This window comes from Hyphococcus sp., assembly GCF_041986965.1.
Lineage (GTDB): Bacteria > Pseudomonadota > Alphaproteobacteria > Caulobacterales > Parvularculaceae > Hyphococcus.
This window is the reverse complement of record NZ_JBHIXB010000001.1, coordinates 1-55,683: the sequence shown is the minus strand read 5'-3', so window position 1 is coordinate 55,683 and position 55,683 is coordinate 1. Positions and strand designations below refer to the sequence as shown.

Below are 55,683 nucleotides of genomic sequence, written 5' to 3'. Positions count from 1 at the left end.
CGTGTTTCGCGCAGAAGGGAGAGGGCTTCAACGCCGGAAGCGCCGAATTTGCCGCCGAGCTTGTGCGCGGCGTAGTCGGATGAAACCGCAAGGCGGACAATCAAATGCAGGTCTTTTGCGCCGCCGGTTTCCTCGACGATCTTGGCGAGCTCCTCACGGCTGTCGAGCACGAAGATGCGCACGCCATAGTCGAAATAGGCTTTGCGGATCGCCGAGCGGGCTTTGACCGGGTGCATGAAGGCGAGGATCACGTCGTCAAAACGGTTCGCGACGAGCTCAATCTCGGGCAGGGAAGCGACGTCGAACCAGCGGACGCCCGCGGCGTAGACCGCGTCGAGAATGGCCGGGTGCGGGTTCGCCTTCACCGCATAGAGAACGTCGCCGGAAAAACGGCGCACGAACCAGTCCGCTGCTTTTTGGGCGGCGTGGGGGCGGATGCAATGAACAGGAAGATCCGGGCGGTCAGCTACGACCAGCGCAAGCGCAGATGTGTGTTTGTCCATCTCATGGAACCTCGCAAAGGCAGCTACAACCAAAGCGCCATTCTTGCGAGTGGTCCCATGGGAATGACGAACGCGCGAAATAAGAACGATGGGGCCCGCTGTAAAGAGAAAAAATGCGGGTGAGGACGATTTTTTGAGTGAGGCTGTCAGCACTGCGTGCGCATGGCTGCTAAGATATTGAAAAAACTTGACGAATTTCGATTTAAACGGGCCTGTCAAGCTTGCCGATTGATGAGGTTTTGAGGCGATAATTCGTGATCGCGTTTTTGGTGATGTAACTTGTGGAGGCAGCTATGGGCGCCGATCATTCCTTTGCGAGGCAGCTTGAAGGCTACCGCCTCGCCACGGCGGAAATTCTTTACCATCTTCCCGATCATCCCGGCCTTCTCCAGTCCTATGTCTGGCAGGACTATGACATCGCTCCGAAATACCCGGTGCTGTCGCGGTTCCTCGCCTTCTGGACCCATGAGCTTGAAGGCCCGATCCACTCAGTGCGGCTTGCCGGTAAAAAGCTGATCGGCGCGGCGGAGTTGAGGAGCGTGAGCGAATACGGGTTGAATTAAACCGCCCATGTCTCGGAAAACACGCGTTTGAAATTCAGCCCCAGCACCTTGTCGATGGCGGCGGCGGCGTAGCCGAGTTTTTTAAGCTCATCGGCGATCACGCTCATGCGTTGCGGCCCGTTGAGCCCCACCACAAACGGCATGGGGCCTTCGCCGGGGGCTGCGATCCCGGCTTCCTTGCGCGCAGCGTTGATCGCATCCCACTGCGCAATGCTCTCCGGGCTGACGTCAAATTCCGGCAGCACGGCGTCGCTCCCGATCCCTACATGATCCTCTCCGCAGACTTTCAGCGCATGGTCGAGATGGGCGATATAGGCGCTCAATGGCGTTTGCTCGTCGTCCGGCGTCAAATAGCTCAACTCATATATGCCAACCACCCCGCCAGTCGCCGCGACGCGTTTCAGCGCTTCATCCGACTTGTTGCGCTGGTGCTGGTAAACGCCCGCGCAGCCTGAATGGGTGACGGCGACCGGCCGCGTTGAGATCGCTATGGCGTCGAACATGGTTTGCTCATGGGCGTGACTGAGATCGAGAAGCACGCCGTTTTCCTGCATTACGGAAACCGCCTCGCGGCCAGCTTCGCTCAAGCCGAGCGGCCCATCCACCGACATGACGCCGGCGCCGAACGGGCTGGTGGTGTTGTATCCGAGCTGCATTACCCTGACGCCTTGTGCGGCGAATTCGGCGATGCGCGATGGTTGCCCGTCATGCATGGTGGCGGCTTCAAATGACTTGATGATCCCGAGCCTTTTTGATGTGTAGGCTTCATCAATATCGGCGACGGAGTTGATCGATCTTAGGATATCGCTGTTTTCTGCAATCGCCGCGTCATAGGCGGCGAGCTCTTCAATCGTTTCGGCGTAGCTGCCGCCGCTGCCGCCCATGGAGAGTTTGATCGCGCAAATACCGGACTCGCGAATTTTCGTTTTGACGCCATCACTCAATCGCCGCTCGCTGTCGAAGGCGATGACCATATTGCCGTTGATCATCAATCGCCGCGCGGGTGCGACGGCATCGGCGCTGCGGCTGTTCGGCGAACAGGCTGCGATTGTGCCGGAAAACAATAATCCTCCCGCGGCTTGAAGAAGGGCTCGTCTGGTCTGGCGCATGGCGGTTTCCCTGATGTGATGGATTTGCTTGCAATAATTTATGTAGGCGCCTACGTAAATTGCCGAAGGGAGTCAATTGAAAATGGCTGAAACGAAAGAATTTAGCGACAAAACGGCGATCGGAAAGCGGCTGCGGCGGTTGTCGGAGCTGATCGATCGTGACGCCAAGAGCCTTTACAAAGACCAGGGCGTCCATTTCGAACAGCGCTGGTTTGGCGTTCTCAATGAACTTGTTGAGAACGGGCCGATGACGGTGAAAGAGCTGGCGCAAGCTTTAAGGATCACGCATGCTTCGGTTAGTGAAACCCGGCGCTCGCTTGAGGCGGCGAGCATTATTGGCGCGAAAGCCGATAAATCCGATGGCCGTCAGCGCATTTTGCATCTGACGGCGAAAGGAAAGAGGCTGGTGAGAACATTGTCCCCGCTCTGGAAGGCGCTTGAAGATGCGTCGACCGAGTTGAACGACGAGGCGCGAAATGTTGTCGCCGCGCTTGACCGCCTCGACGCCGCTCTTGAGCGAAAGTCCCTCTACGACAGAGCCGCCGAGAATTTGCGCGATTTATCCTGAAAGGTGTTTCATAGAGGGACTTGGCGTATTTTCTTCTCTCGCATGACGCCGCGGAATCCGGCTAGAGTTTTGGTGAGGAAGCGAAAGAGCTAACTTTGCCTACCATCTACGACCTCAAGCCGAAATTTCAGGCGCTGTTGCGGCCTTTCTGCCGGCGGCTTGCCGAGGCGGGCGTCACCGCCAACCAGGTGACGCTGATTGCTTGCGGGCTATCAATAGCGCATGGCGCCGCGCATCTCATGAATCCCGGCGCGAAGTGGGTGCTCACTCTCCTGCCGGTCATTCTTTTTGTACGCATGGCCCTCAACGCCATCGACGGCATGCTGGCGCGGGAGTTCGGACAGGCCTCAAGGCTCGGCGCCATTCTCAATGAACTGACGGACGTCATCTCAGACGCGGCGCTTTATTTGCCTTTCGCCCTTATCCCGGGCGTTCCCGCGCTGCTTGTGGTTATCGCTGTCCTGTTTGGCGTCATCGCGGAGATGACCGGCGTCATCGGCGTCCAGATCGGCGCCTCGCGGCGTTACGACGGCCCCTTTGGCAAGTCTGACCGGGCGTTCTTTTTTGGCGCGCTTGCCGTTCTTCTCGTCATGTTCGATACCGGGTTGTGGTCAACGGTGTTGATCGCCTTTGCATGCGCTTTGGGCGCCGCGACGATCGTGAATCGCTCGAAGATGGCGCTGAAGGAGGTGTCTCATGCCGATACCTGACGCACTGCCCGATAACGCCTTTTTCGCCATAGCGGTCATTTACGGCCTGCTGGTCATCGCCAGCATTGTCGTGGCGGTGATGAAGCGCATACGGCCGGGGGAAGCGCAAAGCGAAGCCATGGCGGAGTTGTCCCGGCGCGTCACGTCGTGGTGGTTCATGATCACCATCTTTTCCATCGCCATTGTGACCAACCGGATCGTCTCCACGGTCTTTCTGGCTTTCATGACCTTTCTCGCTTTCAAGGAATATCTCTCGCTGATTCCGACGCGGCGCGTTGACCGTCTGATCCTGCTTTTCGCGTATTGGACGATCCCGTTTCAATTCTATTTCGCACATCGCAATGAGTATGGTCATTTCCTGACCTTCATTCCGGTCTGGACCTTCCTCTTCCTGCCCATGGCGATGACCCTGATCGGCAAGACAGAAGGATTTCTGCGCGCGGTGGGGACATTGAGCTGGGGCTTGATGATCACGGTCTTCGCCTTGAGCCATACGGCGATGCTGCTTTCCACCGATCCAGGCCTTGCGGGGCCGGCGGGCGGCGCGGGGCTTTTGCTCTTCCTCGTGGCGCTGACGCAGTTCAACGATGTGGCGCAGTTCACCTGGGGCAAGCTGTTCGGCAGGCACAAGATCGTCCCGAAAGTCAGCCCGAAGAAAACCTGGGAAGGATTTATCGGCGGGCTCTCCTCGACGATTATCGCCGCGGCGGTCGCCGGACCGTTTCTGACGCCCATGCCGTTTTATTATGCAGCGGTCGCCGGCGGAATTATCGCCATCGCCGGGTTTCTCGGCGACATCACCATTTCAGCGTTCAAACGCGATCTTGGCGTGAAAGATTCCGGCGGGCTCATTCCCGGCCATGGCGGCATTCTCGATCGGGTGGACAGCCTCACCTATGCGGCGCCGGTCTTTTACCACGCCATGCATTTCTTCGTGTTCTCGGGGCGAGTCTGATGAAACGGGCGCTTCAATATTTGTTCTTCTTACTTGTCGTGCGGCCGGTGCTGCTCGTCATTCTCGGCATGAATGTGCGCGGCCGAGAAAACCTGCCTGAGAAAGGCCCGGCGATCGTCGTCGCCAATCATAACTCCCATCTCGATACGCTGACCCTGATGGCGCTGTTCCCGCTGAAGGACCTGCATCTGTTGCGGCCGGCGGCCGCGGCGGATTATTTCCTCGCCAATAAGTGGCTCAAATGGTTTGCGGGCAATGTCATCAATATCATCCCGCTCGCCCGCGGCGCGGTGCGCAAGAACCCGCTTGCGGATCTTGAGGCGGCCCTCGACCGCGATGAAATCCTCATTCTTTTCCCTGAAGGCTCCCGCGGCGAACCCGAACAGCGCGCCGAGTTTAAGCGCGGCGTCGCTTATCTTTCAAAAGCGCGGCCGGATGCGCCTGTTTATCCGGTGTTCATGCATGGGCTTGGCAAGGCCCTGCCGAAAGGCAGTCTCATTCTCGTTCCCTTCACTTGCGACGTGTTCGCAGGTCCGCCGATCAGATGGACCGGCGACGCCCAGAGTTTCATGAGTGAGCTTGAAACGCGCATGGCGGGCCTCGCCAGCGAAGGGCGTTTCCAGCCATGGGAGTAGGAATGGGCGGCATGAAGAACGAGCGATTGTGGTTCGCCGCCGCCGCCCTGTGGGGTTTTGCCGAAGCGACGTTTTTCTTCATTGTGCCCGACCTTCTTTTGACGGCGGCAGTGCTCCTGTTCGGATTTTCCCGCGCTTTCCGCTTCGCGACCATTGCGGCTTGCGGCGCGGCGGTGGGCGCGCTTCCCATGGTCATCTGGGGCGCCGCCGATCCGGACGCTGCGCGCGCTTTTATTCTTTCCGTGCCGCTGATCGGCGAAGATTTGCTGTTGCGCGTTCATGGCGAGCTAGAAGGTTTCTGGCCTTTTGACCTCACCGTCGGCGCCGTGACGGGCGCGCCCTTCAAGATCTATGCGGTGGAGGCAGGGGCGGGCGGCGTCAATCCGTTCCTCTTCGCCATGGTCGGCTATGTGGCGCGTCTCGCCCGGTTTACCCTCGCCATCGGTCTGACGGCGCTGGGCGCGAGGCTCGCGGCCCGTTTCGGGCTGCAGCGTCTGGCGCCTTATGGTCTCGCGCTTGCCTGGGCCGTGATCTACGTTTTTTACGTCTTCAAGCGCCTCAGCGTTTCGTGATGATTACGTGAAAGTAACAAGTGGGGGCGATTTCCACCTTCGAAGCGGTTTTGCCCCGCCCGCGCCATGGGCTAGGGTCCCGCGCAAGCTGCAATCAACACTTATGATGATGAAGGAGTCTCCCCTTGCGTAAGATTTTCCTGCTGGTCGGGGCCGCGGCGCTGGCGCTCGCCGCCTGCGGCAAAAAAGAAGAAGGCGATACCGCTGAAGCCGCTACAGCGGAGACGGCCGCTGTAGACATGCCCGATGAAGCCAAGACAGAAACGGAGTTGAGGGCTGACTTTGAAAAACTCGCGGCCGAGAACCTCGCCGCATCCAATGCGTTCCTCGACGAAAACAAGGCGCGCGAGGACGTGAAAGTCACGCCGTCCGGTCTTCAATATATGGTGCTCAAGGAAGGTCCGGAGGATGGTCTTTCGCCGGTCTCCACCGATCTCGTGGTCGTTCATTATGTCGGCACGCTTACCGATGGCGTCGAATTCGATTCCTCTCGCGCTCGCGGCGCCGCTGCGCAATTCCGCCTGAACGGGGTAATTCCCGGCTGGACCGAGGGCCTGCAATTGATGAGTGAGGGCGATAATTTCCGCTTCTTCGTGCCGCCCGAGCTTGCTTACGGCGCGCGCGGCGGCCCAGGCGGCGGGATTGGTCCCAATGAGGCGCTGATCTTCGATGTTGAGCTCATCAAGGTGCAAAATGCGGCGCGCAATCTTGAGGCGGCGAATGCGTTTTTCGCTGAAAACGCCAAGAAGGCGGGCGTCAAGACAACCGAGTCCGGGCTGCAATACGAGATCCTGACCGAAGGCGACGAGGGCGGCGAAAGCCCCAATGCAGAAAGCACGGTGCAGATCCATTTCGAAAGCAAACTGGTCAATGGCACGGCGCTTGGCTCTTCTTATGACGCAAACAAGCCGGCTGAGTTTCCATTGAATGCGGTCATGGAGCCCTGGGTGGGCGAAGCGCTGCCCTTGATGAGCAAGGGCGATAAATACCGCTTTTATATTCCGCCTTCGCTGGCTTATGGCGAAGCGGGAACGCCTGGCGGACCTATCGGCCCGAATGAAGCGCTGATCTTTGAGGTCGAACTGCTTGAAGTGAAATAGGCAGAGTCGACTTTTATGGACTCAACTTTCGCCCCCGCTCGAACATCGAGCGGGGGTTTTCGATTCCTCATACGGACCTTCCGTAGCGGGATGAGCGTCAAGAGGGATGTGAATTTTTTTTATTGTTCGTTTACCCGCATCAAGATAAGGGGAATCCCTGCTGACAGTTGGTCAGTGTTTCAGGGGATGCTTTCAGATGAGAAAAGCTGTGAAAAGAAAAGCTGCAAAGCCTGCAGCCAAGAGAAAGGCCGTGAAGGCCAAGAAGAAGACGACGGCAAAAAGAAAGACTGCCGTGAAGAAGAAAACGACCGCCAAGAAAGCGGCGAAGAAAACCACTGCAAAGAGAAAGACTGCAAAAAAAGCAGCGAAGAAAACGACCGCCAAGCGCAAAGCCCCGGCCAAGCGCAAGACGGCCAAGAAAACAAAACTGACGGTCAAGAGAAAACCGGCTGCGAAAAAAGCCGCCAAGAAAACGACCGCGAAGCGCAAAACGGTTCGCCGCAAGAAAGCCGCCTAAGAGCCCGGTTTCTCAGTCTGCAAAGTCCCCGGAACAGGATGGACAGACGTTCGCTGGCTAAAGACCGATGCCGATAAGGCTCTTAATCTTGAGAATAAGAGCCGGCGCCGTATCGGGGTTTGGAAATGAACGTCTGATCTTGTTCCACCGAACAGGGATGCTGCTTTCTGGGATAAGGCTCTGAGCGTCTTCAACTTCTGTTGATGCCCCGGCTTTCATGCCGGGGCATCCACGGCAAGCCTTTCTCAGGCAAGGCGAAAAGCCTGATTTTCCTTTCAAAAACAGTCAGAAAGTGGCGCCCCGGGGCTGATAGCGCTTGCCATTTGGGGCGGTCTTCGCGCAACTTGCGCGCATGAACGACATCACCCCCCAGCTTGAATGGATCGAACGGCTCGTCGCTTTCGACACCACATCGCACAAGTCCAATCTCGCCCTTATCGAAGACGTTGAGGCCTATCTTCACGGCCACGGCGTTGAGGCTTTCCGCGTCTATGACGATGAGGGAGGCAAGGCCAACCTTTATGCGCTTGTCGGGCCCAGCGTCGAAGGCGGGGTCGTTCTCTCCGGCCATACGGATGTGGTCCCGGTCGAGGGGCAGGATTGGGCCACCGATCCTTTCACGGTGGCGCAAAAGGACGGCCGGCTTTACGGCCGGGGCGTCGCCGACATGAAGAGCTTTTCTGCGATCGGTCTCTCGCTGGTGCCGGAAATGCTGTCCGCTGGCCTCAAACGTCCGATTATTTTCGCGCTCTCCTATGACGAGGAGATTGGCCTTCTGGGCGCGCCGCGCATGATCGCCGAGATCGCCGAGCGCCTGCCGAAGCCTTCGGCCGTGATTGTCGGGGAGCCGACAAATATGAAGGTGATTGACGGCCATAAGGGTATGGCCTCCTTCGCGGTGCGGGTGACCGGCTACACCACGCACTCCAGCCAGACGGACCGGGGCGTTTCCGCGGTGGAGGCGGCGGCGAAACTCGTCACCAAGATTTCCGAGATGCGCGAGCGCCGTGCGGCTGCGGCGGACCCGTCATCGCCGTTTGTTCCGCCTTATTCGACCATGACTGTGAACGTCATGCATGGCGGCACGCAGCTGAACATCATGGCGGGCGAGGCGGCGTTCCAATGGGATCTGCGCGTCGTTCCCGGCGACAGCCGCGAGGATATTATCGCCGAATTCACTGATTATGCGCGCGGGGTTGAGGCGGAAATGCGCGCCAAGGCGCCGGGCTGCCGGATTGAGATCGAACAGATGACGAATGCGCCGTCGCTGGCGCCCCATGCGGACAATCCCGCCGCCGATCTCGCCAAGGCGATCACCGGCCTGAACTCAACGGATGTCGTTCCCTATGGCGCGGAAGCGGGCCAGTTTCAGGAAGCCGGCTTTTCCGTCGTGATCTGCGGGCCGGGGTCCATCGATCAGGCGCATCAGCCCGACGAATTTATCACTCTCGAACAGGTGGAAGAAGGGACAGTGTTCATTCGCCGCCTGATCGAACGTCTAAGCGCGTAACGCACAAAAACCCACGGAGGAAACCGCGAGATGACATCATTGGAAGCCGCCGCCCTGTGGGTTGGCCTCAACGCCCTGTTGCTGATTGTCTTGAGCGCGCGGGTGGGCTCCGTCCGCATGAAGCACAAGATCAATCTCGGCGATGGCGGCAATGACGCCATGACCAAAGCGATCCGCACGCAAGGGAACTATATTGAATACGCTCCGGCGGCGATTGGCGGGCTTGTCCTCTTGGCGCTCCTGAATACGCCTGTCCTTGCGATCCATATCCTCGGCGGGCTCTTCTTCTTTGCGCGCGTCTCTCATCTTCTGGGGCTTGGCATGGGCGTGTGGCCGGCGGGACGCGCAGTCGGCACCGTTCTCACCATGCTGACGCTCCTGGTGACGGGGCTGTGGCTGATCTGGAAAGCGTTCGTTTAGACTTTGTTAAGCAGTGTAACCGGGGGGTGTCTAACCCCCCGCTTTACAAAGACTTTTTTGCTACTTTTACATTTTATTAGCGCTGTCCTGCGAGCTTTTCGGAAAACAAGGTCTCTGTTTTTCGAAAGGCGCCGACTCCGTGAAACAACTGACGCATTGCCGCGCATGCGGATCGAAGGCGCTGACGCCAGCTTTTTCCATGCCATTAGGCTCACGCAAGGGGCTTGGCCGCAAAGCGGCTGCGTCCGCCGATTATGTTCTCTGCGATCCCTCCCGTGACGCCCGCGCTTGCGGTTTGTTGCAATCGGCGAATGTAGAAGACGACTTCACCTACACGCCGTCGGCTCATCACGCGTCGACACGCGATCATTTGCGTGCGGTCGCGACGGAAGCTCTTGAGATGATTTCCGGCCGTGACTGCGCCGCGCTTGATATCGGTTGCAATGACGGCACTCTTCTTTCCTTTTACCCGCGCTGGGTGGACCGCTTCGGCGTCGATCCTTCCGAGCATGTGGACGAGGTCGGCGACTGGGCCTGGACCGGGAAGTCGGCTTTTCCCTCAAGAGACCTCGACTCGGCTTTTGGCGATAAAAAGTTCGACATCATCACTGCGGTTTCCGTCATCGAACATATCGCCGAACCGCGCGAATTCCTGAAGCGTGTGAAAGACCTTCTGGCGGCGGACGGCGTTTTCGCGCTCGAAACGCTTTATGCGCCGATTGTCTTGACGCGCACTTGCGTTGAAACGCTGCAGGCCGGCGTTTCGGCCGTTTATTCTCTCTCGGTGATTGAATGGCTCCTGCGCGAGGCCGGGCTGAAAGTCTTCAAAGGCGCGCTGACGGCGAAGGAAGGCGGCTCGATCCGTCTGTTCATCACCCACGCAGAGTTCGAAGAATATGACTTCGATCCCTGGTATGAGCGTCTGGCGCGGCTTTGGGATGAGGAAAACGCCCTCGCCATGCGCGCCCTGCAGCCTTATCAGTCCTTTGAACAGCGGGCCGCCGAAGTGCGCCACGACTTTGTCGCCATTCTCGAAGATATCGCGGGACGGGGCGAATGCGCCCACATCCTTGGCGCTGATGCGCAAACCGAAGCGCTCCTGCGCTGGGCCGGTCCTGCGGCGAAAGCGATTACGGCGGCGGTGGATACAGGCGCCGCGCGGGAAAAAGAACGCCTCGGCGAAAAAGGCCCGCGCATTATCTCCGAATCCGAATGCCGCTCAGTTGAGCCGGACTTCCTGATCGCATCGGCCCGCTACAAGCGTGAAATTCTCGAACGCTGGCGTGAGGCGGTGATGCTTGGCGCCCAGATCATTTTCGTGACGCCGAGCCCTCACATAGTCACGTCGCTCAATTTCGCCAGCGAATACGGCAAGGCGATCAATAATGGCGACGGCCCGGCCGGCGCGCACACCTTGCGGGCGATCCTTGCGGCGGCAGGCGGCCCGCGCCTTATCGCCGACAATCCCGACGCAAAAACGGCGAACGGTTAGTCCGCAATACTGAGAAATCGCCGCGTCGTCCCTTCGAGCACAACGGCGGTGAGAAGCCCTCCATAAACGGCGCCGGTGTCGACGCCGATGCGCCAGCCGGCGTCCACCGGTTTGTTGGTGGGCGTATGCCCATGAACGACCACATAGTCAGGACGTTCTTCGGGCGATGCGTTGTGAAAGCGTTTTCTGATCCACAACATATCCGCATCGGTCTGTTCTTCGAGCGGCGCCCCGGGGCGCAGTCCTGCATGAACGAATAGAAAGTCGCCTGCGATATGGTGAAGTTCAAGCGACTTCAAAAAGTCGAGATGGGTCTTTGGCGCGAGCGCAAACCATTGTTCGGCCAGGGCGGGCTTTGGCTGTCCCACTGTGTTGATGCCATAACTCTCAAGCGTTTCCTCGCCGCCCCAGTCGAGCCAGTGGCTGAGATCTTCCGGCTCCTCAAGAAAATCGAGCATCAGTTCTTCATGATTGCCCTTGAGGAAGACCGCATCATCGAAGTCCGCCGAGATCTTGATCAGCCGCTCGATGACGCCGCGGCTGTCGTCGCCCCGGTCCACGTAATCGCCTAGAAAAATGAGCTGCGCCGCCTCAAGAGAGCCGGCGTCCTTCTCGATATCGTAGAGAAGCTCGTCCAGCATGTCGGCGCGGCCATGAATGTCGCCAATGGCGTAAATCCGCTTGCCGTCGGGCACGGCTGCGTTTTTCGGCCAGTTTGAGCCGGATTTCCTCAACAGTCGGTCGATCATGCGCGCCATTATCAGGGATTTCCACGCTAGCCGGTACACTCCGAAATACGAAAAGGCTATAAAAAATCTGATAAAGAATCGTGCTCAATCCCTAATGGAGGAGCGCGCGCCCCTAAATATGAAGGGGGCGGGCGAGCGGATTGGGCGAGAAAAGGCCACACAAGACAGTTGAGGCGGAAGCTGAGCGGCAGACAATGAGCGTTCTCGTGACAGGTGGGGCGGGCTATATTGGCGCGCATATGCTTTTGGCGTTGGAAGACGCCGGAGAGCCCGCGGTTGCGCTTGACAATCTTTCCACCGGCGCCCGCTGGCTGGCGCCGGAAAGCGCGGCGTTCGTGGAAGCTGATGTGGGCGATGAGGCGACGCTGGCGCGGATATTCGACGAGCACGATGTCCGCGAAGTGATCCATTTCGCCGGGTCGATCCTGGTGCCGGAATCGATCCGCCATCCGCTCGACTATTATACGAACAACACGGCGAACACACTTCGCCTTCTTAACGCTTGCGTGACCGCGGGCGTCAAACGGTTCATTTTCTCTTCGACAGCGTCCGTTTACGGAACGCCGGAACGAACGCCCATTTCCGAAGACGCACCCATCCGCTCGATCACGCCATATGGCGCCTCGATGGCCATGAGCGAACGCATCCTTGAAGACGCCGCGGCGGCTCATGGAATTTCTTTTGTCACGCTGCGCTATTTCAATGTGGCGGGCGCCGATCCGCAAGGCCGCGCCGGGGAAATCGGCAAACCGACCCATCTGATCAAGGCCGCGGCGCAGATCGCCGTCGGGGTTCGAAAAGAAAAGCTTCAGATTTATGGCGGCGATTACCCGACGCCTGACGGCAGCGCCATTCGCGACTATGTGCATGTCAGCGATCTGGCGCAGGCGCATATGGCGGCGCTCGCCCGGGTGCGCGGGCAGGGCGGGGCCATCACGCTCAATTGCGGCTATGGCCGCGGAAACTCCGTCTATGAAGTTGTCGAGGCGTTCCGGCGCGTCACCGGAACCGACATGCCTTATGACGTCGCGCCGCGCCGGGCGGGTGATCCGGCGCAGCTTATCGCCGACAACGCCGCGATCCGCACTGCGCTAGACTGGCGCCCGCGTTACGATGATATCGACTTCATTGTTGAAACCGCGATTGACTGGGAGCGTCATCTCGCTCAGCAGGATGCGCCGCCCCGGGTCAAGAACAAGGTATGAAGCGCATTTCCTATTTATGGCCGCGCATCCTCTTTGCGTTGTTGTTCTCGCTTGTCACCTATCTGACGCTGACGCCCAATCCTGAAGATACGAAAGCCGGTTTTGCTTTCACGCGATGGATCTCGACGACGCTGTTCGGCAATCCGGCGCTCGCTGACAAGGTCGCGCATTTTCTCGCTTACGCCGCGCTCGGGGCCGCGGCGGTGTGGGCCCATCTGACCGTCTTTTCAAAGCGCCGGGGATCGGCCCTGGCGCTTGCCGCCTATGGGGTGCTGCTTGAATGGCTGCAAGGTCTCGGCGGTGTGCGGTCGCCGGAGCTTGCCGATGCGGTCGCCAACGGGCTCGGCGCCCTCTCCGGCGCGACCGGGGCCGTCATCCTCGCCAATTTGGCGCGGCGGGTGCGCAAGACATGAAAGCCGCAATTGTCATCCCCGCCCGCTATGCCTCGACGCGGCTGCCGGGCAAACCCCTGCTGGCGGAGACGGGAAAGCCGCTGATCCAGCATGTTTATGAAAATGCCCTGAAGGTGAGAGAAGCCGCGTGCGTCATTGTCGCCACCGATGACGCGCGCATTTTCGACGCCGTTACAGGGTTCGGCGGCAAGGCGGTCATGACCAGCGACGCCCATGAGACCGGCAGCGCGCGCATCGCCGAGGCGGCGGAAACGATCGACGCAGACATCATCGTCAACATTCAGGGCGACGAACCCGAAATTGAACCGCACCACATTGACGAGTTGATCAACTTGCAGGCGACCAGCGGCGCGTTTGCGTCAACGCTCGCCTGTCCCTTTCCATCGGATGCGACAGCCGGGCCGGGATCGCCCGAAGATCCCTCAGCGGTGAAAGCGCTTCTGGGCGCCGCCCTTGACGAAAATGCGCGCTGGGCGCGGTTCTTCACACGTCATCAGGCGGTCTGGCCGCGCGACGCAGATGGCCGGATTACACGCCCGGAGAGATATTATCTCCATATTGGCGTTTATGCGTTTTCAAAGGCGAGTTTGATGGCGTTCGCCGCCGCGCCTGCCGGCGCTCTTGAAAAGGGTGAAAGGCTTGAGCAGTTGCGTATTCTCGAGCGCGGCGAAAAGATCGCCGTCGGTCTTATTCCTCGGGCCTCTCCGGGCATCGACACGCCGGAGGACTACGAAGCTTTTGTTGCGAGAGTAAGTAAAGGCGCCGCCTGACAGGTGGGGGAGTGGGTGTCGTCGGCGGCGCCTTCGGTTAGCTACTGTGGTTGGCGGCGATTACGCGAGGGACGCATAAGCGTAAAGCGCCGGATAGGCCGCAGCAGCCAGAACGGAATAGATCGTCAGTAAGGTCAGTACGCGGGTCATGGGTCTCTCCTCGTTTCTTGTTATGACGGGGAGATAGGCGTGCGTGTTTTGCGTTGGAAGTAGTGCGCAGCACAGTTCGGCGCTCCAAAAAACCGGTTCATCGAAATGACGAAACGGCAATGCGTTTTATCGCGCCCAGCCTTCGCTTTGTCGCCAAAGGCGCCGTTAATCCTTTTCCGACGCCTTCAATTTTCGCCATCCGTCTGGAAAATCTGCATTGCTTTCCTCTGCGGCGGCGCGAATGGGCTCGGACGCCAGCGCATGTGAGCGGAGACTTTCGAAAGGCGCCGCCTTGTGTTCGAGGAAGCCGAGATGGTGCAGTCGCCGCGCTGAATATCCCGTGAGCACATGGGAATAGTGCCAGGGCAGGGCGCCGGGAAAGGCGCCGTTTATCGACTTGACGAGTTCGTTGGTGCAGTTCGATGTGAAGGTGTTGTAAAAGCGCGGATGGTCTTCCAGCTCATTGGTGCGCTCAATGAAATGCATCAGGATTTCGCGCCCCTGTTCCGTCGTGACATCAAGCTTATAGGCGTAGAGGTCGTGTCCGAGGCCCACGGCGATGCGCGTTAAGACGTCTTTTTCCGTCGACCACAAATAAATCAGCTCGAATTTGTTGAAGAGGCCGTTGAAGCCGGAATAGACCTCGCCCCGCTCTTTTCTGGCTTCGACGGAAATGGCGATCGTTTGATCGGTGTCGCCGCCGAAAACAAAGCTGATAAATGTATGGGCGGCGCCTTTGAACGCAGGAAACGGCTCAACAAAGAACCATATCTCTTCGAGATCGGCCGGATTGAGTTTGGTGTCGCGCCAGTCCTTGGCGGCATGGTGCTGGGAAAACTCGAAAGCGCGCAAATTCTGAAGCCGCCAGTGGCCATCCGCCATGGGCTCAAAGACAGGCATGCGCGATAACCCGACCACCCAGTCGCGATCATGCCGCGGGGTTTTCAGGACAACCGACAAGATAAAGCCCAGCGCCAGCGCAACGGCGAGGGCGATCGCGATTTTTGTCATCGCTTGGCTCCTTCAGCTTGTGATGATGCCGTTTTTCGGGGGGCGAGACCAGCGGTCTTATTTACCGGGGCGCGAGGCTAATGCTTGATCCGGACCGGCGAAACATGGCCCAGTAACCGGAAAGTTCACGCAAGCGGAGGCGCGGAATGGAATCGCTGTTATCGCTGGAAAATCTTTTCACCCTGTTGATGCTGATTATGCTGCAGGCGGTGCTGGGGTTTGACAATCTTCTTTATATCTCGATTGAATCGAGCCGGGTCGTGGAGCAACGCCAGAAAATTGTGCGGTTGTGGGGCATCGGTCTCGCTATCGCGCTGCGCCTTGTGCTTATGGTGATTGTGCTCGGGCTGATCAATTCCCTGACCCAGCCGCTTTTCGGCGCTCATCTCGACGGCGTATTCGAGGCGTCCTTCACCTTTCATTCCCTTGTCTCAATTCTCGGCGGCGGCTTTATCATGTGGACGGCGACCAAGGAGATCATGCATCTCCTGGCGGTCGATCATGTCGAAAATCTTGGAAACGGGCATACGAAATCCGTACCGGTTGCGATCGCCACGATCGTCTTTATGAACCTGATTTTCTCTTTCGACTCGCTGCTCTCAGCAATTGCGCTCACCCATGTGGTCTGGGTCATCGCCACGGCGATCATCATCAGCGGCGTGATGATGATCGTGCTCGCTGACCGCGTATCAGCCTTTCTCAAACAGAACCGGATGTTTGAGGTGATCGGCCTTTTCATTCTGTTTATCGTGGGAGTGCTGCTGATCACCGAAGGCGGGCATCTCGCCCATATGCATCTCTTCGGCTTTGAAGTCGTCGCCATGTCCAAGGCGAGCTTCTATTTCGTTATCTTCGTGATGGTGATCGTCTCGACGGTGCAGACGCGTTATCGCAACAAACTTGAAAAGCTCCGCGCGGAAGAACGCGCAGAAGCGCCGCAAACGTCCTGATATGGAAACGGCCTGGCGCTGAAAGGGCTGGGCGCTGAAAGGCGCCGGGCTTTAATCGATCGGGCGGAAGATCAGGGTCATGACGACGCCGACAATGCCGATGACGCCCCAAAGCGGCAGCCCCATGATGGTGCTGATGGCCTGGGAAATCCCGCCGGGGGAATTCTTCGCGATCGCCGCCCCGTCTATGCCGATCAGCCCCAGAACGAATTCAGTGGACCGCATCACCGGCTCGCCGGTTTCCAGCGAGGATACGCCGTCGGCCCCCAGCAATGCGATCGCGATCGCGACCAGAACCCACGCAAGAATACGAAACGCCGCCATTGGATGGCCCCCTCAAATGGTTAACGCAACCTTAACTGGAGCCAGAATAGCCCGGCGGGCCCCGGGCTGCAAACCCCTCATCACTGTCCGGGGCGGCATCCGGAAAGCCAGCAAAATTGCGGGGGTCAAAGCCTTGCGCGCCGGGACAGCTTGACTATAGTCCGGCGCTCTTAAACGGACAGGTGGCCGAGTGGTTGAAGGCGCACGCCTGGAACGCGTGTAGGCGGGTAACCGTCTCGAGGGTTCGAATCCCTCTCTGTCCGCCACTAATTCCGATCGCTGAGATCGCATAATCAAACCAGGGGAACTTCGCTGAGGCGGGAGATTTCAAACGCCTTTTCATTTCCTCTTCCGCCATGATTTTAACCAGCGCTTCGCCTTCCCCCCAACACTCTGCGGCGGTGCGAGCCTCACGCTTTTGGCGCTTTGCTGCGCTGCTGGCGGCGCTCTAATCCGACGGAGTCACGGCGTATTTGATGACCTCAACTCCTAAAGGGAGGACGCCGAAGATCAGGAGGATAACTCCCGGTATGGTGTAGCGCTTCTTTTTCAAAAAAGGTCTGGCGTCGTTGGCCGACGCCTTTTGAGGCTGAACTTTCCCTACACTGGCCTCAGCTACCTCGGCGGTGATGATAAGCTTAGAATGCCCATTCTCAAGCGCCTCGAAAAAGCTGCTTTATTCAATTTCGTTAAGGTAAGCGCCTCGCCGAGCGTCAGGCCGGACCGGGATTTGCCGGTTTTCCTGGAGGTGAGCTTGTAAGTAGCCATGGCGACGTACTCCTTGTGGTTTGGTAACGGCATGAGCCGGAGTACGCCTCATGCAACCATGGAAGCGTGAAAAATATCCGAATATGGGATAATTCTATTATGGAATTAGCCCTTGCGCCACTGGAACCCCGCCAATGCGCGCAACATGGCCAAATCAATTTATACAAAACGCCATCAGAAACTTTGCGATCTGCTTGTAGAGGCGCGCAATGAGGCTGTGCTCACGCAGCAAGAAATCGCCGACCAGCTTGGCAAGCCGCAATCTTACGTCGCCAAGGTTGAAGGAGGCGAGCGCCGGTTAGATGTAATCGAGTTTTGGGAGCTCTGTGAGGCTATTGGCGTGAGCCCCCCGCAGCTTATCAACTCTCTGTTCAAGTAAGCTTCTGAAACTAGCGATACATGTCTGCATCCATCCGGAAGCTGTCTTTGCGCCGGTTGGTTGGGATGTCTACTCAGCGCGCAAAAGCGGACATTACTATAGCGCGGCGTTTGCGACTGGGCGTGAAACTCATTACCGCACTTGCAATACCCTGCTCCACTATGGTCCGAGCATGCTCTGTTGCATGACCTCGGACGGACATTCCCTTTCCGATACATTTTTAGCTGTTCAAATTAAGTTGCAACAGCAGCCCGGAAAACCGCGCATCGTCGCGGATCGGATCGTAAAAAGGATTGATCTTGAGAAAGATTACGCCTCTCGATCTGTCTCCGACGCCTTTTTCCAGCCATATAAACGCTTCGTCATGTTCGCCGAGATTGGCGTGAATCTGAGCGATCAACGGCGCTGGCACATAGTCACCGCGGTTAAGGAGGTCTTCCAAGATGGCTCGCGCTTCCTCCTTTCGGCCGGCGCGGGCAAGCGCGACGGCGAGATCGGATTTAGCAATGGCCGCACCGCCCGTCAGGCGCGCCGCGTTTGAAAAGGATTCGATTGCCTCATCGGCTTTCCCCAGCATAAGCTGGGCGCGCCCGAGCACTCTGTATCCGTCGGCGAAGGCGGGGTCTTCCGACAGTACATCGCTGGCCTCCCGCATGGCGTCGTCATAGCGCCGCGCATTGAAATACGCCCAGGCGAGATTGTTCCGAATTCCAATATCGCCATTGATTCCAATATCGCCAGCGCCGTCTTCCAGTAATTTTTTCAAAATTCGGATCGCGACGTCGTGATTGCCCACAATAGAGTTGGTTAATGCATAACCGAGCGGCGGCGTTCCAGAGAGCTCAAAAGCGCGTTCATAGGCTGCGAGTGCGCCGGGCCAGTCCCTGTCGTTCCAGGCCAGAACGTCGCCATAAACCGACAATGCCGAGGCGCGAGTCACAGGGTTGGTTGCCGACACGCCGTAAACCAGCGATGCCTTCACTTTCGGAATAGCCTCCGCAGGCGTCATCCAGCCATAATGCGTGCCGGCGAAATAATACGCCCTGCCCATAGCAAGCCGGGCTTCGGCGAATTCTGGATCAAGCGCGACCGCTTGTTGAAAAAAGTCTATGGAACGCCTGTTTCCTTCAGGCGTCCATTTACGCAGTTCATGTTTGCCTATGAGATATTGCTCATAGGCCTCGAAATTTTCCGTCGGCAGTGTAGTCAGAAGGTTGCGCTCCGTTTCACTGATCTTCTCGACAAGAGCGCCGGCGATATTGACAGCAATGTCCTGTTGAATCGCCAATATGTCCTCGGCGTCCCGGTCATAAGTCGACGACCATAAATGCGCGCCGCTCGAAGCGGAAATAAGCTGGGCGGTAACGCGCAACCTGTCGCCTTCGCGGCGGACGCTGCCTTCAAGTATATTCGCAACGCGCAGGCGCTGGGCGATTTCCGTTACCGAAGCCTTGCTGTCGCGGTACTGAAAAGAATCCGTGCGCGACGCCACGCTCAGCGTATCGATTTGCGAAAGCGCATGCAGAATTTCCTCGGCCAGCCCGTCCGAAAAATAGACGTTGTCCGGCTCGGCGCTCATATTGACGAATGGCAGGACGGCGATGGTGTTCGGGTCCAGCTCTGCGGAGTTATCCGCATTCGCCGTCTCGTTGGTCGGCTGGCGCTGAAAGAAAGCGATCGCGCCGGCCGCCGTAACAAGCACGGCCAGGATTGAGGCCAGAACCGCGCCGCGCCAGCGACCTGCGTGAGCGCGGACCTTCAGAGATTGCGCCGGCTTGATGTTGCGCTCGGCGGCTGGCGGCGGAGCGGCGGCGTCAGCCTCTGGCTCAACCGGCGCGCAGAGCCGGTATCCCTGTTTCGGGATCGTCTGAATCAGCCGGCGATCCGCGTTCGTGTCCTCCAGCGCGCGCCGCAGGAGCGATATGGCGTTATTGAGGGATTGATCCGCGCCGGGCGCGCCGTTCCATACTCTATCGATCAGTTCCTGGCGGCGAACTGTCCCGCCCTGCCGCTGTGCAAGCGCGATCAGTACGGCCATGACTCGCGGCTCTACCTCGACGGTGGAATTCGCCGAAACGATGATTTGCGCGGCGGGATCGACCCTTCGGCCGGCAAGCACGAAGGGCTGACCCAGCTCCGGTTCCCATATGCGGACGTTTGACATGGCTTCACCCGTCTCGAACCGGCCGGTCCGGTCGCGCCCGTGACGAATGCGAAACCGCCAGCCGAAAGCGTCTTGCCGGCGACGCCGGCCCGTCAGCCCTGCAAATGATATTTATGCGCCAGTGAAGAAATAAATCAACGCATGCCAGCGTGATTGCTGGAATCCGCCTTCAGCTTTTCTTAAGCTTTCTTCCGCCTAAATTATGTTTTCTTTCAATACATTACACACTTGTCTCCATAAGCTCCGAACATGAATGGCGGCGGTCGACGGCCCTGGCGGGCGCGCCGGGGGCAGGCGATCTCGCGCTTCACTCGGCGCGCTGCGCAGGAAGCGGGCCGCCTGCGGGTCCTGCGGAGGCCAGGAAGGGAGCGAGGTCATTATGTTGCGTGGAAATCGAGTTCTCGCGGCGGCGGCTTTGTCATCATTGCCGTTTGCGGTTTCGGCGCCGGCTATGGCCGGACCGATTTTACTTGAAGCCACGCCGGTTTTTGACGGGTCGTTCTTCGAATTCGAGGCGCACATAGCCGGCGCCGATGTTGAAGCTGCCGGCGCCGATATCGCGACTGTTCGATTGGGCAGGGATGGCGGCGGCGATTATGTCGTCTTCGAGGTCATGTCCGACGTTACATTTGCGCTGGATCAGGGGCCGCTCGGAGGAGCGCCTATCGAGCTTTTGACGGACGAACGAAGCGCAATTGCGATGGGGCGGTTTTCGGAAGACCAGGACGGCAGTCTTCTCCCTGAGGGCAACCTATTCGTAACCAACCTGGCGAATGCCGACGCCGGTTCGCCGGACGCCTCCGGCGATTTCATCGTCTACGCCGCCAACAGCGCCATTCCGCCCGCAGAGCCCGGCGGCGACGCCGACGAGGTCTGGTTGCGCAACCTTCGCACCGGTGAGCACGTTCTCTTACGCGAAGCGGCTGCCGGCGACGTCAGCGATGTGCGCATCGCCGACGACTGGGTCGTCTGGAACGAGGGGGATGTGACACTCGCCCTCAATGTCGCCAGCATCGGAACGGGAACGCCGCCGACCACCGTGCGCGGGCCGGTTCCGGCGACGGACGATGCCGAGATTGACAGCCGGTTCATCGTCTGGACCGAGCAACTTTCCGAATTCGGATTCGATGCGGAAACCCGCGCGCAGGAAATCGGCGGTTCGTCCTTCTTCGTCACGCCGGACGGTCTGGATGACGGTTTCGATGAGATCGAGCCCGCGACCTGGGGCGATCTCATTGCTTTCGGCCTGGTTGATAGGGCGACCGGTTTGGGCGATATCGTTCTCGCCGATATTCTGGCCGACACGACCGAGACTTTTGATCTCGATCTTGAAGGGCTTTCCTCGCTCGCCCTCACCGGCGAGTTCTTGACCTTCAATGCGCTCGATGGCGCCGGGATTTCACAGGCTTTCCTGCTTCGGATCGCCGACGGCGCGCTTTTGCAGCTCACCGACGGGCCGGAAGGCGGCGGCGTGGCGGACGTGTTCGGCGATCTCGTCGCTTATATTTCGGGCCGGCAGCTGTTCATTGGCAAAATCGGCGAGGCCGAAATTGTGCCGTTGCCGCCTGCGTTTGCTCTGTTCGGCGTCGGGCTTGCAGGTCTTGCAAACTTCCGGCGCAGGCGTTGGCGACAATAGAAAGGGCCGCTGCACGATGGGGCGTCTGCGCAGGAAAACGGGCCCTTGGATGCGGGCTAGTTGTTCGAGGGGAACGGCCGATCGGCCGCGAGGAGAACGACATATGAAAAACACCTTGCTTGTATCCCTCATCGCGGTCGCAGCATGCGCTAGCGATCCTTTATACGATGACCCCGTTCAAGATGCGTTCCGCGAGCTTGAGAACAACCGTAATGCTAATGCGAGGACGTGCTCCTACAGATTTGACGATGTCGAGGCTGCGGCGGCGACGCTCGACGAGGTGATCCGGGCGGGCGATGCAACCCGCTATGCGCCGGACCTGGATAGGCTGAAGAGGGCGTGCGACGGATTCTACAGCGTTGATCTTTTTCCCGATTCTCTCCCTCGCCCCCGCTCCGCTTTCATCAAAGGGAGTTGCGCCAATGCTTTGATGAAAGCCGGAGACCCAACGATCGGCCGGCAAATGGTCGAAAGAGCGAACGCACTGTGCGAGGCCGCTCGCGGCCTGCCCGCAAACATGCCCGATCAACCTGGCGGATATGAACAATAACAAAGAAGCGAAGAAGTTTTTTAACGGCCGGGGACCGGCGCGACGCGCCCGTGAATATCAGAAATGAGAATATGGCGCGTTTCGCCATACAGAGGAAATCGAAATGAATAGAGCGGCCTGGAAACGAACAGGGAGCAGATCACGACGCATTGGCGTATTGACCATTTTCCTGACGGCAGGCGCAGCTTTGGCGGTATCCGCCGCGGCGAACGGGATGAAAAGCGGATGGACGCAAGACGATATCGCCGCGCTGTTCCCCGCGCCGCTTGAGGGGTGGAAAGCCGAAGGCGCCGTCGTCGAAGAACGCGACACGATCACAAGCGGGTTTGAATCCTTTGCGCTTGCCCCTCTGGCCGAAACTGCGGCCGTCGGCGTCAGTGTCCGGTTAAGAGTGACGCAAGCATACCGTTCCGGAGACAGGGCGATCGCTATTACAATCGACACGGAAGATATAGAAACGGCCGCGATGGTCGACGCTGTCGACGCTGTCGCGAGCGCCGAAGGCGACGGGCCAGAAGAACTCGTCGCCTTGGGAGAAGAACTACTCGCCGCGGGCGTATCGCCGATATCGCATGAAGGTCATCCTGGCGTTTCGGCCGAAGCCGACGGCGAAGCCGGCCGCGCGTTCAAGATCGGGTCGGCCGGCGCGGTCTCACTGGAATGCGCCTATCTCGATTGCGGCGACGACCTCGACGCCATGATCGAAAGCCTCGATTTTTCCGCTATCGCGGAGTTCGCCGCCTTCGATCATCGGCGGTGAAGGGCGCGGCAAGGGGAGATAGATCAATGGAACGCTTACCGATTATCACCATCGCAACTTGCGCCGCGGCGCTCTCCGGCTGCGCCGGCGTTGATTGCATGTCTGTACCGTCATACCGCATAGGCAATATTCAGTATTATGAGCAGATCGACTCCTCGGGCTGCGCCGCGTATCAGGCGGAAAGGGAGACGTACGCCTACGGTAAAGAGCGGGCCGAACGACAGGCCAGGAACGGGTCTTCCTATGACAAGTACAGCCTCGGCGAAAAATACGAGACCGGCGGAACGGCCTTGATCAAAGATGTGGACACCGGCGCCTGGCGCGGCCAGAGCGTCGATCTGCAAAAGAGCCGCCGGCGTGCGGTCTACTGGTACAAAGAAGCCGTCAAACAGGGCGGCGCCGGCGCCGGCAAGGCGCGTGAGGCGCTGATCCGCCTCGGTAAGACGCCGCCTGAAACCCCGCCGGAAACGCTCGCCGCGCAGGGCTATGACGCGCATAAAAGGGGCGACGACGCACAGGCAGCGCGCCTGTGGCGGCAAGCGGCGGAAAAAGGAAACGCGGCCGCGCAATATAATCTCGGCTGGGCGTATGAGAACGGCCGCGGCGTTGAGCAGAACGGTGTTGAGGCCGCTCGCTGGTATCGTCAGGCAGCGGAACAGGGTCATTCGTCAGCGCAATACAGTCTTGGCGTGATGCACCTCGCCGGGCGTGCAGTCTCGCAGAACAGCGGGGAGGCTGCGCGATTATTTCGATTGGCGGCGGAGCAGGGCCACGCCTCCGCCCAAAAGAATCTCGGCTTGATGTACAAAAACGGCGATGGCGTCGGGCAAAGCGATGTCGAGGCCGTGCAATGGTTTCGCCGGGCGGCCGAACAGAACCATGGGTCCGCGCAGTTTTCGCTTGGTCTGATGTACGAGGAAGGGCGCGGCGTCGAACGCAATCTCGACGAAGCGATCCGCTTGTACCGCAAAGCTGCCGAGAACGGAGACGAGAAAGCACAAGACGCGCTGGCCCGCATCGGCGCCTCGATATTTCGTCATGATTGATGGCGCTGCAAAGGGAGAGTTCGTTGTGCCTTTTCTATCTCTTCTCGTCGCGCCGATAATGGCCGACGCACAAAACGGCCCGGCCGCGAGCGCATGCCAAGCCGGCGCGACCGGCCATCGGAATTGGGGATTGGGCGGCAAACTTGTCTTCGCCCTTTTAACTGCCGTCGGCATTGCGGCAGCGTCGCCGCCGGCATTTGCCGTGTCCGCCTGGGAGATATGCAGTGACGGGCGAGACGTCAAAAATGATTCCTGGGAAAAGAAGATCGAGGCGTGTGAAAAAGTTCTTCGCAGGGAAAGCGATCTCGAACGTCTCGCCATCGCGCATTTTTACATCGCGGAAAATCTTGGCCACTCTTACTACGCTTTCAGAACAACCGGCAAAACTGATCCGTGCAATTTCGATAAGGAGAATTTCAGCTACCAGGACGAACGGATTATGCAATCGGGAATATGTTATGGCCCTGAGTTGGCGCCAGCGAACCGAAAATTTGATTACACGCTTTCATACAATGTGCAACGCATCGCCGAGCCGACGACGACCGACCATGACGCAGTGCTGGCTGAATACGACAAGGCGCTCTCATATAGTCCCGGCGATGAAAGAATAAAAAAAGCGCGGGCGGAGTTTGTCAGCCTCATCCAGGACCATAATGACGCAATTGTCGCGTCCCTGAATAATGCCGGGCGCGATGAATTCCGGGATCAGCTTGCGCGCGACGAATTCAACACCGTTGCGAAACAAGCCGAAGGAAATTTTCGGGACGGCGACTTCAAAAATGCGAAGGTTGACCTCGACAGGCTTATCGCCGACCCGCTTTTCGCCGGTCAGAAAGCGACGTTTCGCCAAAACGCCCATTTGATGCGGGGCATGGCGCGCCTGCAGCTGAACGATCCGTCCGGTGCGCTTGCCGATCTCACGAAATCGATCGACATCAATCCGAAATGGAACGGGTACTTTCAGCGTGGTCTTGCCTATGCGGCGCTCGGCAAGCCGGAGGATGCGGCCGCCGATTTTACGCGTGCGCTCGAAACAGCGCCGGACGATAATGCGATGGCGGATTTGCTCTATCAGCGCGCGCTTGCGCGGTATGCGACGAAAAATGCGGACGGCGCGCTGGACGACTTTAGCGCCGCCATTGCAAAGATAGAGAACGGCGTCCTCTACGCTGCGCGGGGCAGGCTCTATCTGGACCGTCAGGACTATACGTCCACAAAGGCCGATCTCGACCGCGCGCTGGCGCTCGGCCTGCCCGACGCGGCGCAGCGCGCCTATGCCTATGAGTTGCGCGGCCAGGCTTCGGCCTATCTTCAGGACTATGACGGCGCCATTGCGGATTATACGCGCATCATCGATTTGTCCGCGGCGTCCGCGGCCCGCAGGCTCGACGCGCGCCTGTCGCGCGCGATACTTCATCACATGCGCCGCAACGGCGCTGAGGCCATGACCGATTACGACGCTTTTTTCGCACGAATGGACGAGGGGAGCGAGCAGGCGCGAAGGAAAGCGAACGCCATCATAGACGGGCTAAAGCGCGGCGGTCTTTATGACGGCGAAGGCGACGCCTATGACGAAGCGCTGCGCGCCGCGCTGATGCGGTGCGTCGCCATGCCGTCCTGCGGCTTCTAACGCACGGCATGAGAAGGGAAATCGATGATGACAGCGTTCTCTAGCTTTTCCGCAGCCCGGACTTTTATGTCCGCCCTTGGGATAGCGCTGATTGCAGGGTGCGGCGGCCCGGAATATCGGACGTCGCACGAAGTCACGGCCCGGCCCGGCGCGGCGCTCGTCGTGCCGTTCAATCAGCCAGTCAAAGGCGCGCCCAAACGCGCTTTGGGCGCTATTGAGGCAAGGCCATTGATTAGTCCCAGTCCGTTGCCGCAGGGCGCTGAGCTGTTGGATTCGAGCCTTTACTTATTCGGCAGCGGCGATGTCGGCGGCGACATATTGATTTACGTGCCGGAAACAGCGTCCGGCGCGTTCACCTTCTCTCTGGCCGCTTCGGGCGACGGGCGCGGGCAAAGCGCGAGTTTGGTGTTTTTCAAGACCGAAACAACCGAGGTGACTGTAAAAATCGAGGGTGCGCCGGTTGAAAACTCATTGCCGCCAAAGCTTGCCGGCGCGTGGACGCGTGATGATGAGGTCTGGACGTTTGAAGGCGGGCAAATCCCGTCATTGCGCATTCGTTATGCTTCGGGCGAGGAGAAAATCATGCGCTATGCGGCCTATCCGGACGGGGCCGGGCGATGGTTTCTCGTCGACTATGATCCGGCGGGCGCGACCTATTGGGCGAGCCTTGAAGGTGACGCGCTTTTACTGGCGTATCCCGATGTTCAGTTCGAGCCGTTCGCAACGCTTGTGCGGCAATAGGATGTGTTGCACGCGGGCGTGGGCCTTTTGAGCCCGACCAATTCAGCAGAAACGCACCGATGAGCGCCGCCGCGCCGCGAATGTCCGTTCATATCATGCCTGCCGAATCCTGATGTGTATCGCTTTATTCCGGTTTGCGGCCTGGAACGGCCGCCATTTTTTCCTGCTGAATGTCCGCTTGGAGGATCATGTGGAATTGGTGGTTATCTGATCTGCTATTGGTTTGGCTCTCTGGAAATAGGAGCCAATTATGTCAAGTACCCATGCAAAATCAGATAAGATTCCGTGGAACCGAGGAAAGCTTGTTGGGCAGAAAGCGCCGCTCAAACCGCCAGAGGTGTGGGCAATTCGAGTCCGACTTGAGCTTGCCAATAATAGGCGCGACCTCGCGCTATTTAACTTGGCAGTCGACAGTAAGTTGCGAGGATGCGACCTTTTGCGAATTCGGGTTTCAGATGTGCGAACAGGCGGCGAAATCCGTAGGCGGGCGAAGATCCTCCAGAGCAAGACAGGAAATCCAGTTCAATTCGAAGTCACAAAGTGCACGCGTAACGCGATTGAAGATTGGTGCAGGTTCAAAGGATTACAATCACACGATTGGCTATTTCCGAGCAGAAAAGATCGAAATAGGCATTTGACGACTAGGCAATATGCGCGATTGGTCGAGCAATGGATTAGATCGATTGCTTTGCCCCGATCATCTTACGCTACGCACTCTATGCGGCGGACTAAAGCTACACTGATTTACCGTAAGACCGGAAACCTGAGAGCTGTGCAACTACTATTGGGGCACACTAAGATTGACAGCACAGTGAGGTATCTCGGTGTGGAGGTCGAAGACGCGCTAGCGCTTGCCGAGAGTATCGAGCTTTAAGCTCGGATACGCGCAAAGGGAGATATAATAAGCTGGGCAAACGAATACCAATTAGGAATCCTAACAGACAGCCGTTAGGGAGGCTGTCCCGATGGGGGTAGGCCAACGCTCTATACGCCTGTTGCAGAAGTGTCGGTGGCGTTCAGCAAGTGAGTTTACGATGAACTAGTAGCCTGTTTGACGCGCTAGAAGATTTTGGTGAAATTTTTTGGGCATCAGTGTAGTCGCGCTAGACAATTGCACAGCAAAAACAATGTCTTGATATTTTCGTTAGAAAAATATTAAGCATGTCGTGAGGACGCCGCCTTCAAGATGCGGCCATTCTTCTCCCTGTTTCGCGCAAGGGGGAGATGTTGATGCGTCACGACGGTCATAGACGGGCGTCCGCCGTTTTCGGCGCCATACTGGCGCGGTGGCGGGCCGTGCTGATTGCATCGGCAGGGCTCTCCATTCTCCTCGGCTTTCAGCTGACGCATCTGGTCAAGGATACGTCGATCGACGCCTTCCTTTCTCCCGACAATCCGGCGCGCATCTATCGGGACACGGTCAAGGATGTTTTCGGCCTTGAAGACGCCATTGTCGTCGCCGTCGTCAATGACGCGCCGGGCGGCGTTTACGCGCCCGACAGCCTCGCGCTGGTTTCCTGGCTGACCGACAAGATCCGGATGACCGACGGCGTCGATCCTGAGCGGGTGATCTCCGTTGCGACCGAAAAGAACATATACGGAAAGGATGATGAGCTGGTCATTGAGCCGCTGCTGGCGCCCTCGGCGTCGTTTGGGGCGGCGGCGTCCTCCCTGCCGCGCGCTATCGAGCGGCTTCCGCTCTATCATGGGACATTGATCTCGAAGGACGGGCGGGGCGCGATGATCATCGCGGAAGTCCTGCGCGCCGAAGACGCCGAGGCTGTCTATGAGCGCATTCTGTCCATCGCCGATTCCGCGCCGGCGGGCGGCGAGGTCTATGTCGCCGGCGAAGGGGCGGCGCAGGGCTATCTGGCCAGTTACATCGACGCCGATGCAAGGAAGCTTCAGCCCCTGGCCTTTGTGACAATTCTCATTGTCGTCGCCATCGCTTTTCGCAATGTCTTCGCCATTCTCGCCTCGCTGGCGATCATCGTCTTCACGGTCTCCAGCTCCCTGGGGTCGATGGCGGCCTTCGGCATTCCTTATTTCGCCATTACGGGCGCCTTGCCGATCATTCTCATCGGCATGTCGATTATCGACGCCGTTCACATTCTGAATCATTACTATGCAAAACGGCGTCTTCAACTGCATCAGGAAAAGCGCGAAGCCATCGTCGAAACGATGGCGGAAATCTGGCGTCCGATCGTTTTGACGACATTGACGACGATCGCCGGGTTTGTCGGCGTTGCGATTACAGCCGCCATGCCGCCGATGATTTACTTCGCCCTGTTCGCGATTGTCGGTCTCGCCGCCGCCTTGATCGCCTCGCTGACATTGTTGCCATGCCTTCTGCTGATCTATCCGGCGCATGACAGCGCGGCTTACAAGCCGAGGGAGCAACAGACCGGCTCTCAATCATGGCTGCAGCAGATCGGCGCTTTTTTCACCGACAGGCATATGATCTCGCTCGCCTTTATGGGGCTTGTCGCCCTCATGGTCGCTTCGCAGGCCAGGGAATTGACCATTGACCGCAAGCTCATCACGAATTTCAAAGCGGACGAGCCGATCCGGATCGCTGACGGCGTGATCAATTCGCGTTTCGCCGGATCGAATTTCCTGGACGTTGTCATTGAAGCCGATGCGCCCGAAGGCATTCTCGAGCCCGAGGCCTTGCGCAAAATCGAGCGCCTTCAGGAATTTGGGGAAAGCCTTTCTTTCGTATCGAAATCACAGTCGATCGCCGACTATCTCAAACTCATGAACCGTGCGGTCAACGCGGATAGCGACGACTATTTCACCTTGCCGGAAACCTTTGAAGAGGCCGCGCAATATATGCTTCTTTACTCCGCAAGCGCCGATCCGCAAGACTTTGCGGAAGAAATAGATCCTCACTACGAAACGGCGCTGGTGCGGTTTTATCTTACGACAGACCGGTTTTCCGAATTCGCGCCTGTTGTCACAGGCATGCAAAATTATATCGACGCCAATTTTCAGGACAGCACGCTCACGGCGAATATGAGCGGTCGCGTCGCTCTTGCTTATGAATGGATAGCGCCTCTCGGCCGCAATCATTTCCTGTCGGTATTCGTGTCGCTATTGTTTATCACAGCGCTCAGCACGCTCCTGTTCCGGTCCGTTTCAATGGGCCTTCTGACGGTTGTTCCCGTCGTTTTGACGCTCGTCGCCATATACGGCGTCATGGGATATGCCGGCATCTGGCTGGAGCCGGCCACTTATATGTTCGCCGCCATCGCGCTCGGTCTTGGCGTCGATTTTTCAATTCACATGATCGAGCGCATACAGTTTTACATGGACGAACGCGGCGAAGGGTTCGACAGCGCCGCCAAAGCCGTCTATGGCGGTCCGGCGCGCGCCCTGTTCACGAACTGCACGGCCGTCGGGCTTGGATTCTCGCTTTTGATGTTAAGCGAATTGCCGACGATTAACCGCTTCGGTTTTCTGACCGCCGTGGCGCTCGGTGCAAGCTTCCTGTTTTCTTTTTTCTTTATTCCCTCGCTGGTCAAATGGGTGAAACCGAAGGCGATTTTTCACAGATCCGGCGCGCCGCGGAGCGCGCATAAAAGCGCCGCCTTCATTGCATTGCTATGCATTGGCGCGGGCCTGACGTTCCTGTCGCCGCAAGCCAGGGCTGAGGCGCTGCCGTCCGGCGAAGAAGTCTCGAATCTTATGCAGGCGAGAGAAGACGGCTCTTCCTTCGCCGTTCGCCTGGAGATGACAATGGTCTCGCGCAAGGGGCGCGAACGCCGGCGAACCGCCAGAATTCTCCGCCTGGACGACGCATCCGTGCGCAAACTGATGATCCGCTTCATCGAACCGGACAGCATCGACGGAACGGCCTTCCTGACATTCGACTACCGGGACGCCGGCGAAACGGACGATCAATGGATTTACCTGCCGGCGTTGCGGCGCGAGAGGCGAATTACGCCCGGCGACCGCGGAGACTATTTTTTCGGCACGGATTTTACCTATGAGGATGTGAAAGACTCGACCAAATTCGACCCCGCCGATTTTGAGCTTGTCCCCTTAAAACGCGACAGTTTCGAGGGCGCGGACGTCATCATTGTCTCGGTGTTTCCGCGAAGCGAGAAAATAGCCGAAGAGGTCGGCTATTCGCGCGCCCAGGCGTGGATCGATCCTGAATCCTGGATGCCGGTGCGCGCCGATTACTGGGATATCGCCGGCAATCCGCTGAAGACGATCTCGATTGTCTCATATGAGCGGATTTCCGGTTACTGGACGCCGCTCAAGATCGTCGCGGAAAACGCCAAAACCGGCCACAGCACAGTCTTCGACTTTTCCGACATCACTTATGACGCAGCCATTGACGAAGGCGACCTGACCGTCCGCGCCATGAAGCGGAATCTGTAGGCATGGGCGATATTTCAAAATCCGTTGCGGCGGCATTTGCATCGTTAGCGGCGCACGCCGCAGCTATGCCGGTTAGCGCACAGGATTTCGAACTTCAAAACGAAGCGGATATGTTCATCGCCCTGCAAGACGATGAAGAGCCGCTGCAGACAAGCGAACTCACCTGGAAAAGCGTTGCGAAATGGCGCCCGTCCGAGACCGTCCGTTTCTTCCTGTCGACCCGGATTCGCATCGATCCTGTCGACAAGCTCGAGCCCGGCCGCCCGGCGCAGGAGATGCGCTCTGATATAAACAAACGACTCCTCATCGGCGATTCGATGGAAGTCGAACTTCGCGAAGCCTATGTTGCGCTGGATGTCCTCGACACCGACTTCACACTCGGAAAGCAGCAAATCGTGTGGGGACAGGCCGACGGGCTGAAAGTGCTGGACATTGTCAATCCGCAAAGTTTTCGCTCGTTCATTCTTGAGGATTTTGACCAGTCCCGCATTCCGCTTTGGTCCGTGAAAGTCGCGCGCAGACTGGGCCCTTTCGATATTCAGGGGCTCTGGATTCCCGACCGGACCTATCATGAAATTCCCTCGCCAGACGCCGCGTTCGGTTTTACATCCCTGAGGTACTTGCCGCCTGTAGGACCGAACGAAACGCTCGTTGCGCTTAACCCTGCGCAGCGGCCGGACCGTCTGGCGGGGGATGCCGATTACGGCGGCAAAATTTCCGTTTTCGCCTGGGGGTGGGACATCGGTCTTCATGCTTTGCGCCATTACAATGATCGTCCGGTTTATCATTTGCAGCCGGCGAATGGCGGCTTGACCGCGACGCCCATTTACGACCGCCAGACGACCTATGGCGCGTCATTCGCCAAACCGGTCGGCGGAATCGTTTTTCGCGGGGAGCTGGCCTATGCGTCCGGCGTCGCCTGGAACGCCGCCCCGGCGGGGCCGCCGGAAGAGCGAATAATCGAAGAGGGAAAATTTTCCTATGTTGTCGCCGCGGATTGGCGGGGCATAGAAAACACCTTGCTGAGCCTGCAATATTTTCAGGACCGGGCTTTTGTCGGCTCGAAGCCGCTGCTTCGCCCGAAGAACGATAATTTCATAACGTTTTATGCAAGGCATGAGACGCTGCAGGACAGGCTCACGGTGGATTTTCAGTGGCTGACCAATCTGAACGACGGCGATGGCCTGTTGCGGCCGAAAATCCGCTATGAATTAAGCGACAGCCTGCGTTTTATGGTGGGCGGAGACTGGTTCTACGGGAACAGGCAAGGCGTTTTTGGAGAATTCCGCAATGTCAGCCGGGCTTATCTCCGGATCGAATGCAACCTTTGAACGCGGGCGCCGTCTATCAACGCGCTTGTTGATTGCGAATATGCAAAACCCGGCTTTGCGGCGGCTTGTTCCAAAAGGCGCCATAGGCTGGATGCGCGTTTAAAATATCTGCATCGGTTGGAAAATAATACGGATTATAGAGCAGGAACGGCGCTTCATTCGCGGCTTCGAGCCATTTTGCGGCGGCGTCGTACTCGCCGATCCTGCTGAGGATAAGGGCGGCCAGCATCGGTGTCAGCGGCGCCGGCGCTGCGTCGAGGGAACCCTCCATTAGGCGTTGCGCAAACGGGCTTGTCTCGCCCTTAAGGTCGGCGATGAACGTCGACGCCAGAATTTCGAGATATTGTTTTCTGTTCACGCCGACAGGATCGCGTTCGGACAGCGCGAGCCCTCTTATGTGTCTGTCGAAGTCCTTTAGCGGCTGTTCTTTTCCACTTCCATGCAGAATCATGAGTTTGAGTTCAAGGCTGATCGGATGGGTCGGGTCGATCTCCAAGGCGTTATCGATCGCCTCTATCGCCTGTTGATCCTGGCCGACGCGCGCATAAGCGAGCGCAAGGTTATAATGGTTTGACACGAGCAATGGGTCTAAACGCGCTGCCTTTTCTTCGGCTTCTATCTGTCCGGCGCTGCGGTCCAGCATGCCGAGCAAATCGCCATACCAATTAAACGCCTCTCCGGCATTGGGGTTGATGTCGATTATCTGTCTGAAATTGCGCTCCGCCTCTTCAAAATTGCCAGTTTCCATGGCGGAAATCGCCTTGGCCGTCAGCGCCAGGATGTTGTCCGGTTCAAGTTTCAACGCTTGCTTCGCGGCCTGCTGAATACCGGGTTCAGCTTCGCCGCCCCGCTCTGACGCAACGCTCGATAATGTTTGCAGCACCTGCAACGTGTAGGCGTATTGCGCCCAGCCGTCGGCAAATAAAGGATCGGCGCGCGTCGCCCATTCAAGCAAGTTGCGCGCGGCCTGAACATCGTCAACGCGGCGCGTCGAGGTCAGCGCGCGCGCTTCTAGATAGGCGTCGAATACCGAAGGCGGCGGCGGGCGCCGGCGTTTGCCGGCGGGCGGCAAAGCGACATGCAACTGCGCCGCTGTTTCTTCCGCGATGCGGCGTTCCAGCGCATAGAGTTCTTCAAACGGCTCCTGGAAGCTGAGCGTCCAGACGGTGTCGTTTTCAAGCGCGTCATACAGACGGACAGTCGCCAGGACGGTTTCTTTTTTTCGTTGCAGCGCGCCCAGAAGGATATGCGACACGCCCAGCCGCCTTGCCGCATTCTGAAGCCTGTCGGCGTCAAGCTGCGCGGGGAACTGCGACGAGGACGCGTGGCTTGTCACAAACAGATCGTCGGATTGCCCCAATTCATTGAGGACTGCTTCCGCAAAGCTGTCTCCAAAGGGAGAGCGGCCGGATTCAAAAGCAGCGTCGTAGAAGGGCAAGACGGCGAGCGTGTTCTCGCTTTCAACCAGGTTCGCGGGGCGCTCCTCGAGGCCGCCCCATACTAGGACCGCGACCAAGGCGAGGATGAACGCGCCCGTTAGCCCCGCCGCAAGGAAAACGGTTTTGCCGCGCCGCCAGCCTGCGGGCGGAGGCGGCTCCGCCATTTGCGGGACTGTCTCGTCCGCGATTTTGGATATTTTCGCATGCAGCGCATAGCCGGTTTTGGGAACGGTTTCTATCTGCGGCGGATCGGCCGAGCATGCGCCGAACGCTTTGCGCAAGGTCGAAATGGCGTTTGTCAGGCTCTGATCCGCGCCATGACGGCCCGGCCAGATCGCGTCGATAATACCCGCACGTGAAATTGCGCGCCCTTCATGCGCGAGAAGCAATCGCACCACATGCATGGGGCGCGGCTCGATCCGATATTCCGCGCAAAGCGGGCCGCTCAGGACGTTCCTGCCGAAATCAATGACGACGTCATTGGCAAGAACCTGTTCTCCCCCCAAGTCGTCTAACCTCATGTCAACGCAAAGTGATTCGTGTCGCGTGCGTCATGCGTAACGCCTTTCTGACAGCCCGCACGCCGCCAAAGAGGCCGCTGTTGAGCGCGAATAGGCAAAAAGACGCCAAGGCGCCGCCGACCGCGCCAGACGCATTCGCTCCTGTCGATGTTGCGCCCCTTATCTAAAACAGATTGTTGCGCCCCGCACCCCGGGAAAATGGGGGGTTATGGATCGATCAGCCCCGCCATTGTCGCCCTTGCGCAGGTTTGGGCGCGGGTTGACGCGCCAAGCTTTTTCGCGGCGTTGCGCAGATATTCATTGATGGTGTCGTCAGACAGCTTGATCCGATCCGATATTTCCCGTGTTGAATAGCCGGCCGTCGCCCAACTTACGCATTCACGTTCTCTTGGAGACAGAAACGGGCGTTCAGCGTCATGCTCAAGAACTAGTTTGTTTGTCCGCGTGGCTTCGCATAGATAAGCGTGGGCAATTTGAAGTTGGTCAAGATGGGCGGAGAGAAAGGCTTGAGCTTCACGAACCGGCGCCGTCATGTGCAACGCCATGCCATCCAGTGTTCCACCTTGCAGATTCAGGTTCGGGATAAATATGCCGACATTAAAGCCAAAAGAGTAATATATTCTTTCGTATTCACGCTCCTCGTCGTTAAAGCTGCGGAAGAGTTCCGACCCTTCCCATCCAACGATTGGTCTGCAATTTGGCGTTACGCGTTTCGGCATTGGGTCGAGATGCGAAATGTCATTCTCGACGATGTAATCGTGAAATTCCTCATTCAAAAAACATCCGAAGACATGATCGGGCGCAGGAAACTTCAAGCCATTGCCGGGCGCGAAATTCTGCGGCAGCCGGGTGTTTAAGACGAATACGGTGTCACCGCCCGTGGCGTATTTCAGTCGCTTGATAAGGTTATCGAAGACGCTTTCCAGACTTTCCGAGTTTTTTACAAGGAGAGCCCACTCAATGGGATTGAAAAGTTCTGATGCTTCACCACCGTTTCTCATCATCCAGGTCCCGGATTTCTGTGTCTGACAGAGTATCCTCAAAAGCAATGCGCCATGCGTGCGTTCTGTTCCGAGCGTTCAATTTCCTTACTGCGCTTTCAATATATCCAGACGCCGTCTTTTCACTGATGCTCAGCAAGGATGCGATATCGCGATCGCGTTTGCCGGCGCCGGCCCATAACAGGCACTGACGTTCGCGGGCCGTCAGAATGCTGACTGCAATATTTGATGCGCTGCGCATAGTAGGCGCATTGTACATATTTAGCCGTTCAATTCCACTCTGGCATATGCGCGAATGAGACAGAAGATTCCATCAGCAGACGCGATCCGGTCTAACGAAATTGGGTTGCGCGTAACGAGAGACTGAATTGCTCCGCTAGCGCCGGGTTGAGGATTTCCTCTGACAGTTGTTAGGTGCGCGATCTGTTATTGGATCGATTGCCTAAAATAGAAGCTAAATATGTCAAATGCCGATACAATAGCAGAGAAAATTCCTTGGAATAGAGGCAAAATTCTCAGACAAAAAGCGCCGCTCAAACCGCCTAAGAAGTGTGGGCGATCCGTGCCCGCCTTGAGCTTGCCGACAATGAGCGAGACCTTGCGTTTTTTTACTTGGGGTCGATAGCAAATTGAGAAGCTGCGATCTCTTACAAATACGAGTTTTAGATTTGAATGCGGGCGGTGATATCCGCAGGCGCGCCGATTGGATGAAACTGCAAGGGCGATCTCTCAATTTGCGCCCGAAGCTCGTCACTGACTAACCGATCAAAGCTATCCATTATTCGCGATTTATGACTGGTCGCGGCACGCGCCGCTAACGTCAGCTTTGAGGATTTTTCGGACATTCGTTCAGCTTGCGGAAGCGGACGTTGAAACTAAAGAAACTAGACAGTGATTGAGAGCCTGCCGTTGCTTTCCGTTGTTTGAGCCATCCCTTCCCAGTGCAGTGCGGGTGACTAAGGAGCCGAGGCAATTTTTCCCATTTTCATCTCTAGGCATATACGCGACTAGCCGCCTTTAAATCTTCAAAACAGTCAAGATTCCGTATTCCGGTTTTGACGGCGCGTAGGCGCCTGCCTGCACCGCCAGCCAGAACACCTCGTAAGGCGGCGGCGTTGCGGGATACTGGATCGCCATGTCTGACAGGACGACCGCGCGCACGACTTCAGTATCGCCGGCAAGCAAGTCGAACGCCGCCGTCAGATCGCTGCCGCCATAGCCGCTGATTTCAAAACGCTCAAGCGCCTCAATTTCTACGACCTCATCCGCCGTCACGCCGTTAGAGGCTTGCACGATGCGCACATGAGAAGCCCCGCAGGCGATCGCCGAACTTTTTATCAATAACAAGAGCCGCGGCAGCGCCTTCGCCATGGACCCTGAAGTGTCGAGTATCAGGTTGATTGTCCAGCCTTCGTTTCGCCGTCCCGGCAAAATAATATCGCGTCTTGCACCTTGGCGCCGCGACGCCCGGCTAAAGGTTCTGAGATTCGGCGCCATCATGTCAAAGCCTCGCTGCAAGGCAAGTTCGATGGGAATTTTGTCGCTGGTTTCGATAATGTCGAGAAGGGCGGTGGAGTGCGGATAGTTGATATCCGGGTGACGCGCCTGCAAGGCGGTAGTGACAGCAGCATGGGTGTTGAGCGCTATGTCCGCCGCTCTTTTCAGTGCGCCCGTTCGCGCGGTGATATCAGCAGCCGCGTCTTCCAAGGGGGGGGAGAGCTGCAAGCCTGAGCTGGGGTCGATAGAAAGCCGCCTCAAATCTTCGTCGGTTAAAATATCGCCCGGGCACTCGCCTTTTTCGCCATCGCGGCTCTCGGATTCATCTGGCGCAAGGCCCGCGCCGCGCAAGGCGTCGGCGAAAGGCGATTGCGTCACTGGTGCCTGTGGCGCGCCGGCAGCGGCGTCCCAGACGGATTGCTGGCGAACTTCCGGCGCGGACCCGTCTTTCAGCCAGCGGACCATTTCCTCCGCAGAGTGGTTATCGGCGTCGTAAAACCATAGACCGTTTTTGGGCGGCACGATCCCGAGTTCATCGGTCAGGATCTTGTTGATAATCCAGTCATGGGCGATGTTGACGAACCACGCATCTTCGGGGCTGGCGCGCGCATGGCTTTGCAGAACGAGATGCCATAATTCGTGAGCGATGACATAGATCGCTTCCGGCCCCGAAAGAGACAGAAACCAGTCAGGATTGACGAACAGCCTTCCGTCGGCGGTGATGCCTGCGGTCGGCAGGCGCGGCTCGACGAAAATATTCACGATGTCTGCAAGGTCGCCGAGATAAGGCTGAAAATTGCGGACATTGTTCAGCGCCCTTTGCGCATGTTCTTGCGCCAGTCTCAGATTGTCAGCGCCGGCGTTCATCTGAGGCCCGTCGCTTCGCGCAAGGAGGAGAGCAGGCTTTCGCCCGCGCCAAGCTTGCCCCAGGCGTCAACCAGCCCCACCAGCATGGAAAACCTGATTTCGCTAGGCAAGGCGGACAGGAAGCCTTCAATCTCTTCGGCGGAAAAGTTGTTCAAGGATCCTTCCGCCACTAGTTTCCGGATGATGCGGATGACGAACCATTTCCTTGCGGGCTCGTGGGGCAGAAGCGACGGGTCCTTGATATAGACTTCGGGCGGCTTCAGATTTTGAATATCGGCTTCGGTGAGCCCGCAGAAAAGGCTGGCGTCGCCGGCGCTGATCTTGCCATAGGCGAGGGCGCGGCGGACTTCATCCGTTAAGAGCCCGGCCTTTTCGGCGAGATCGAGACTGGCGGAAAGCGACGCCCATGCGCGAGGAGTTGAAAATGGAACCGGCTCGGCGGGCGCAGCACGCATCAACGCGTCCGGCACGGCGGCGATGAAGGCGATGATTTCCGAGCGGACATTGTTGGCGCGGGCCCAACTGATCCATTCCTCATTGTCAGCGCGGACATGCAAAATCAAAACGCGATTGACGAGCGCTGACGAAATGGTCCGCACCAGCGCGCGATCTTCCGCCCGATTGCCTGCCGCCACGACCCATGTGCCATTGGGAAGGTTGAACTCGCCGATGCGCCGCTCCAGCAGCAAGGCGTAAAACGCTTTTTGCACATCGGGGCTGGCGGCAGGCAATTCGTCGAGAAAGAGGCAAAAGGGCTCGTCGCTTTCGGGCAGTAAAATCCGCGGCGGACAAAAAACGGACCGGTCGCCGTCGATTTTGGGAACGCCGCTCACATCTTCAGGCGCGATTTGCGTGCCGAGAAGTGAGCGGCACTCAAGGCCTGCATCGGCGGCGGCGCTGCGCACAATATCGGATTTGCCAAGCCCCGGCGATGACAACAGGAGAACGCTCTCGTCAGCGGCGAGCGCCTTGATAATCTGTCTGGCCTGCGAAAGCGTTACGGTCTCGCTCAAGTCATTCATCTGTTCATTTCCATTCATCAAAAACATCCGGCGGGCGGTAAGTCCTGTCCCACGTATCAAACGCGCTAAGTCCGTCAATCGCCGCTCTTTTGGCGGCGCGCAGTTCCTTCATCGTCCGCGGTTTTGGCGAAAAGCGGCTCCAGTGGAACCAAGCGATAATCAATGGCGCGAGCGGATGGGCGGCATCCTCCAAAACATTCTGTTTCTTTCCGTCTCCGACAGCGCCGAGCGCAAGATCGATCAGGCGATAAAGATCGTCTAAATCCGGCAGCGCATGGGGCCGCGGCGCGATGACGCCAGGCGCGCGATAATCGCTCCGGCCGGCGCGCTTCGCCGTCAGGAGCAGGCACAGGAACCAGAAGGAATCCACGTCGAACGGGATGAGGGGGCGGGCGATCTTTTGCGGGTCATGTTCGATCAGTTCGCCCAGCGCGTCGGCGATGCGCATTTGCGCACGCGCAAGCGTATAAGCGGTGGCGATTTCGGGTTCTTTCAGTATCCAGTTATACTTGCCAATCGCGTCGATATCGCGCGAGGCGATGAGCTTTCGGTAGGCGCGCCAGGCCGGGCCAGGCCGGTCTTCCGGCTCCACATGGATGTAGTTGCCAACGGCGATCCGTGCGACCGCAGAAAGCCCGTCATCGGCGCCGGCGATGACGTTTGCAATGGCTTGCGCGATTGCGCTCGTCTCCGCGTTGGCGACATGGCTCGCCGCTGCTTCGAGCGATTCGCCGGTATCCGGCGCCAGCCGCGCCAACCCGCCGAGCGTATCGGTTGACGCCTCCCGCCGGGCGGCAAGGCGAGTCGTAAGATCGGCAATGAGGCTTTTCGCCTCCGTCGGCGCACCGGAGTTTTTGCGCGGGCGTCGCGGACCGGAGTCCCAATTGTCGAACTCATCTTCAGTTTCATGATCGTCCTGGTCGTGCTCACGCATGCGCTCCCAGTAAAAATCATCGCCGTCATGAAAATTCCATATGTCGCAATAATCATGGTTGGAAAGCCAATGAATGTCTTCAGCGCTCAGTTTATTATTGCGCCACAAATAGCTGATGAGTTCATCTATAACGCGCATGATCTGCGGTCCCCGGGCGGTGTGGGCGGCGGCTTCCGGCGCTTCGACCGTCTCGCCAACACGGGCGAACCATAGTCCGCAATGAAGCGCATCATAACTGATTGCGCTGAGAGGTGAACTGACAAATCCGGTTATGCTCTATTGGCTGATAACCACCAGAATATCGGCAGCCTTGTCGCCGGCGTTTTTGATGATGATCTCCACCGGATCATTGTTTTCTGGCCGCCATCTGCAAATCAGAAAGCCATGGGGGCTCGCGTCCCGGCAAAGCTCTGCCGCGACGGCGTCCCTTATGGTGAGCGAAACCTTGCTGGCGGCGGCGCTCTCAACATAGACGATTGCGCGCTTCGCAGGCGTGACCTCCAAGGGTAGGGTCTTTGTTTCCGCCGCTTCGAGATGAAGCGTGTCGAAATTACGCTGCAAGAGGAGCGTTCCCACGCCCTTGCCAAGCAAATTGCCGAACACCTGCCCTTTCCCGTCAGCGGTTCGTTGCTCATGCTCGGCGACAAGCGAGTCAATCGCCGCAAGCACGGCGGCATCGCCAGCGGCGGCGCGGCGCGCGCCCTCAAGCATCATCTCGGATTTGCGCGCAATTTCATCCTGCACTTCCGGCGGCAGGTCTTCATTGTTCGCGGTCCGACGCTTCAGGGCGGCGCGCGCCATGATCATGGCCGCTCTCTCGCCGGCAGCCATCTGGTGAGGATCTGCGGCGCCGTCATCAGCAAGGGCGCGTTCGCGAACGAGTAGTTCCAGCCCCGACCGGTATTCCTCGGACGCCTCGTAAAGCGTTTCCGCAGCGATTTCAGCGTAGGATTGCGATGTGCGCAATCTGGTTTCCGCCGAGGTTGACGATTTGTCGCTGGCGCAACCGGAAACAAGCGAAGCCATGGCGAGCGTCAGGCTTGCGGCGCATCTGGCGGCGTTTTTAAGGCTTTTCGCAATCTTCAGCATCAGCTCCCCGCTTCGTTCGGCATTGATAACCGCAAATGTTAGCTACGAAAATCAAGAATATCGAGTAGACTGATTTTTCGTCCTGCTGGCGAGAGTAATGATGACGCAAGATACTAAGACAGATAAAACCCCGCTTGAAGGTGCGACGGTGCTGGTTGTCGAGGATGACGCCGAGGATGCTCGTTTCGCCATGAAGCTCGTCGAATCCCTGGGCGGGCGCGTTCTCCATGCGGATACTGTCAGCGCGGCGCGTGTCCATTGCGCCGAAAACGATCTCGCCGTCATCCTTCTCGATCGCATGCTTGCCGACAGCGAAGACGGTCTTGCCCTGTTTGACTGGTATCGGGAGCTGGAGGCTGCTGCGCCTTGCGTGCTCATCACCAGCCGTCTTGCGACAACCGACGATCATGTGCGCGGGCTCGATCTTGGCGCCGATGATTATATCGACAAGCCATTCGACCTTCGCGAGCTTTCCGCGCGATTAAGAGCGTTGATGCGCCGCGCGGAAACCCAACGTGCGCCGGCAAGCGTGTTCATTTGGGGGGATCTGGAGATCAGGACGCTCAATGAACGCGCGCTCTGGCTCGGCGAAGTCATCAAATTACGGCCCCAGTCGTTCAAGCTGCTCAGTGCGCTGGCCGCCTGCCGGGGAGAAGCGGTCAGCCGCGCAGCGCTGTGGCGCGAAGTCTGGCCGGACTATAGGGGGCTGCCGCCGCAGGACGCCGTCATCAACACATCGATCAACCGTTTGCGCAAGAGCCTCGCCGAACTTGACGCCCCGCCGCAGATCGTCAGCGAAGATATGGGCTACCGTCTGGTCGTGTGAAGGCGCTCAATGGGTAAGATTTCGACATCGCTGGAGACGTCGCCGCCTGAGCCTGGGCCGGGCCCGCGCCGCTCGCTGTTTGGTCAGGCGCTGGCGCTTAATCTGGCGCTGGCGGCCCTTCTTGCGACGGCGGCGATTGCGGCGGCGTTCATGACCGTGGGCAAGGCTGTCGAAAGATCCGCCAAAGCCGATGTTGAAGCGGAAATCCGCATTCTCGAACAGTACCGGGAAGAACACAAAGTTCTGGGATATGCGGAAGCGATCGATTACCGGATCCTGCCCGAGGAAGACGGCGCGCCGGCGATCTATGTTTATCTGCTAGCGCGGACGGATCATTCGCCGATTGTCGGCAGTCTGAACCGCTGGCCTGAAGGCGTTTCCGTCAATAGCGAATGGACTCGCTTTGACGGGCGTGAGGCGGGCGCCGCGCCGGGCGCCATTCTGGCGAAAGTGATTATTGTCGACGAGCGCTTTCCGCTTATCGTTGGTCGTCGCCTCGTCACCTATGAAGCGCTTTATCGCAGCTTTCTTCCCGCATTCATTGTCCTCTCACTGTTGATGGCGGGGTTGACCGCCTATCTGACGATGCGACTGGCGCGGCGTTTCCGAAGCCGCGTGAACGCAATGAACGACGTCTTTCAGGCGATCCGGGCGGGCGACGTCAAAGCGCGCATTCCGGCAGCTCTGTTGGAGCCGGGAGACGAACTCTCCCTGCTCGGCGGGGAGATGAACAACACGCTGGAGGAAATCACCCGGCTGATGAAAGGGCTTGACGCCGTCAGCCAGACCGCGGCTCACGAACTCAACAAGGAGGTCGGCAGGCTGCGTCAGCTCGCCCTGGAGGCGGGCGAACAGGACATCGCCAAAGGCGCCGATGCGCTGCTGGGGCTTTTGAGAGAAATCCTTGAACTTGTAAAAGTGGAAACGACGCCGGATACGGATATGAGACCCATGTCTCTTTCCACCGCCGTGCAAAGTGCGATTGATCTTTTCGGGGACGCCTTTGAAGAGAAAGAGGTATCGCTGGAAAGCAGGTTTGAGGCGCCGGCGCCGATGATGCTGGGGCGCGCCGCGCTGGTGACGAACGCTGTTGCAAATCTCCTCGACAATGCGCTCAAGCACACGCCTTCCGGCGGCGGCGTCGTCATCAGTGTTACGACCGAAGGAAATACGCATTTTCTTACAGTGTCAGACACAGGCCCCGGCGCGGACAGCGATGATCTCGGCGTGCTTGCCCGGCGCGGCGCTGATGCGGGTGTCGCCAGCTACGGTTTCGGACTTCGCTTTGTACAGGCTGTCGCCATACGCCACGGCGCGCGCGTACGCATCAAAAACAACCAGCCGGGATTTTCAATCTCGATCTCTTTTCCTGCTTCCCGGGCGGGCGATTAGTGGGGCGGGAAAGAATGGGAAATAACTACGCCAGCTTTCAGCGCCATCTGTGGCGCATTCCATAAAGAGGGGATACAGACCATGTTAAACGCGAATTTGAAAATGCGCGCGCTCTCCGGCGTCAAGGCGTTTGGGGCGGCGCTTGGCGCGTTCATCGCCTGTGTCGCAAGCGACGCTAAGGCCGGCAGTTGCGAGGACGGCTGCATGACCCTATGCAACAAGACAGGAAGCACTGTCTGGATCGCCACGTTGCACCGAGTGGGCGGGCTGGGATGCGCGTTTTCGGGCAACGGGTGCGCCAGCGTGACCGAGGGCTGGTGGAAGCTTGATCCGGGGAAATGCTTTGAGCCGGACGCTGCTCTCTTCTGGGAAACCTATTACTCCATTTTCCGGGAGGCGCCGGACGGAAGCCGCATCTATCCGCAATGGCCAAAGGATCAAGGGGTGCTGAACGGAAACAAGTATAAAGGGCTCTCCGGCTATTCGGGCTACTCCATGTGTGTCGATAAGGATAAAGCCTTTCGCCGCAAAATTTCCGGCAAGCCGATCACAGCCTTTAACGAAACATGTCCCAGCGGCTATGTGAAATCGCCAGTGAATCTCTATACCCGCGCCGAAGCTGGCTATAGTCTTTCCTATTCCATAAAATAAGCTCTTCCATTGCCGAATGGCGGTCGAAGCCGGGATCCGCGGTATCAATCGCGTTTTCCGCACAATGAAGGATTAACGCCAGTTATGGAAAACAACCTGGACGCCTTGTGGCGGCGTGCAGCGCTCTGGCCCGATAGCGCGGCGAGCCTATTGAGCGCGGCGCGCGAAAGCCGGCGCGCGGACGCCGACGTCGATGACCAATCGAAAAGGAATTTGCACGGCGCCTATTTCGGCGAAAGTCTTGCGAAAAGCAATGATCAAAAACCGATCGCTGTCGCCGCGCTGGATGCGCTCGCGCCATCGTCGGATGAACAGGCCGTGCGCAGCGCCTATGCCGCGATCAGGGACGTCCTCATCAGTCCCTATGGATCGATGGAATGCTGGGACGCCGTCAAACCATCGTTCTCGGCATGGGATAAGGACCGGGTCTGCGCATCGTTTCTTGAATTCGTCATTCTCGGATCGCCGGACCCGATCGCCGTTCATAACGCCATGCTGTTTCTCTCTTACACCGGTAAGGCTCTGGGGGCTGCGGAAATTGAAATTCTCGGCTGTGGTACAAATCATCTGATTGCGGATCGCGCCTGCAAACTCGCCATGCAGTCGACTTTGCCTGCGGCCGAGAGGGAGCGGCTTGCCTTTGAATGCGCCAGGCATGGAACGCAATTCGCTGAAAGCGAAATTCTCAAAAACATACGCCCCGAAAGCGACCGGCGGATCAAGGACTGGCTGTTGCAACAGCTTTTCGCCGATATGCGGCGGGGCTTTGCCTATATCATCGACGATTACGTCGACTTTATCCTTGACTATATCGAGAGGGGCGACCTCTTGTCGGCGCTCAGGGATCCGGCGCCGCCGGACTGGCTGATCGACGGCGCGCTGAAATTGTTTGGCGATCATTTGTGCAGCGGTATTGACCGGGGCGTGATCTGGCTTGAGCCTGGCGATGACGCGTATGCGCTTGAATGCCTGTTTCGCCTTGTGGAACATGCGACGAGCCGCGCCCTGTCGACTCGTTCCCTCAGGCATTTATCGCAAATTTACTATATCGCATTTTCCCATGCTCATGAGGCGGCGTTGGCGGACGAGAAGGAGGCGCTGGATCAAGGATGGCTCAAGGGAAAAGACGAAGATCTGGCTGCGGCCGCCAGCATCCTCGCCGCCCTGCAAAAGCCGGACAACAGGAAAGAAATCGATGCGGCGCTTGAATCGACGGACAGTAAAGACTTTGCCGACGCGATAGAGATTGTCGAGAATGTATCTGCAGATGATTATTTTTCGACTCTGTTCAACGCTGTCGAGAAAGGCTCTTATCCTGCCTGGCTGAACGGGCTGCGCCGTTCGGTTAAAACAGTGGAGCAGGCGCGCGATGTCATTGCGTGGGCTGAGAAATGGTGCAACGTCCATGAAAACGGCTATTTCTATTATCCCGGCCGGGGCCACGAGCGTGTGCTGCAGGAAATTATCCCGCTGGCGGGCGATTATCCGGGGCTCGGCGGTCCGCTTGTGTTGGCGGGGTTGGAGTATCGATCACCTGCTAAAGATGAAGCTATTCGCGCGCTGCTTGCGTGGCCGGTCAATCTATGGCCGCCGCAGGCCGGCGACAGGCTTCGCCTGGCGCTGAAACACAATACCAGCACGCACGAAGCCTTGAAGGAGGCGTTACAAAAACTGCCGCATAAAGGATGAATCGGAATGATCGCGATGAATATACGTCACGGCGCCTATTCGTTTCTTTCTTCTACAGAAGGTGAAAACCTGATGCGATCGTTTTCCATAAACTCTATTTGAGTTTGTTCAGCGTGTCTTTGTGCTGGTCGATGGCTTGCGAGATTTTTATCTCTTCGGGCAGCGCCAGATAGATTTCATGGACGCGGCTTCTGTAATCGCTTTCGGATATTTCATTTCGATCCGAGACTTCCGTTTCTATATAAAAGGCGAGGCCGTCATTTCTAAATAAGATGGCCGTTTTGGGATCAATGGAATATGTCTCCACAATAATCCCGTCTTCCCAGACGGTTTTCACGGGTCTGTTGTCGAAAAGAAAGTATTTTACGCCGCTGAAATTTTCCATGAGTGTCCAATGATGATGCGATGGTGAAAGCCGGAATAAACCTGAGGCCCTTTAGGGAAGTCAGTCACCTCTAATGGCAGCTTTCCGCATAGACCGGTTCTTTGGTGGTGTATTTATTGCCCACCAGCGGATCACAATAATAGTCGAGCCGTTCATCAGTGTAACGCGAATTGGGGCTGCATTTGCCGCGGCCTTTATTGCCGCTCTGGCAAGTCCATTCATAGGTGCATTCGCCCGCCAGCGTACAGCCCGGAATGGTCATGCTGGAATAGCAGCGCACCATGCGGCGATGGACTTCATTGCGGCATTCATTGATCGCTTTTTGAACGTAAGGTGAATGGGGCGACGGTTCGGCGTCATCATTCGCATTATTGCTGCTCAAAATTGCAGCGATGATGAAGCCGGCGGCGAGCGCGGAGGCGATATCCGGTTCGGTGTGTTGAGACGGACGCCAGGCGGGATCGTCGCAGTGTGAAGAGGAAGCCTTTGTGCGCTTGTCCAGGTCGAGGACATATCTGTCCGGGTATAAAAACAGGGCGCATTCATGGCGAAGAAGGCGCGAATGCGCTGCGGGGTCGCGGGCAAAATACAAGTCGACATATTTCCGGATCATCACCCACGCTCTGTCGCGGTCTTTTTCGACGCCATACCCGTAATTGTAGAGAGCGCCTATTTCCTTGTAGGCGCGCGGTTCATTTTGTTCCGCCGCCTTCGCGTACCAGAACATCGCCTTGCTGAAATCTTCCGGAACCATGAAGCCGTTGCGGTGTTTGTCGCCTAAGGACATTTGCGCGCCAACATGGCCGCCTTGCGCTGCTTTGGTGAGCCAGAGTATGCTTTTCTCGCTGTCCTTGGGAGCGTCTTTCCCGGTCGCATATGTCAATGACAGGGAATATTGAGCCTCTTTGTGTCCGTTTTGGGCCGCTTGCTTCATCCAGTAGAGGCTCTTTTTCAGGTCTTTCGGGACGCCGTCAAAACCGTAACGATAATCACCACTCAATTTATATTGGGCGCCCGCATCGCCATTCATCGCCGCGTCATATGTGGGCGAGGGCGCCTGCGCCATGGCCGCCGCCGGCATCGCAAGCCAAACCGCCGCGGTTGCGATTTTCAGAATTTTCATGCGTCAACGCCCCTTTAATTCATCATATAGACTGTAATGGCGATTTATAGGCTACCCCGTCATGGCGCCGCAATCGACTAACATCTCCGGTTATGGGGCGGGCAGGTTGTCTGGAGCCATGCAGGCGGCGTGTTGCTCAATCCTTGCGCCACGAAAATTTTATGGGGCCATGAACATCCGGATCGTAAGGAACAGACCGCGCGCGATCTCGCCATTCATAAATCGCCAAGGCGAGCCCGTAGAGCGCCGCCATCAGCGCTAGCGGGCGGTCGCGATCGCCAAGAGCGGCAAGGCGCAATGCGTAATCCTGAAAGCCGCCGCTGCGGATTTCGCCAGGCGTTGCATGCTGATGGCTGTTATCGAGCATGAAGGCGAGGGCGCGCCCGAAAAACGGTTCGTGTTCGAGATACTCCGCAAGCTCGCGGTTCAACGTTTCATGGCTATCGCCTGATAACAGCAAAGGTGAAAGCTGGCTGGGAATCCAGTCCTCGTCGCCTTCTGATAGCGCTTCGCTCAGCACCGCCATGTGCATGAGAAGGTCCCGGTCTGCGTACAGGCTCCCAAGCCGGAGTTGAAACCGTTCGTGCAGCCTCTCCACGCGTTTCGATAGTTCCGGCATCGGAAAATTCCTTTCAGGGCGCATCTATTGCGTTCTCCCGCCACGGGGACAGGTCTCAAATATCGCAGGCTGGCGCCATCGTCATCGCAAAGGGCGTTCCTAACCGCAATTGTTAGCTGCCAGCGTTGGCCTGCGGGGCTATCTTTTATCGGCAGGAGGAGAACCGCAATGAACCGCAACGCAATCACGTCATGGGTATTGATGCTTCTCGCCGCCGCTGGCTGTGCGACGCAGGAGGCGGCGGATGGACCGAAAACTGATGCGCAAGCCTCGGCGCCCGCGCCGTGCATTGTCGCCCCGGACCGCGCTTCCGAGATTGCGCCGTCCTGTTGTTTTACGGTTGCCGATCTGGGTGTGGGGCTGGATAGTGAGGATGTTCGTTACCGCCTAATCATCCCCTTTATCCCGTCTTCCAAAATGCGCGACTTAAAGCGCGTACTGCGGGAAAAGGGCTGCGACGCGGTGAAGTCAAAGGAAACCGGCATGTCCGATGCTGAAAAATCGAATGATCAAGAGACTGGCGCCTTCACGCCGGAACAGCGCCGCGCGGCGGTGCGTCAGGCGCGCACCAATATCGCGCAATCGCGCGATGTGGAGATTAGCCGGGCGCTATTGAACTTTGACGCCGCGTTGTCGGCTTCGGAGCGGCTGGCCGAGCAGCGCGCAGCGAATTTCGAGGAGGTCATGGGACAGGCCTATCAAGTCATCGGGATTTTGGCGTTTGAGGCGGGCCTTGCTGATTCTCCAGAAGTGCAGCGCGCGCTTGATTATTTCGCGGCGAATGCATTCTCGGAGGATTTTCTTCCCTTTGCGCTGGCCGGAAAAGATAAAGATGCGTTGACGCAATAAGGGCGTCTTTTATAGAGGGGAGAAGGGGGATACGCATGACGCCGAAGAAGGAGAATGGTTTAAAGCGCGGGCTTGGCGCGTTCTTCTTTACAGGTGCGTTTCTCGTGAGCGTGATCTGGGTCGCGATCTGGTTTGCGGGGGCCCAGGCTGCCGCCCAGTCTCCGGCTCAATCCTCAGCTTCGGAAATAAACAGCCGAAATTTATCCGGCGCCGTCAGTTTTTTCAAAGACGCCCGCGCCGAATATTTTCATATTGTCATGGAGTTCCGGAAAGGCGGCGGCCTGAAGAGCAATGTGATCGCCATTTATGACGTTCCGGACGGGGAGCAATTCATGGCGGCGGATTATTTTCCGGCGACGGACGGGTATGGCCGCCCGGGTTCCGCCTACAGGTTGCATCCGGAAGAAACCGACTATTTCAATGAAAAGATTTTTCCCGCGCTTGTCGCTGCCTTTCCAGCCTATCGGGATATTCCTGCGCCGCAAACGGGCGCCGGCGACATTCAAATCCTTGGCTATGCGAAAGGTCGCCACTTCGAAGACACAGACGGTTTTTTCAAAACCGCCCGCAAGAATGGCTATGTTCCCGAACAGCCGCTGATCCAGATGGTGTGGCGGCGCAATTCCCCATCGGAAAAGTTCCGCCCGTTTTATGAGGTGATGGAACGCGATGGCTGGGACCGCGCCACATTCTGGAACAGTGTTGGGGAAGCAAAAGCTGCGCGAACGGAAATTGGCGCCATGAGCGAAAGCAAGGGCGAGCGCGCGCTTGAGGTCTACCGTCAGCATGAGGCCGAGAAGAAAGCGCGTCAGGAACGCACGTTAGCGGATCTTCGCCGCAAGATGGAGGCCGCCCGACGCCCCGGCGTCGTCTACAAGTCCGGCAAGTTCTGGTCGGGTTTTGATGATTTTGAAACGCCCCGGCGCGTCTTCGAGGGAGATTTTTACGGCGTCAACACGACATACGCCTTCGCCAGTTATTTTGCCGCTTATGTCGAGGAATTTTACAAAAACTGCGAAAGCGCTGTGCCATCGACAAAGGTTCCTTATGACCGCCCGCTGGTGGATGAAGAAACGGGCGAGCGCATCACGATTGAATCCTATGTGGAAATGGACCCGCGCTTTTACAAAGCCTACGCACGATATGAGCGCCGCCGCACGGCGGGGCAGATGGCGGATGGCCTTGGCGATATCGCCGACGGCATGGCAAAGGGGGGCGAGGCTGGCGTTGAAACGATGATCAAAGGCCTGGCCCAGGGCGCAGCCGCTGCGCTCAATCACGGCAATCAAATGGCCGCGTTTCTGCGTGGGCGCTGCAAAAGCGCTACGGTCAGGCAGATGGGGGAGAACATGCTGCGCGCCGCGAAGGGTCAACCTTCGGTGCAGGCGTCCGGCTCTCCCATCGAAGGTGCGGCGGCGGAAAGCCAGCCCTATTCGCAAGAGGATATCCGGCGCGCGTGGAAACTGGGGCTTTTGAAAAATGCATTGGCGTCGAACCGTCGCGGGGATGGCTGGCCGTACTACACCGAACGACTTTACCCGTTAATGCGAATCTACAGCGATCATGTGGATCTCGACAGACTCATGGCGAATTCGGCGTTGCATCAGGCTTTCAACGATCTTGCCTTGACCAAACCGCCGGTGCTCCATTGTTATTACGGCCCAATGGCGTTTGAGAAGGATGGGGGCGTGAAAGCCGAACAATATGTCTTCTGGTACAAGGCGAAACCGGACGGCCTGGCGGCGCTGCTGGCCGCTGATGAAGGAATTGGCGCGCTCGGGGCTGGGTTGCACTTAAGCGCTGAATCTTGTCCGGACACGGATATAGAGGCGCGCCGGATTACATCGGCCGCGAACCAATAGGCCAAATTTTTGTCCTGCCAATAGGAAAGAGTTGAAGTTAGCTGATGACGCCCCCTCCTGGATTTGAACCGATTATGCGGAATGGGCGGGTTGTGCTGCGCGCCCGCCCGTCCTGGCAGTCTTACTGGAGCGCTGGCGTTTTGGCGTTCGGTGTTTTCGCACTCTGGCTTGTGCAAAGAGAAGTGTTCAACGGACTGGCGGACGCAGTGGGCGCGCCAGCGTCACTCTCCGCAATTGGACTGTTTATTGGTCTCGCGCCCATTGCCTTTAGCGTACTTTATCATCGCTTTACCCGCTCTTATGAAATTGAAGAGGGGCAGACGTTGCGCGCGACCGCCGGGTTTGTTTCGCGCGCCAAGCGCCAATTTTCGCTCTCTGACAAAATCCAGTCGGATATGGTGCAGTCCATCCCGGCGCGTTTGTTAAACTACGGAACCGTTGTGTTCTGGACCGGTGACGACAAAAGCCGGCTGGTATGGAAAAACGCGCCCGACCCTGACCGTATTATCGCTTACATAAACGATCTCAAGAATCCGGGGAGGCGTTCCGCAATGGGGGGAGGCGCCGCGCCGCAAGGAAGCGGACATGCGCCAGCGTCACAAGCGTCACAACTGCAACCGGTGAGTGCGCCGCCGAGCCTCGCCGAAGCGAAAAAGAGCCATTACACTCATTTTGGTTCGAACCCGACTTACAAGCCCCGCGCCGAAATGGTCGCCAAACGGTTTAAAACGCCCCGGGGATATTATCTCGATAATGATGACGGCACCGTCTCTCATGTGGAATCCTCGCTCATGTGGATGCGGGCGCCATGGGGCATGGTCTGGAATGGCGCCGGTTTTGAAGGCGAACCCATTAAATTGAATTGGGCGGAAGCCTGCCGGCTGTTCGGCCAGGGCGCGGCAGTGGGCTATAATGTCGGCTCAACCATGGCGTATATGGGCCTTGAAAAGCTCGCCGCGTCGGCTTTTGAAAACGGTTATGATAAAGGGCGATGCACTGTTCATGCGGCGGGGTACAAGGACTGGCGCTTACCAACGGCGGCGGAGCTAAACAAGATGACGCCTCATATTCGCGACTATCGGCGCGATAGTGTTGAGTATGAGGAGATAATGAGTCAGCTTACGGATGAAGAATTCTCCAACTGGAGATATAGCGGCAAGGCTAACAAAGCCATACGCGCCCGTCTCTATCCGGAATTTATGCAAAACCCGACCCATTTGTGGACAGCCACAGGGCTGGGCGGCGGGCTTGCATGGGCCTACGACGGAAGCCTCCCGCCGGGCGATCACAAGGCAAGGTCTGAAATGGGCGTCATTTTCGTACGCCGGATAAAACCAGGCGAGCTTGGCGCGCCCAAAACCATTGATGAGGAAGTCACATGGTGACGCCGCCGGGGGAGTTTCAACGCTTTCAGCGCGGCGGCGCCAGCATTTTGCGCCTGCGGCCCGCCTGGGGGGTTTACTGGCGCGCATGGATCGCCTGCGGCGGCATCATTGCGCTCTGGCTTGTGCAGCGCCCCCTTTTTGATGGCCTTTCCCGGGCGCTTGGCTTTCCGGCGGAACTGTCGGTGCTTGGCGTTCTCATCGGGCTCGCGCCCATTATCGTCGGCGTACTCTACCACCGTTATACGCGATCCTATGAAATCGAAGACGGCGTGAAGCTTCGCGAAAGCGTCGGCTTTGTCGCCCGCATCAAGCGCGAGTTTTCGCTGACAGATAAAATACAGGCCGACGCCGCCCAATCGGTTCCCGCCCGTCTTCTTAATTATGGAACGATCGGTTTCTGGACAGGCGATGACAGGAGCCGCCTTGAGTGGATTGGCGCCCCCGACCCCGACCGCATTGTCGCTTATATCGACAGCCTGAAACATGGCGGCGACAGGCGAGAAGAGCATGCGTTGGTTCAGCCGCAAGTGGAGCATGGCGCCTCTAACGCCGCTGTGAGCGCGCCTGAGCCTGCTTCATCCTCTAATCCGGTTGTGGCGCCGGCCGTTCCCGGGTCGCTCGAAGCTTTCGCCGATGCCGAAGAGGTTTTTGTTCCCCTCGCAACGCCAAGCATCAACATCCTGCTGCTGTTGTTCGTTGGTGAAGGCATCGACTGGGACGACAAAAAGCTCACGCACAATTTCCGGATCAAGCGCTGGCTGAAGTCGAAAGGCGATTACGTCGCCAAGAATGAACCGATCGCCATTATCGATGGCGTGCCCATGCGCGCTAAAAAGGAATATGCGGGGCTCGACCTCAAGGACCCGGTCGTCTATGCGCCTGAATCCGGCCAGCTCGCCTATGTGGAAACGCGAACGCCGCCGATGATGATTTTCGGCGCCATAAAATCAACGCGCGCGCTGATGGTGGAAAACATGGATATTCCTTTCCGCAGCGAGTTGATGGAGGCCGCCGAAACGGCGCTCACGCATCTCGGCAGTCTGGGTTTTCTGGCGAAACTCAACGCATCCTTCACGGCGGCGAAGTCGTCTGATGGGCGCCGGGCGCCGTCTTCATATGTTCTTCTGGATAAGGACTATGCGAACCGCATCCTATCCAACCTTCCTTATGAGTGTCACCTGATCAATAAGCCGCTCAGTGGCGGCGCCTATCCGGAGGACGGATATCTGATCGCCCGCTCGGAAGAGTGGAGCCGCGCCGCTCATCGTATGGAGGCGTGGAAATTCGATTTTGACGCGGCCGGGCTGCCGCGTCAGCAGAATGTGCGCATCAGGTCCTGGGAAAATGAAGATCAATAAGACGCAAGAAAATCTTATTGAACTGTTACTCTCGCGCACCGAAACTGAAATAGCGTGTTTCTGCCTCCATGCTGCGCGCTTTTGTCCTTACGAAGCTTTCGAGATGTATGCTTCAACGCCGGAAGATGGCGAACGGCTGGAAAAGCTTTTTCGCGCCGTTCTTAATAGCAGTGCGCAAGATGGCGTTTCCATCGTCCTGTCGAAGCGCGATCTGGGTACGGTCAGTTGCGCCGTCGGCGCCATGAACGTGATCGGCCCTGAAGACTCCCACTCGGAATTGAAAGACATTGCGCCGGACGAGACCGTTCTCGATGAATTCTCAGAGGCGCTCTATGCGGCTTGGACTGAAGTTTAACTTGCTTCATAAGCCTTGGGCGGAATTGAAGCGAGTTAGGATTGTTCCCCGTCAGCGTGTGAGTGGCAATTGAGGATTTTTGCTTAAGGAGGCTTTCTGGTTCATCGTAGCCCACCAAGGGAGCGAAGATGAAACAGAAAGCCGATGGTTGGGAGACGGCCGAACAACACGTTAAGAACATTCGTCGCAAGACGCGCAAACAGCATGCAACGGAAGAAAAGATCCGCATCGTCCTGTCGGGCCTTCGCGGTGAGTATTCGATCGCTGAGCTTTGTCGCCGCGAAGGTATCGCCCAGAGTTTGTATTACACATGGTCGAAGGAGTTTCTGGAAGCCGGCAAACGCCGTCTGTCGGGCGACACAGAACGTCAGGCCTCGAGCGGCGAAGTGAAGGATCTGCGTTCGGATATGAGCGATCTGAAAGAGGCGCTCGCCGAAACTCTGCTTGAAAACCGCCTTCTACCGCTGGTATGATCTCTACGCCCGCTTCGGCGAGCAGGACCTTGAAGATCGCCGCTCCGGGCCAGGCCGCGTGTGGAACCGAATCCCGGACGACATCCGCAAAGACGTTCTCGACATGGCGCTGCATTGGCGATGGTACAGTGTTGATGCAGCGCCGCCGTAAAATCCGCCAGCAAGAAACAGTCGATGTTGATGCGCGAATGATCTCCGTGAGGCGCGCCTCAATATCGTCAGCTTTAAGCCGGCGCCAATGTTAATCCTTGCTTAGAAAGGACTGTCCGCTTCGGTTTTTGACACACGGCAAATCCGAGACCCTTGCAAACCATGCGGATAGTGATTTCAGATTTGAATCGATGGTTAGGTGAGCGCCAGTTATGAATATCACGCCTGCGAACAATGAGATGTCAGCCAGAGAAAAGTTGCGACCGGCAAGGAATGGTTGCTCTCCGAGGGCCTTGTCGAAGTAAGGCAAATTCTGGAGAGCCAGGGCGCCCCGCCGCGCGCCCCAAGCTTTTTTCTCTTCATCGTTCCATTCCGGCATGCGCCATGGCTGTAGAGCGGGGCCAAGGCCCGGCGTTCCGTAGTGGAAATAGTCGTCTACAGGGTCCAACACCATTATTTCAACGCGGCGATGCATCATATGAATGAACGCCTTCTCCCGCGGCGTGCAGCCGGTGAGTGTCGGGCGCCCATCCAGATTGTCGAGATACTCCGTGATTGCGACAGACTCTGAAATTGCGGCGCCATCTTCAAGCACAAGCACGGGGGTCTTCCCCGTTGGGTTCATTTCCAAAAACCAGTCTTGTTTCTGTTCGGCGGCAACCAGATCGACGGGGTGGAGCTCCACACCGCTCTCAAGGCTCTTTTCAGCGAGGACAATTCGGATGCGCGCCGCGTTTGGCGTGCCGGGGCAATCGTAAACCTTCATCATCAGCTTTCTCCTGAATGCCGGCGGACATCGTATATATTGGGCTTAGTCCTTCTCAAAAGGCTTTCCCTAACTTGGACCGTATCTTTAGCGCCAAGTCCGAAAATCTATATCGGCAATTGTTCGCTTTGTCCGCGTATTTCGACAAATTCCGCCGGATGCATTCAATATTGATCGCAGAGCCTTCGCCATGATCGGAGCAGGATAACACGCTGCGAGACTGCACATGGGCGATGAAACGAAATCTAGCCAGTTGATGAAAGGCTGGGCCGCCAACCGGCGCGAGATCGTGGCCGGCGGATTGATCTTGGCAGGCGCCGCTGCGGCGGGGCCGGCCTTGGCGGCCCGTCAAAGTGCCGCCGGTCATCGCGTCCCACATTCCAGCTCAGGAGACCAAGCGATGAATTCAGATAACTTTGTCCGAACGTCAGACGGCGCGCAGATCTATTTCAAGGACTGGGGACTGAAGAATGCTCAAGCGGTGATGTTTCATCATGGCTGGCCGCTGTCTGCGGACGAGTGGGACGCGCAGATGTTGTTTTTCTTGCAGCATGGCTACCGCGTGGTGGCTCATGACCGCAGGGGACATGGGCGTTCAAGCCATGTGCCGCACGGGCACGATATGGACCACTATGCGGCTGACGCTTTTGCAGTTGTTGAGGCGTTGGATCTGAAAAATGTCGTGCATATCGGTCATTCAACAGGCGGCGGTGAAGTCGCTCGCTATGTGGCGAAATTCGGTCAACCGGCAGGCCGGGTCGCCAAGGCGGTTCTGGTCGCAGCCGTGCCGCCTTTGATGTTGAAAACGACCGGGAACCCGGATGGCCTTTCGTTGGATGTCTTCGACGGCTTCAGAAAGTCGCTTGCGGATAACAGGGCGCAGTTCTACCTCGATGTTGCATCCGGTCCGTTCTACGGTTTCAACCGTGAAGGAGCGAATGTGTCTCCCGGCCTGATCCAGAACTGGTGGCGGCAGGGAATGGAGGGTAGTGCGAAAGCGCACTATGACGGCATAGAGGCGTTCTCGGAAACAGACCAAACAGAAGATTTGAGGTCGATTGAAGTTCCGACGCTGGTCATGCATGGCGACGATGGCCAGATCGTGCCGATGGGAAATTCAGCCTTGAAGGCGGTAAAGCTTCTTCAGAATGGCTCCCTCAAAACTTATTCCGGATACTCGCATGGGATGCTTGCAACGCATGCTGAGGTTCTGAACGCAGACCTTCTTTCGTTTATTCAGAGCTAAGAAAAGGATTCGGCCCTTTGTACATGTGTTGCGGCGGGTTGTTCCTACACCCGGCAACCGCCCCGGATGCCGGTTTCTTCAAGGCTAATTTCGGAGGGTGGATGAAGTTCACGCTCAGGCACTTTTCGCCCGCCAGTTCCGGAAACTTTATCTTAAAGTGGCCATGAAAATGGGGCTGGACACAATGCTGGGCGCTCTGTTTTGAGCACCAGCAGCTTTGAGTTAGATGCAAATAGAGAAGAGTTGAAGATACGGATATTCCCTGCAACGGGCATTAATCTTCCCTGTTAGGGCGATTAGAGAATTTCCAGCTAACTATCGGTAATTGCGGCGACAGTTCCGGCGAAAAGACGGGGAGCGGCCGCAAAAGTCCGGTATTATGGTGCAAACGCCGGGCTCCGAAGGCGGCGTTGAAAACCGTCATCCATCAGAACAAGCTGGCCTGACCCATCGAAGTGCTCCGAGCCATTTGTTAGACTCGGCGGGTTGTGGGGTGGCGCTCATGCCGCCACGCCCTGAGCGTAAGGCGGCATGAACGGTCTTGGCAAGACGGTTTTCGGCGCG

The 55,683-nt window shown here is 57.7% G+C and carries 52 protein-coding genes, 1 tRNA gene and 1 pseudogene (1 of these 54 only partly in view); 37 read left to right on the top strand and 17 right to left on the bottom strand.

All coding sequences use genetic code 11. The annotated features are described in order from the left end of the window. Nucleotides 1–503, bottom strand: partial view of a type III PLP-dependent enzyme gene (locus tag ACFC5L_RS00270; protein ID WP_375202285.1) — the 5' portion only. The gene continues 697 nt to the left of window position 1, outside the view; 503 of the gene's 1,200 nt are visible here — the first part of the coding sequence; it begins with the start codon at nt 501–503; its stop codon lies off the left edge, out of view. A 293-nt stretch (nt 504–796) separates the two neighbouring features. Here ACFC5L_RS00270 and ACFC5L_RS00265 point away from each other — a divergent pair, with 293 nt between their 5' ends. Continuing rightward, a complete protein-coding gene (locus tag ACFC5L_RS00265) occupies nt 797–1,066 on the top strand; it encodes an usg protein (RefSeq protein ID WP_375202286.1) in 270 nt (89 codons plus the stop codon). On the opposite strand, the gene ACFC5L_RS00260 is transcribed toward ACFC5L_RS00265, so the two are convergent. Further along, a complete protein-coding gene (locus ACFC5L_RS00260) occupies nt 1,063–2,175 on the bottom strand; it encodes a dipeptidase (protein ID WP_375202287.1) in 1,113 nt (370 codons plus the stop codon). The genes ACFC5L_RS00265 and ACFC5L_RS00260 overlap by 4 nt on opposite strands. A gap of 82 nt (nt 2,176–2,257) precedes the next feature. Here ACFC5L_RS00260 and ACFC5L_RS00255 point away from each other — a divergent pair, with 82 nt between their 5' ends. From ACFC5L_RS00255 to ACFC5L_RS00210, 10 genes are all read left to right on the top strand, one after another. Then, on the top strand, nt 2,258–2,743 hold the full coding sequence (locus ACFC5L_RS00255; RefSeq protein ID WP_375202288.1) for a MarR family winged helix-turn-helix transcriptional regulator: 486 nt from the start codon (nt 2,258–2,260) through the stop codon (nt 2,741–2,743). Nucleotides 2,744–2,838: 95 nt separating this feature from the next. Then, a complete protein-coding gene (locus ACFC5L_RS00250; protein ID WP_375202289.1) occupies nt 2,839–3,453 on the top strand; it encodes a CDP-alcohol phosphatidyltransferase family protein in 615 nt (204 codons plus the stop codon). Beyond that, on the top strand, nt 3,440–4,408 hold the full coding sequence (locus ACFC5L_RS00245; protein ID WP_375202290.1) for a phosphatidate cytidylyltransferase: 969 nt from the start codon (nt 3,440–3,442) through the stop codon (nt 4,406–4,408). Before ACFC5L_RS00250 ends, ACFC5L_RS00245 begins: the two co-directional genes overlap by 14 nt. Then, nucleotides 4,408–5,043: a lysophospholipid acyltransferase family protein gene (locus ACFC5L_RS00240; protein WP_375202291.1), complete on the top strand. Its 636-nt coding sequence runs from the start codon at nt 4,408–4,410 to the stop codon at nt 5,041–5,043. Before ACFC5L_RS00245 ends, ACFC5L_RS00240 begins: the two co-directional genes overlap by 1 nt. Further along, nucleotides 5,034–5,615 carry a hypothetical protein gene (locus tag ACFC5L_RS00235; protein ID WP_375202292.1) on the top strand — a complete coding sequence of 194 codons (582 nt, stop codon included), beginning with the start codon at nt 5,034–5,036 and terminating at the stop codon, nt 5,613–5,615. Before ACFC5L_RS00240 ends, ACFC5L_RS00235 begins: the two co-directional genes overlap by 10 nt. Before the next feature lie 125 nt (nt 5,616–5,740). Then, nucleotides 5,741–6,715: an FKBP-type peptidyl-prolyl cis-trans isomerase gene (locus tag ACFC5L_RS00230; protein ID WP_375202293.1), complete on the top strand. Its 975-nt coding sequence runs from the start codon at nt 5,741–5,743 to the stop codon at nt 6,713–6,715. Nucleotides 6,716–6,805: 90 nt separating this feature from the next. Continuing rightward, complete coding sequence (locus tag ACFC5L_RS00225) at nt 6,806–7,309, top strand: hypothetical protein (RefSeq protein ID WP_375202294.1); 504 nt, start codon at nt 6,806–6,808, stop codon at nt 7,307–7,309. A 275-nt stretch (nt 7,310–7,584) separates the two neighbouring features. Continuing rightward, a complete protein-coding gene (argE, locus tag ACFC5L_RS00220; protein ID WP_375202295.1) occupies nt 7,585–8,742 on the top strand; it encodes an acetylornithine deacetylase in 1,158 nt (385 codons plus the stop codon). Between the two features lie 30 nt (nt 8,743–8,772). Then, entirely contained in the window at nt 8,773–9,162 is a 390-nt protein-coding gene (locus tag ACFC5L_RS00215; RefSeq protein WP_375202296.1) for an MAPEG family protein, read from the top strand. A gap of 139 nt (nt 9,163–9,301) precedes the next feature. Then, nucleotides 9,302–10,654 (top strand): class I SAM-dependent methyltransferase, encoded by a 1,353-nt coding sequence (locus ACFC5L_RS00210; protein WP_375202297.1) that lies wholly within the window; start codon nt 9,302–9,304, stop codon nt 10,652–10,654. Here ACFC5L_RS00210 and ACFC5L_RS00205 read toward each other — a convergent pair. Continuing rightward, entirely contained in the window at nt 10,651–11,403 is a 753-nt protein-coding gene (locus tag ACFC5L_RS00205) for a metallophosphoesterase family protein (RefSeq protein WP_375202298.1), read from the bottom strand. The two genes, ACFC5L_RS00210 and ACFC5L_RS00205, sit on opposite strands and share 4 nt — an antisense overlap. A gap of 194 nt (nt 11,404–11,597) precedes the next feature. On the opposite strand from ACFC5L_RS00205, the gene galE reads away from it, so the two are divergent. The 3 genes from galE to kdsB are packed head-to-tail and all read left to right on the top strand — an operon-like array spanning nt 11,598 to nt 13,791. Then, complete coding sequence (gene galE / locus ACFC5L_RS00200) at nt 11,598–12,608, top strand: UDP-glucose 4-epimerase GalE (protein ID WP_375202299.1); 1,011 nt, start codon at nt 11,598–11,600, stop codon at nt 12,606–12,608. Then, entirely contained in the window at nt 12,605–13,021 is a 417-nt protein-coding gene (locus ACFC5L_RS00195) for a VanZ family protein (RefSeq protein WP_375202300.1), read from the top strand. Before galE ends, ACFC5L_RS00195 begins: the two co-directional genes overlap by 4 nt. After that, nucleotides 13,018–13,791 carry a 3-deoxy-manno-octulosonate cytidylyltransferase gene (gene kdsB, locus ACFC5L_RS00190; protein WP_375202301.1) on the top strand — a complete coding sequence of 258 codons (774 nt, stop codon included), beginning with the start codon at nt 13,018–13,020 and terminating at the stop codon, nt 13,789–13,791. The genes ACFC5L_RS00195 and kdsB overlap by 4 nt, the downstream gene beginning before the upstream one ends. Nucleotides 13,792–14,106: 315 nt before the next feature. On the opposite strand, the gene ACFC5L_RS00185 is transcribed toward kdsB, so the two are convergent. Further along, the gene (locus ACFC5L_RS00185) at nt 14,107–14,952 is read right to left on the bottom strand and encodes an Lnb N-terminal periplasmic domain-containing protein (protein ID WP_375202302.1); all 846 of its coding nucleotides are present in this window, start codon (nt 14,950–14,952) and stop codon (nt 14,107–14,109) included. A gap of 146 nt (nt 14,953–15,098) precedes the next feature. Here ACFC5L_RS00185 and ACFC5L_RS00180 point away from each other — a divergent pair, with 146 nt between their 5' ends. After that, nucleotides 15,099–15,902 (top strand): TerC family protein, encoded by an 804-nt coding sequence (locus tag ACFC5L_RS00180; protein ID WP_375202303.1) that lies wholly within the window; start codon nt 15,099–15,101, stop codon nt 15,900–15,902. A 51-nt stretch (nt 15,903–15,953) separates the two neighbouring features. On the opposite strand, the gene ACFC5L_RS00175 is transcribed toward ACFC5L_RS00180, so the two are convergent. Further along, nucleotides 15,954–16,226 (bottom strand): hypothetical protein, encoded by a 273-nt coding sequence (locus tag ACFC5L_RS00175; RefSeq protein ID WP_375202304.1) that lies wholly within the window; start codon nt 16,224–16,226, stop codon nt 15,954–15,956. A 176-nt stretch (nt 16,227–16,402) separates the two neighbouring features. Between ACFC5L_RS00175 and ACFC5L_RS00170 the strand changes: the two genes are divergently transcribed. Both ACFC5L_RS00170 and ACFC5L_RS00165 read left to right on the top strand, forming a co-directional pair. Beyond that, nucleotides 16,403–16,492, top strand: a tRNA-Ser gene (locus tag ACFC5L_RS00170). 647 nt (nt 16,493–17,139) lie between these two features. Further along, nucleotides 17,140–17,373 (top strand): helix-turn-helix domain-containing protein, encoded by a 234-nt coding sequence (locus ACFC5L_RS00165; RefSeq protein ID WP_375202305.1) that lies wholly within the window; start codon nt 17,140–17,142, stop codon nt 17,371–17,373. Nucleotides 17,374–17,593: 220 nt separating this feature from the next. On the opposite strand, the gene ACFC5L_RS00160 is transcribed toward ACFC5L_RS00165, so the two are convergent. After that, entirely contained in the window at nt 17,594–19,537 is a 1,944-nt protein-coding gene (locus ACFC5L_RS00160; protein WP_375202306.1) for a tetratricopeptide repeat protein, read from the bottom strand. 451 nt (nt 19,538–19,988) lie between these two features. On the opposite strand from ACFC5L_RS00160, the gene ACFC5L_RS00155 reads away from it, so the two are divergent. From ACFC5L_RS00155 to ACFC5L_RS00115, 9 genes are all read left to right on the top strand, one after another. Then, nucleotides 19,989–21,173 carry a hypothetical protein gene (locus ACFC5L_RS00155; protein ID WP_375202307.1) on the top strand — a complete coding sequence of 395 codons (1,185 nt, stop codon included), beginning with the start codon at nt 19,989–19,991 and terminating at the stop codon, nt 21,171–21,173. Nucleotides 21,174–21,276: 103 nt separating this feature from the next. Then, entirely contained in the window at nt 21,277–21,723 is a 447-nt protein-coding gene (locus ACFC5L_RS00150) for a hypothetical protein (protein ID WP_375202308.1), read from the top strand. Nucleotides 21,724–21,937: 214 nt separating this feature from the next. Then, a complete protein-coding gene (locus ACFC5L_RS00145; protein WP_375202309.1) occupies nt 21,938–22,483 on the top strand; it encodes a hypothetical protein in 546 nt (181 codons plus the stop codon). 26 nt (nt 22,484–22,509) lie between these two features. Beyond that, the gene (locus ACFC5L_RS00140) at nt 22,510–23,529 is read left to right on the top strand and encodes a tetratricopeptide repeat protein (RefSeq protein WP_375202310.1); all 1,020 of its coding nucleotides are present in this window, start codon (nt 22,510–22,512) and stop codon (nt 23,527–23,529) included. A 130-nt stretch (nt 23,530–23,659) separates the two neighbouring features. Next, a complete protein-coding gene (locus tag ACFC5L_RS00135; protein ID WP_375202311.1) occupies nt 23,660–25,159 on the top strand; it encodes a tetratricopeptide repeat protein in 1,500 nt (499 codons plus the stop codon). Between the two features lie 66 nt (nt 25,160–25,225). Next, complete coding sequence (locus tag ACFC5L_RS00130) at nt 25,226–25,900, top strand: hypothetical protein (RefSeq protein ID WP_375202312.1); 675 nt, start codon at nt 25,226–25,228, stop codon at nt 25,898–25,900. A gap of 250 nt (nt 25,901–26,150) precedes the next feature. Next, nucleotides 26,151–26,774 carry a tyrosine-type recombinase/integrase gene (locus ACFC5L_RS00125; RefSeq protein ID WP_375202313.1) on the top strand — a complete coding sequence of 208 codons (624 nt, stop codon included), beginning with the start codon at nt 26,151–26,153 and terminating at the stop codon, nt 26,772–26,774. A 350-nt stretch (nt 26,775–27,124) separates the two neighbouring features. Continuing rightward, complete coding sequence (locus ACFC5L_RS00120) at nt 27,125–30,289, top strand: outer membrane lipoprotein-sorting protein (RefSeq protein WP_375202314.1); 3,165 nt, start codon at nt 27,125–27,127, stop codon at nt 30,287–30,289. Nucleotides 30,290–30,291: 2 nt separating this feature from the next. Further along, nucleotides 30,292–31,620 (top strand): DUF1302 family protein, encoded by a 1,329-nt coding sequence (locus ACFC5L_RS00115; RefSeq protein WP_375202315.1) that lies wholly within the window; start codon nt 30,292–30,294, stop codon nt 31,618–31,620. 16 nt (nt 31,621–31,636) lie between these two features. Here the strand turns inward: ACFC5L_RS00115 and ACFC5L_RS00110 are convergent, their stop codons facing one another. The 7 genes from ACFC5L_RS00110 to ACFC5L_RS00080 form a co-directional block, all read right to left on the bottom strand. Then, nucleotides 31,637–33,580, bottom strand: a complete 1,944-nt coding sequence (locus tag ACFC5L_RS00110; protein ID WP_375202316.1) for a tetratricopeptide repeat protein — start codon at nt 33,578–33,580, stop codon at nt 31,637–31,639. Between the two features lie 206 nt (nt 33,581–33,786). Continuing rightward, nucleotides 33,787–34,584 (bottom strand): helix-turn-helix transcriptional regulator, encoded by a 798-nt coding sequence (locus ACFC5L_RS00105; RefSeq protein WP_375202317.1) that lies wholly within the window; start codon nt 34,582–34,584, stop codon nt 33,787–33,789. Further along, a complete protein-coding gene (locus ACFC5L_RS00100; protein WP_375210728.1) occupies nt 34,565–34,822 on the bottom strand; it encodes a helix-turn-helix domain-containing protein in 258 nt (85 codons plus the stop codon). Before ACFC5L_RS00100 ends, ACFC5L_RS00105 begins: the two co-directional genes overlap by 20 nt. A 776-nt stretch (nt 34,823–35,598) precedes the next feature. After that, a complete protein-coding gene (locus tag ACFC5L_RS00095) occupies nt 35,599–36,945 on the bottom strand; it encodes a DUF2201 family putative metallopeptidase (protein WP_375202319.1) in 1,347 nt (448 codons plus the stop codon). Continuing rightward, nucleotides 36,942–37,967 (bottom strand): AAA family ATPase, encoded by a 1,026-nt coding sequence (locus ACFC5L_RS00090; RefSeq protein WP_375202320.1) that lies wholly within the window; start codon nt 37,965–37,967, stop codon nt 36,942–36,944. Before ACFC5L_RS00090 ends, ACFC5L_RS00095 begins: the two co-directional genes overlap by 4 nt. 4 nt (nt 37,968–37,971) lie before the next feature. Further along, the gene (locus ACFC5L_RS00085; RefSeq protein ID WP_375202321.1) at nt 37,972–39,039 is read right to left on the bottom strand and encodes a hypothetical protein; all 1,068 of its coding nucleotides are present in this window, start codon (nt 39,037–39,039) and stop codon (nt 37,972–37,974) included. Nucleotides 39,040–39,177: 138 nt separating this feature from the next. Further along, complete coding sequence (locus ACFC5L_RS00080; RefSeq protein ID WP_375202322.1) at nt 39,178–39,990, bottom strand: hypothetical protein; 813 nt, start codon at nt 39,988–39,990, stop codon at nt 39,178–39,180. A 97-nt stretch (nt 39,991–40,087) separates the two neighbouring features. Here ACFC5L_RS00080 and ACFC5L_RS00075 point away from each other — a divergent pair, with 97 nt between their 5' ends. The 4 genes from ACFC5L_RS00075 (at nt 40,088) to ACFC5L_RS00060 (ending at nt 44,548) form a co-directional block, all read left to right on the top strand. Beyond that, nucleotides 40,088–40,816 (top strand): response regulator transcription factor, encoded by a 729-nt coding sequence (locus ACFC5L_RS00075; RefSeq protein WP_375202323.1) that lies wholly within the window; start codon nt 40,088–40,090, stop codon nt 40,814–40,816. A gap of 9 nt (nt 40,817–40,825) precedes the next feature. Beyond that, a complete protein-coding gene (locus ACFC5L_RS00070; protein ID WP_375202324.1) occupies nt 40,826–42,208 on the top strand; it encodes a sensor histidine kinase in 1,383 nt (460 codons plus the stop codon). A gap of 81 nt (nt 42,209–42,289) precedes the next feature. Further along, nucleotides 42,290–42,859, top strand: a complete 570-nt coding sequence (locus ACFC5L_RS00065; protein WP_375202325.1) for a DUF1036 domain-containing protein — start codon at nt 42,290–42,292, stop codon at nt 42,857–42,859. Nucleotides 42,860–42,943: 84 nt separating this feature from the next. Next, nucleotides 42,944–44,548 (top strand): hypothetical protein, encoded by a 1,605-nt coding sequence (locus ACFC5L_RS00060; RefSeq protein WP_375202326.1) that lies wholly within the window; start codon nt 42,944–42,946, stop codon nt 44,546–44,548. Nucleotides 44,549–44,642: 94 nt separating this feature from the next. On the opposite strand, the gene ACFC5L_RS00055 is transcribed toward ACFC5L_RS00060, so the two are convergent. The 3 genes from ACFC5L_RS00055 to ACFC5L_RS00045 form a co-directional block, all read right to left on the bottom strand. Beyond that, complete coding sequence (locus tag ACFC5L_RS00055; RefSeq protein ID WP_375202327.1) at nt 44,643–44,933, bottom strand: hypothetical protein; 291 nt, start codon at nt 44,931–44,933, stop codon at nt 44,643–44,645. A 70-nt stretch (nt 44,934–45,003) separates the two neighbouring features. Then, nucleotides 45,004–46,056 (bottom strand): tetratricopeptide repeat protein, encoded by a 1,053-nt coding sequence (locus ACFC5L_RS00050; protein ID WP_375202328.1) that lies wholly within the window; start codon nt 46,054–46,056, stop codon nt 45,004–45,006. A gap of 136 nt (nt 46,057–46,192) precedes the next feature. Beyond that, nucleotides 46,193–46,675, bottom strand: coding sequence for a hypothetical protein (locus tag ACFC5L_RS00045; RefSeq protein WP_375202329.1), 483 nt, complete (start codon nt 46,673–46,675; stop codon nt 46,193–46,195). 168 nt (nt 46,676–46,843) lie between these two features. On the opposite strand from ACFC5L_RS00045, the gene ACFC5L_RS00040 reads away from it, so the two are divergent. The 6 genes and pseudogenes from ACFC5L_RS00040 to ACFC5L_RS00015 all read left to right on the top strand — a co-directional run. Then, the gene (locus tag ACFC5L_RS00040; RefSeq protein WP_375202330.1) at nt 46,844–47,524 is read left to right on the top strand and encodes a hypothetical protein; all 681 of its coding nucleotides are present in this window, start codon (nt 46,844–46,846) and stop codon (nt 47,522–47,524) included. Between the two features lie 35 nt (nt 47,525–47,559). Then, on the top strand, nt 47,560–49,386 hold the full coding sequence (locus tag ACFC5L_RS00035) for a hypothetical protein (RefSeq protein WP_375202331.1): 1,827 nt from the start codon (nt 47,560–47,562) through the stop codon (nt 49,384–49,386). A gap of 44 nt (nt 49,387–49,430) precedes the next feature. Continuing rightward, a complete protein-coding gene (locus tag ACFC5L_RS00030; RefSeq protein WP_375202332.1) occupies nt 49,431–50,771 on the top strand; it encodes a PH domain-containing protein in 1,341 nt (446 codons plus the stop codon). Next, nucleotides 50,765–52,129: a hypothetical protein gene (locus ACFC5L_RS00025; protein WP_375202333.1), complete on the top strand. Its 1,365-nt coding sequence runs from the start codon at nt 50,765–50,767 to the stop codon at nt 52,127–52,129. The genes ACFC5L_RS00030 and ACFC5L_RS00025 overlap by 7 nt, the downstream gene beginning before the upstream one ends. Next, entirely contained in the window at nt 52,116–52,484 is a 369-nt protein-coding gene (locus tag ACFC5L_RS00020; RefSeq protein WP_375202334.1) for a hypothetical protein, read from the top strand. The genes ACFC5L_RS00025 and ACFC5L_RS00020 overlap by 14 nt, the downstream gene beginning before the upstream one ends. A 128-nt stretch (nt 52,485–52,612) precedes the next feature. Beyond that, a pseudogene (locus ACFC5L_RS00015) lies at nt 52,613–53,069 on the top strand (transposase); the annotation flags it as partial. Nucleotides 53,070–53,198: 129 nt separating this feature from the next. Here the strand turns inward: ACFC5L_RS00015 and ACFC5L_RS00010 are convergent. After that, nucleotides 53,199–53,873, bottom strand: coding sequence for a glutathione S-transferase family protein (locus ACFC5L_RS00010; protein WP_375202366.1), 675 nt, complete (start codon nt 53,871–53,873; stop codon nt 53,199–53,201). 400 nt (nt 53,874–54,273) lie between these two features. Here ACFC5L_RS00010 and ACFC5L_RS00005 point away from each other — a divergent pair, with 400 nt between their 5' ends. Beyond that, nucleotides 54,274–55,119, top strand: a complete 846-nt coding sequence (locus ACFC5L_RS00005) for an alpha/beta fold hydrolase (protein WP_375202367.1) — start codon at nt 54,274–54,276, stop codon at nt 55,117–55,119. Nucleotides 55,120–55,683 lie beyond the last annotated feature (564 nt).

What these genes read in the sequence shown, in the direction of transcription:
- ACFC5L_RS00265 (WP_375202286.1), top strand. Translation starts at nt 797, where the DNA reads ATGGGCGCCGATCATTCCTTTGCGAGGCAGCTTGAAGGCTACCGCCTC.
- ACFC5L_RS00260 (WP_375202287.1), bottom strand. Translation starts at nt 2,175, where the DNA reads ATGCGCCAGACCAGACGAGCCCTTCTTCAAGCCGCGGGAGGATTATTG.
- ACFC5L_RS00255 (WP_375202288.1), top strand. Translation starts at nt 2,258, where the DNA reads ATGGCTGAAACGAAAGAATTTAGCGACAAAACGGCGATCGGAAAGCGG.
- ACFC5L_RS00245 (WP_375202290.1), top strand. Translation starts at nt 3,440, where the DNA reads ATGCCGATACCTGACGCACTGCCCGATAACGCCTTTTTCGCCATAGCG.
- ACFC5L_RS00240 (WP_375202291.1), top strand. Translation starts at nt 4,408, where the DNA reads ATGAAACGGGCGCTTCAATATTTGTTCTTCTTACTTGTCGTGCGGCCG.
- ACFC5L_RS00235 (WP_375202292.1), top strand. Translation starts at nt 5,034, where the DNA reads ATGGGAGTAGGAATGGGCGGCATGAAGAACGAGCGATTGTGGTTCGCC.
- ACFC5L_RS00225 (WP_375202294.1), top strand. Translation starts at nt 6,806, where the DNA reads ATGAGCGTCAAGAGGGATGTGAATTTTTTTTATTGTTCGTTTACCCGC.
- argE (WP_375202295.1), top strand. Translation starts at nt 7,585, where the DNA reads ATGAACGACATCACCCCCCAGCTTGAATGGATCGAACGGCTCGTCGCT.
- ACFC5L_RS00215 (WP_375202296.1), top strand. Translation starts at nt 8,773, where the DNA reads ATGACATCATTGGAAGCCGCCGCCCTGTGGGTTGGCCTCAACGCCCTG.
- ACFC5L_RS00205 (WP_375202298.1), bottom strand. Translation starts at nt 11,403, where the DNA reads ATGATCGACCGACTGTTGAGGAAATCCGGCTCAAACTGGCCGAAAAAC.
- galE (WP_375202299.1), top strand. Translation starts at nt 11,598, where the DNA reads ATGAGCGTTCTCGTGACAGGTGGGGCGGGCTATATTGGCGCGCATATG.
- ACFC5L_RS00195 (WP_375202300.1), top strand. Translation starts at nt 12,605, where the DNA reads ATGAAGCGCATTTCCTATTTATGGCCGCGCATCCTCTTTGCGTTGTTG.
- kdsB (WP_375202301.1), top strand. Translation starts at nt 13,018, where the DNA reads ATGAAAGCCGCAATTGTCATCCCCGCCCGCTATGCCTCGACGCGGCTG.
- ACFC5L_RS00185 (WP_375202302.1), bottom strand. Translation starts at nt 14,952, where the DNA reads ATGACAAAAATCGCGATCGCCCTCGCCGTTGCGCTGGCGCTGGGCTTT.
- ACFC5L_RS00180 (WP_375202303.1), top strand. Translation starts at nt 15,099, where the DNA reads ATGGAATCGCTGTTATCGCTGGAAAATCTTTTCACCCTGTTGATGCTG.
- ACFC5L_RS00175 (WP_375202304.1), bottom strand. Translation starts at nt 16,226, where the DNA reads ATGGCGGCGTTTCGTATTCTTGCGTGGGTTCTGGTCGCGATCGCGATC.
- ACFC5L_RS00165 (WP_375202305.1), top strand. Translation starts at nt 17,140, where the DNA reads ATGGCCAAATCAATTTATACAAAACGCCATCAGAAACTTTGCGATCTG.
- ACFC5L_RS00160 (WP_375202306.1), bottom strand. Translation starts at nt 19,537, where the DNA reads ATGTCAAACGTCCGCATATGGGAACCGGAGCTGGGTCAGCCCTTCGTG.
- ACFC5L_RS00155 (WP_375202307.1), top strand. Translation starts at nt 19,989, where the DNA reads ATGGCCGGACCGATTTTACTTGAAGCCACGCCGGTTTTTGACGGGTCG.
- ACFC5L_RS00150 (WP_375202308.1), top strand. Translation starts at nt 21,277, where the DNA reads ATGAAAAACACCTTGCTTGTATCCCTCATCGCGGTCGCAGCATGCGCT.
- ACFC5L_RS00145 (WP_375202309.1), top strand. Translation starts at nt 21,938, where the DNA reads ATGAAAAGCGGATGGACGCAAGACGATATCGCCGCGCTGTTCCCCGCG.
- ACFC5L_RS00140 (WP_375202310.1), top strand. Translation starts at nt 22,510, where the DNA reads ATGGAACGCTTACCGATTATCACCATCGCAACTTGCGCCGCGGCGCTC.
- ACFC5L_RS00130 (WP_375202312.1), top strand. Translation starts at nt 25,226, where the DNA reads ATGTCCGCCCTTGGGATAGCGCTGATTGCAGGGTGCGGCGGCCCGGAA.
- ACFC5L_RS00125 (WP_375202313.1), top strand. Translation starts at nt 26,151, where the DNA reads ATGTCAAGTACCCATGCAAAATCAGATAAGATTCCGTGGAACCGAGGA.
- ACFC5L_RS00120 (WP_375202314.1), top strand. Translation starts at nt 27,125, where the DNA reads ATGTTGATGCGTCACGACGGTCATAGACGGGCGTCCGCCGTTTTCGGC.
- ACFC5L_RS00115 (WP_375202315.1), top strand. Translation starts at nt 30,292, where the DNA reads ATGGGCGATATTTCAAAATCCGTTGCGGCGGCATTTGCATCGTTAGCG.
- ACFC5L_RS00110 (WP_375202316.1), bottom strand. Translation starts at nt 33,580, where the DNA reads ATGAGGTTAGACGACTTGGGGGGAGAACAGGTTCTTGCCAATGACGTC.
- ACFC5L_RS00105 (WP_375202317.1), bottom strand. Translation starts at nt 34,584, where the DNA reads ATGATGAGAAACGGTGGTGAAGCATCAGAACTTTTCAATCCCATTGAG.
- ACFC5L_RS00100 (WP_375210728.1), bottom strand. Translation starts at nt 34,822, where the DNA reads ATGCGCAGCGCATCAAATATTGCAGTCAGCATTCTGACGGCCCGCGAA.
- ACFC5L_RS00095 (WP_375202319.1), bottom strand. Translation starts at nt 36,945, where the DNA reads ATGAACGCCGGCGCTGACAATCTGAGACTGGCGCAAGAACATGCGCAA.
- ACFC5L_RS00090 (WP_375202320.1), bottom strand. Translation starts at nt 37,967, where the DNA reads ATGAATGACTTGAGCGAGACCGTAACGCTTTCGCAGGCCAGACAGATT.
- ACFC5L_RS00085 (WP_375202321.1), bottom strand. Translation starts at nt 39,039, where the DNA reads ATGCGCGTTATAGATGAACTCATCAGCTATTTGTGGCGCAATAATAAA.
- ACFC5L_RS00080 (WP_375202322.1), bottom strand. Translation starts at nt 39,990, where the DNA reads ATGCTGAAGATTGCGAAAAGCCTTAAAAACGCCGCCAGATGCGCCGCA.
- ACFC5L_RS00075 (WP_375202323.1), top strand. Translation starts at nt 40,088, where the DNA reads ATGATGACGCAAGATACTAAGACAGATAAAACCCCGCTTGAAGGTGCG.
- ACFC5L_RS00070 (WP_375202324.1), top strand. Translation starts at nt 40,826, where the DNA reads ATGGGTAAGATTTCGACATCGCTGGAGACGTCGCCGCCTGAGCCTGGG.
- ACFC5L_RS00065 (WP_375202325.1), top strand. Translation starts at nt 42,290, where the DNA reads ATGTTAAACGCGAATTTGAAAATGCGCGCGCTCTCCGGCGTCAAGGCG.
- ACFC5L_RS00060 (WP_375202326.1), top strand. Translation starts at nt 42,944, where the DNA reads ATGGAAAACAACCTGGACGCCTTGTGGCGGCGTGCAGCGCTCTGGCCC.
- ACFC5L_RS00055 (WP_375202327.1), bottom strand. Translation starts at nt 44,933, where the DNA reads ATGGAAAATTTCAGCGGCGTAAAATACTTTCTTTTCGACAACAGACCC.
- ACFC5L_RS00050 (WP_375202328.1), bottom strand. Translation starts at nt 46,056, where the DNA reads ATGAAAATTCTGAAAATCGCAACCGCGGCGGTTTGGCTTGCGATGCCG.
- ACFC5L_RS00045 (WP_375202329.1), bottom strand. Translation starts at nt 46,675, where the DNA reads ATGCCGGAACTATCGAAACGCGTGGAGAGGCTGCACGAACGGTTTCAA.
- ACFC5L_RS00040 (WP_375202330.1), top strand. Translation starts at nt 46,844, where the DNA reads ATGAACCGCAACGCAATCACGTCATGGGTATTGATGCTTCTCGCCGCC.
- ACFC5L_RS00035 (WP_375202331.1), top strand. Translation starts at nt 47,560, where the DNA reads ATGACGCCGAAGAAGGAGAATGGTTTAAAGCGCGGGCTTGGCGCGTTC.
- ACFC5L_RS00030 (WP_375202332.1), top strand. Translation starts at nt 49,431, where the DNA reads ATGACGCCCCCTCCTGGATTTGAACCGATTATGCGGAATGGGCGGGTT.
- ACFC5L_RS00025 (WP_375202333.1), top strand. Translation starts at nt 50,765, where the DNA reads ATGGTGACGCCGCCGGGGGAGTTTCAACGCTTTCAGCGCGGCGGCGCC.
- ACFC5L_RS00020 (WP_375202334.1), top strand. Translation starts at nt 52,116, where the DNA reads ATGAAGATCAATAAGACGCAAGAAAATCTTATTGAACTGTTACTCTCG.
- ACFC5L_RS00010 (WP_375202366.1), bottom strand. Translation starts at nt 53,873, where the DNA reads ATGAAGGTTTACGATTGCCCCGGCACGCCAAACGCGGCGCGCATCCGA.
- ACFC5L_RS00005 (WP_375202367.1), top strand. Translation starts at nt 54,274, where the DNA reads ATGAATTCAGATAACTTTGTCCGAACGTCAGACGGCGCGCAGATCTAT.